Annotated in this window: 52 protein-coding genes, 1 pseudogene and 1 riboswitch (2 of these 54 cut by a window edge); of the genes and pseudogenes, 20 read left to right on the top strand and 33 right to left on the bottom strand. The window is 55.5% G+C overall.

Going from position 1 to position 57,671, the window contains the following annotated elements; all coding sequences use genetic code 11:
- Together pnp and rpsO are read right to left on the bottom strand one after the other, a co-directional pair.
- Window positions 1–220 carry the start of a polyribonucleotide nucleotidyltransferase gene (gene pnp, locus INT32_RS04055; RefSeq protein ID WP_193087439.1) on the bottom strand. The gene continues 1,943 nt to the left of window position 1, outside the view, so only the first 220 of its 2,163 coding nucleotides appear in the window; its start codon is at window positions 218–220; the stop codon falls past the left edge of the window.
- 159 nt (window positions 221–379) lie between these two features.
- Window positions 380–649, bottom strand: a complete 270-nt coding sequence (gene rpsO / locus INT32_RS04050) for a 30S ribosomal protein S15 (RefSeq protein WP_193087438.1) — start codon at window positions 647–649, stop codon at window positions 380–382.
- Between the two features lie 523 nt (window positions 650–1,172).
- Between rpsO and INT32_RS04045 the strand changes: the two genes are divergently transcribed.
- A complete protein-coding gene (locus INT32_RS04045) occupies window positions 1,173–1,784 on the top strand; it encodes a hypothetical protein (protein WP_226816480.1) in 612 nt (203 codons plus the stop codon).
- A 194-nt stretch (window positions 1,785–1,978) separates the two neighbouring features.
- Here the strand turns inward: INT32_RS04045 and pssA are convergent.
- A pseudogene (pssA, locus tag INT32_RS04040) lies at window positions 1,979–2,740 on the bottom strand (CDP-diacylglycerol--serine O-phosphatidyltransferase); the annotation flags it as partial.
- On the bottom strand, window positions 2,737–3,420 hold the full coding sequence (locus tag INT32_RS04035) for a phosphatidylserine decarboxylase (RefSeq protein WP_193087436.1): 684 nt from the start codon (window positions 3,418–3,420) through the stop codon (window positions 2,737–2,739). The gene INT32_RS04035 and the pseudogene pssA, both read right to left, overlap by 4 nt.
- A gap of 762 nt (window positions 3,421–4,182) precedes the next feature.
- Here INT32_RS04035 and INT32_RS04030 point away from each other — a divergent pair.
- From INT32_RS04030 to INT32_RS04015, 4 genes are all read left to right on the top strand, one after another.
- The gene (locus tag INT32_RS04030) at window positions 4,183–5,073 is read left to right on the top strand and encodes an amino acid ABC transporter substrate-binding protein (RefSeq protein ID WP_193087435.1); all 891 of its coding nucleotides are present in this window, start codon (window positions 4,183–4,185) and stop codon (window positions 5,071–5,073) included.
- An 83-nt stretch (window positions 5,074–5,156) separates the two neighbouring features.
- Window positions 5,157–5,921, top strand: coding sequence for an amino acid ABC transporter permease (locus INT32_RS04025; protein WP_193087434.1), 765 nt, complete (start codon window positions 5,157–5,159; stop codon window positions 5,919–5,921).
- A 9-nt stretch (window positions 5,922–5,930) separates the two neighbouring features.
- Window positions 5,931–6,698 carry an amino acid ABC transporter permease gene (locus INT32_RS04020; protein ID WP_226816478.1) on the top strand — a complete coding sequence of 256 codons (768 nt, stop codon included), beginning with the start codon at window positions 5,931–5,933 and terminating at the stop codon, window positions 6,696–6,698.
- Between the two features lie 17 nt (window positions 6,699–6,715).
- A complete protein-coding gene (locus INT32_RS04015; RefSeq protein WP_193087563.1) occupies window positions 6,716–7,450 on the top strand; it encodes an amino acid ABC transporter ATP-binding protein in 735 nt (244 codons plus the stop codon).
- A 168-nt stretch (window positions 7,451–7,618) separates the two neighbouring features.
- Here INT32_RS04015 and pcaF read toward each other — a convergent pair whose 3' ends face one another.
- The 6 genes from pcaF to INT32_RS03985 all read right to left on the bottom strand — a co-directional run bounded on the left by pcaF (window position 7,619) and on the right by INT32_RS03985 (window position 15,423).
- Window positions 7,619–8,821 (bottom strand): 3-oxoadipyl-CoA thiolase, encoded by a 1,203-nt coding sequence (gene pcaF / locus INT32_RS04010; RefSeq protein WP_193087433.1) that lies wholly within the window; start codon window positions 8,819–8,821, stop codon window positions 7,619–7,621.
- A gap of 48 nt (window positions 8,822–8,869) precedes the next feature.
- On the bottom strand, window positions 8,870–9,508 hold the full coding sequence (locus INT32_RS04005) for a 3-oxoacid CoA-transferase subunit B (RefSeq protein WP_193087562.1): 639 nt from the start codon (window positions 9,506–9,508) through the stop codon (window positions 8,870–8,872).
- Window positions 9,509–9,520: 12 nt separating this feature from the next.
- The gene (locus INT32_RS04000; RefSeq protein ID WP_193087432.1) at window positions 9,521–10,201 is read right to left on the bottom strand and encodes a 3-oxoacid CoA-transferase subunit A; all 681 of its coding nucleotides are present in this window, start codon (window positions 10,199–10,201) and stop codon (window positions 9,521–9,523) included.
- 86 nt (window positions 10,202–10,287) lie between these two features.
- A complete protein-coding gene (locus INT32_RS03995; RefSeq protein WP_193087431.1) occupies window positions 10,288–11,937 on the bottom strand; it encodes a long-chain fatty acid--CoA ligase in 1,650 nt (549 codons plus the stop codon).
- Complete coding sequence (locus tag INT32_RS03990) at window positions 11,934–13,112, bottom strand: acetyl-CoA C-acyltransferase (protein ID WP_193087430.1); 1,179 nt, start codon at window positions 13,110–13,112, stop codon at window positions 11,934–11,936. The genes INT32_RS03995 and INT32_RS03990 overlap by 4 nt, the downstream gene beginning before the upstream one ends.
- Window positions 13,113–13,338: 226 nt before the next feature.
- Entirely contained in the window at window positions 13,339–15,423 is a 2,085-nt protein-coding gene (locus INT32_RS03985) for a 3-hydroxyacyl-CoA dehydrogenase NAD-binding domain-containing protein (protein WP_193087429.1), read from the bottom strand.
- A 331-nt stretch (window positions 15,424–15,754) separates the two neighbouring features.
- On the opposite strand from INT32_RS03985, the gene INT32_RS03980 reads away from it, so the two are divergent.
- From INT32_RS03980 to INT32_RS03970, 3 genes are read left to right on the top strand one after another with little or no spacing between them, the layout of a single operon-like run.
- A complete protein-coding gene (locus tag INT32_RS03980) occupies window positions 15,755–16,951 on the top strand; it encodes an acyl-CoA dehydrogenase family protein (RefSeq protein WP_193087428.1) in 1,197 nt (398 codons plus the stop codon).
- Window positions 16,952–17,005: 54 nt separating this feature from the next.
- Complete coding sequence (locus INT32_RS03975; RefSeq protein ID WP_193087427.1) at window positions 17,006–18,169, top strand: acyl-CoA dehydrogenase family protein; 1,164 nt, start codon at window positions 17,006–17,008, stop codon at window positions 18,167–18,169.
- 15 nt (window positions 18,170–18,184) lie between these two features.
- Window positions 18,185–18,604 carry a PaaI family thioesterase gene (locus tag INT32_RS03970; protein ID WP_193087426.1) on the top strand — a complete coding sequence of 140 codons (420 nt, stop codon included), beginning with the start codon at window positions 18,185–18,187 and terminating at the stop codon, window positions 18,602–18,604.
- A 77-nt stretch (window positions 18,605–18,681) separates the two neighbouring features.
- Here INT32_RS03970 and INT32_RS03965 read toward each other — a convergent pair whose 3' ends face one another.
- Window positions 18,682–19,503: an IclR family transcriptional regulator gene (locus tag INT32_RS03965; protein WP_193087425.1), complete on the bottom strand. Its 822-nt coding sequence runs from the start codon at window positions 19,501–19,503 to the stop codon at window positions 18,682–18,684.
- A 369-nt stretch (window positions 19,504–19,872) separates the two neighbouring features.
- Between INT32_RS03965 and INT32_RS03960 the strand changes: the two genes are divergently transcribed.
- The 7 genes from INT32_RS03960 to INT32_RS03930 all read left to right on the top strand — a co-directional run bounded on the left by INT32_RS03960 (window position 19,873) and on the right by INT32_RS03930 (window position 27,859).
- Entirely contained in the window at window positions 19,873–20,841 is a 969-nt protein-coding gene (locus INT32_RS03960; protein WP_193087424.1) for a nitronate monooxygenase family protein, read from the top strand.
- The gene (locus tag INT32_RS03955; protein ID WP_193087423.1) at window positions 20,841–21,593 is read left to right on the top strand and encodes an enoyl-CoA hydratase-related protein; all 753 of its coding nucleotides are present in this window, start codon (window positions 20,841–20,843) and stop codon (window positions 21,591–21,593) included. Before INT32_RS03960 ends, INT32_RS03955 begins: the two co-directional genes overlap by 1 nt.
- Before the next feature lie 33 nt (window positions 21,594–21,626).
- The gene (locus INT32_RS03950; protein ID WP_193087422.1) at window positions 21,627–22,781 is read left to right on the top strand and encodes an acyl-CoA dehydrogenase family protein; all 1,155 of its coding nucleotides are present in this window, start codon (window positions 21,627–21,629) and stop codon (window positions 22,779–22,781) included.
- A gap of 126 nt (window positions 22,782–22,907) precedes the next feature.
- A complete protein-coding gene (locus INT32_RS03945) occupies window positions 22,908–23,849 on the top strand; it encodes a tripartite tricarboxylate transporter substrate binding protein (protein WP_193087561.1) in 942 nt (313 codons plus the stop codon).
- Window positions 23,850–24,360: 511 nt separating this feature from the next.
- The gene (locus tag INT32_RS03940) at window positions 24,361–24,960 is read left to right on the top strand and encodes a nitroreductase family protein (protein ID WP_193087421.1); all 600 of its coding nucleotides are present in this window, start codon (window positions 24,361–24,363) and stop codon (window positions 24,958–24,960) included.
- A 259-nt stretch (window positions 24,961–25,219) separates the two neighbouring features.
- The gene (locus INT32_RS03935; protein ID WP_193087420.1) at window positions 25,220–26,179 is read left to right on the top strand and encodes a tripartite tricarboxylate transporter substrate binding protein; all 960 of its coding nucleotides are present in this window, start codon (window positions 25,220–25,222) and stop codon (window positions 26,177–26,179) included.
- A 210-nt stretch (window positions 26,180–26,389) separates the two neighbouring features.
- Window positions 26,390–26,476: riboswitch (glycine riboswitch) on the top strand.
- Window positions 26,477–26,611: 135 nt separating this feature from the next.
- Window positions 26,612–27,859 (top strand): D-amino acid dehydrogenase, encoded by a 1,248-nt coding sequence (locus INT32_RS03930; RefSeq protein WP_193087419.1) that lies wholly within the window; start codon window positions 26,612–26,614, stop codon window positions 27,857–27,859.
- Between the two features lie 54 nt (window positions 27,860–27,913).
- On the opposite strand, the gene INT32_RS03925 is transcribed toward INT32_RS03930, so the two are convergent.
- From INT32_RS03925 to INT32_RS03895, 7 genes are all read right to left on the bottom strand, one after another.
- Entirely contained in the window at window positions 27,914–28,048 is a 135-nt protein-coding gene (locus INT32_RS03925) for a hypothetical protein (RefSeq protein ID WP_304518985.1), read from the bottom strand.
- A 14-nt stretch (window positions 28,049–28,062) separates the two neighbouring features.
- Window positions 28,063–29,052, bottom strand: a complete 990-nt coding sequence (locus INT32_RS03920; RefSeq protein WP_193087418.1) for a tripartite tricarboxylate transporter substrate binding protein — start codon at window positions 29,050–29,052, stop codon at window positions 28,063–28,065.
- Window positions 29,053–29,084: 32 nt separating this feature from the next.
- Window positions 29,085–30,227: a methionine aminotransferase gene (locus tag INT32_RS03915; RefSeq protein WP_193087417.1), complete on the bottom strand. Its 1,143-nt coding sequence runs from the start codon at window positions 30,225–30,227 to the stop codon at window positions 29,085–29,087.
- A gap of 70 nt (window positions 30,228–30,297) precedes the next feature.
- Window positions 30,298–31,077 (bottom strand): transporter substrate-binding domain-containing protein, encoded by a 780-nt coding sequence (locus INT32_RS03910; RefSeq protein WP_193087416.1) that lies wholly within the window; start codon window positions 31,075–31,077, stop codon window positions 30,298–30,300.
- 183 nt (window positions 31,078–31,260) lie between these two features.
- Window positions 31,261–32,277, bottom strand: a complete 1,017-nt coding sequence (ilvC, locus tag INT32_RS03905) for a ketol-acid reductoisomerase (protein WP_193087415.1) — start codon at window positions 32,275–32,277, stop codon at window positions 31,261–31,263.
- 63 nt (window positions 32,278–32,340) lie between these two features.
- Window positions 32,341–32,835, bottom strand: a complete 495-nt coding sequence (gene ilvN, locus INT32_RS03900; protein ID WP_193087414.1) for an acetolactate synthase small subunit — start codon at window positions 32,833–32,835, stop codon at window positions 32,341–32,343.
- A gap of 9 nt (window positions 32,836–32,844) precedes the next feature.
- Entirely contained in the window at window positions 32,845–34,563 is a 1,719-nt protein-coding gene (locus INT32_RS03895) for an acetolactate synthase 3 catalytic subunit (protein ID WP_193087560.1), read from the bottom strand.
- Between the two features lie 487 nt (window positions 34,564–35,050).
- On the opposite strand from INT32_RS03895, the gene INT32_RS03890 reads away from it, so the two are divergent.
- Entirely contained in the window at window positions 35,051–37,240 is a 2,190-nt protein-coding gene (locus INT32_RS03890; RefSeq protein WP_193087413.1) for an FUSC family protein, read from the top strand.
- A gap of 193 nt (window positions 37,241–37,433) precedes the next feature.
- Here INT32_RS03890 and INT32_RS03885 read toward each other — a convergent pair whose 3' ends face one another.
- From INT32_RS03885 to INT32_RS03855, 7 genes are all read right to left on the bottom strand, one after another.
- Complete coding sequence (locus INT32_RS03885; protein WP_193087412.1) at window positions 37,434–38,666, bottom strand: MFS transporter; 1,233 nt, start codon at window positions 38,664–38,666, stop codon at window positions 37,434–37,436.
- Window positions 38,663–39,433, bottom strand: coding sequence for a peroxide stress protein YaaA (gene yaaA, locus INT32_RS03880; protein ID WP_193087411.1), 771 nt, complete (start codon window positions 39,431–39,433; stop codon window positions 38,663–38,665). The genes INT32_RS03885 and yaaA overlap by 4 nt, the downstream gene beginning before the upstream one ends.
- A gap of 142 nt (window positions 39,434–39,575) precedes the next feature.
- Window positions 39,576–40,934 carry a serine--tRNA ligase gene (gene serS, locus INT32_RS03875; RefSeq protein WP_193087410.1) on the bottom strand — a complete coding sequence of 453 codons (1,359 nt, stop codon included), beginning with the start codon at window positions 40,932–40,934 and terminating at the stop codon, window positions 39,576–39,578.
- A 618-nt stretch (window positions 40,935–41,552) separates the two neighbouring features.
- Window positions 41,553–41,810: a hypothetical protein gene (locus tag INT32_RS03870; protein WP_193087409.1), complete on the bottom strand. Its 258-nt coding sequence runs from the start codon at window positions 41,808–41,810 to the stop codon at window positions 41,553–41,555.
- 289 nt (window positions 41,811–42,099) lie between these two features.
- Window positions 42,100–43,437 carry a replication-associated recombination protein A gene (locus INT32_RS03865; RefSeq protein WP_193087408.1) on the bottom strand — a complete coding sequence of 446 codons (1,338 nt, stop codon included), beginning with the start codon at window positions 43,435–43,437 and terminating at the stop codon, window positions 42,100–42,102.
- A gap of 118 nt (window positions 43,438–43,555) precedes the next feature.
- Entirely contained in the window at window positions 43,556–44,287 is a 732-nt protein-coding gene (lolA, locus tag INT32_RS03860; protein WP_193087407.1) for an outer membrane lipoprotein chaperone LolA, read from the bottom strand.
- Window positions 44,288–44,527: 240 nt separating this feature from the next.
- Complete coding sequence (locus INT32_RS03855) at window positions 44,528–46,915, bottom strand: DNA translocase FtsK (RefSeq protein ID WP_193087406.1); 2,388 nt, start codon at window positions 46,913–46,915, stop codon at window positions 44,528–44,530.
- A gap of 306 nt (window positions 46,916–47,221) precedes the next feature.
- Here INT32_RS03855 and trxB point away from each other — a divergent pair, with 306 nt between their 5' ends.
- Both trxB and INT32_RS03845 read left to right on the top strand, forming a co-directional pair.
- Window positions 47,222–48,181 (top strand): thioredoxin-disulfide reductase, encoded by a 960-nt coding sequence (gene trxB / locus INT32_RS03850; protein ID WP_193087405.1) that lies wholly within the window; start codon window positions 47,222–47,224, stop codon window positions 48,179–48,181.
- 44 nt (window positions 48,182–48,225) lie between these two features.
- On the top strand, window positions 48,226–48,957 hold the full coding sequence (locus INT32_RS03845; protein WP_193087404.1) for a Smr/MutS family protein: 732 nt from the start codon (window positions 48,226–48,228) through the stop codon (window positions 48,955–48,957).
- A 308-nt stretch (window positions 48,958–49,265) separates the two neighbouring features.
- Here the strand turns inward: INT32_RS03845 and INT32_RS03840 are convergent, their stop codons facing one another.
- From INT32_RS03840 to tcuA, 3 genes are all read right to left on the bottom strand, one after another.
- On the bottom strand, window positions 49,266–50,297 hold the full coding sequence (locus tag INT32_RS03840) for a rhodanese-related sulfurtransferase (RefSeq protein ID WP_193087403.1): 1,032 nt from the start codon (window positions 50,295–50,297) through the stop codon (window positions 49,266–49,268).
- 134 nt (window positions 50,298–50,431) lie between these two features.
- Window positions 50,432–51,526: a tricarballylate utilization 4Fe-4S protein TcuB gene (gene tcuB, locus INT32_RS03835; RefSeq protein ID WP_193087402.1), complete on the bottom strand. Its 1,095-nt coding sequence runs from the start codon at window positions 51,524–51,526 to the stop codon at window positions 50,432–50,434.
- Complete coding sequence (gene tcuA, locus INT32_RS03830; RefSeq protein ID WP_193087401.1) at window positions 51,513–52,907, bottom strand: FAD-dependent tricarballylate dehydrogenase TcuA; 1,395 nt, start codon at window positions 52,905–52,907, stop codon at window positions 51,513–51,515. Before tcuA ends, tcuB begins: the two co-directional genes overlap by 14 nt.
- A gap of 131 nt (window positions 52,908–53,038) precedes the next feature.
- On the opposite strand from tcuA, the gene INT32_RS03825 reads away from it, so the two are divergent.
- A complete protein-coding gene (locus INT32_RS03825; protein WP_193087400.1) occupies window positions 53,039–53,743 on the top strand; it encodes a GntR family transcriptional regulator in 705 nt (234 codons plus the stop codon).
- On the opposite strand, the gene INT32_RS03820 is transcribed toward INT32_RS03825, so the two are convergent.
- Genes INT32_RS03820 through INT32_RS03800 form a run of 5 tightly spaced genes read right to left on the bottom strand, consistent with a single transcriptional unit; the run spans window position 53,744 to window position 57,468 of the window.
- Entirely contained in the window at window positions 53,744–54,712 is a 969-nt protein-coding gene (locus INT32_RS03820; RefSeq protein WP_193087399.1) for a tripartite tricarboxylate transporter substrate binding protein, read from the bottom strand.
- Entirely contained in the window at window positions 54,709–55,110 is a 402-nt protein-coding gene (locus INT32_RS22325) for a hypothetical protein (protein WP_193087398.1), read from the bottom strand. The genes INT32_RS03820 and INT32_RS22325 overlap by 4 nt, the downstream gene beginning before the upstream one ends.
- A gap of 25 nt (window positions 55,111–55,135) precedes the next feature.
- Window positions 55,136–55,756 carry an RraA family protein gene (locus tag INT32_RS03810; protein WP_193087397.1) on the bottom strand — a complete coding sequence of 207 codons (621 nt, stop codon included), beginning with the start codon at window positions 55,754–55,756 and terminating at the stop codon, window positions 55,136–55,138.
- A 28-nt stretch (window positions 55,757–55,784) separates the two neighbouring features.
- A complete protein-coding gene (locus tag INT32_RS03805) occupies window positions 55,785–56,789 on the bottom strand; it encodes a tripartite tricarboxylate transporter substrate binding protein (RefSeq protein ID WP_226816476.1) in 1,005 nt (334 codons plus the stop codon).
- A gap of 22 nt (window positions 56,790–56,811) precedes the next feature.
- Complete coding sequence (locus tag INT32_RS03800) at window positions 56,812–57,468, bottom strand: RraA family protein (RefSeq protein WP_193087396.1); 657 nt, start codon at window positions 57,466–57,468, stop codon at window positions 56,812–56,814.
- 160 nt (window positions 57,469–57,628) lie between these two features.
- Here INT32_RS03800 and INT32_RS03795 point away from each other — a divergent pair, with 160 nt between their 5' ends.
- Window positions 57,629–57,671: the 5' portion of a GntR family transcriptional regulator gene (locus tag INT32_RS03795; RefSeq protein WP_193087395.1), read on the top strand. Its footprint extends 608 nt past the window's final position; only the first 43 of its 651 coding nucleotides appear in the window; it begins with the start codon at window positions 57,629–57,631; its stop codon lies beyond the right edge, outside the window.

Raw genomic sequence — 57,671 nt, 5'->3', positions numbered from 1 at the left:
GAATACGGCCGGCAGAGTAGGTTTTCTCTACATAATCAACGGTAAGCGGGAAAAAATCCTGTCCAGGCTTGGCATTTTTTGCTGCAACGACGGTGGCCAGCACAACGGTATCACCCATTGAAACCACAACGGCGCCTGAAGACTGGCGGGCGATTTCGCCGGTTTCCAGCACAACAGTCTGATCGCCATACTGAAACGACTTGGTCACTTTGTTAAACATTTTTCAATCCTTACAATAAAGCCAGAGAGATCTGTCCGTTTTCAGCCGCACACCACGATTCTGTGTACGCGTCCAAACCCCGTTCCGGCACAATAAAAAAACCGTGCCAGGCGCCAGCCTGGCGCTCTGCACGGTTTTGTGTTGGGCGCAAACCCAATATCACTTACGCAGACCGAGTTTTTCGATGAGTGAGCGGTAAGCGTCAGGGTTACGACCTTTCAGGTAGTCGAGCAGTTTACGGCGACGGCTAACCATGCGCAACAAACCACGACGTGAGTGGTGGTCTTTCATGTGTTCTTTGAAATGACCGGTTAATTCGTTGATACGAGCGGTTAGCAATGCAACCTGCACTTCGGGAGAACCTGTATCGCCCTGAGCGCGACCGTATTGAGTAACAATTTCAGATTTTTTGATATCAGCAACTGACATATCGAATAAGCCTCATTAACTGGCGGTAAAACCGAGGCGTTTTACCGTGAAGTATTAAAAATAAAATATCGGATAATTTCCCGACCGAACCACCATAAGCATAAAACAGAAATAGCCTGATGGATATATCTGCCGACACCGGCGTTTGTGATTGCATTGGCCTTCCAAGCAAGCCTGGTCACTACCGTGTCAGGACTTTGCGAGAAGCAAAGCAAACGATCAGCAACAGCCCCAGCGATCCGACAGCTAAAAAACAACTGTCATATTAACCATTGGTTTTGATGCACGATTGATTGCGCCGCGCTGAGCATCTGTTCCCGGAAATACGGCATACACTTTTGCCCGGATAGACGACTGCGTACCCCACCATACTCGCTCTGATCTGTCCTGTTGCGGATTTACACGCTACAATGAACACGTCAGATGCCATGCAGGGCTGCATTTTTGGCTTTCAGTCAAGACCGACAATTATATATGATTCAGCCCGAAAACACACGCAAACCTTAGCCATACAGGTTCAAATATGCCTAATTTCCGTTGTTTTTCCCAATTTCCGGGCTTTTTTTCCAACACTGGCCTGCACCGCCGGCGCAAAAGTCCGTTTTTTTCGCAGGCGGCTGCGCCGCGCAAACTGCTGCGCACCGTGAGTCTGATTGGCCTTTGCGTGACGTTGGGTGCTTGCGCCAGTTACCGGGACGTACCGCCCAATTCGCCAAAATCCGTCGTCCTGGAGACCATGGGGTCGCCCAATTTCACCTGCCCCACCGCCGATGGCGGCACCCGGGCCATCTGGACCCAGCAGCCCAACGGTCAATATGCTTACGGTACGCGTTTCAATAGCGCGGGCATCGCCGATCGGATGGAATCCATCCTGACCGATGAGAATTTTCGCAAGCTGGACAAGGGGGTATGGACACCACAGGACGTCACCTGCGAGTTCGGCCCACCCGCTAAGGTGACCCGCGTGGGGCTGGGCGAGAAAAATGAAGTGGTCTGGGAATATCGTTACAAGCAGGCCAATGCCTGGAACTCACTGATGTATGTCTATCTGGGCCGTGACGGCCAGCAGGTAACACACCACCATCCCGGCCCAGATCCCGCCTATGACCATGAGTTTGAAATCATGGGCTTTTAAGAACGTGCCGGATTCCGGCACGTTCCTGGTCAGTCTTTTTTGAACCAGTCTTTGGGTTTGTCCTGGTCCGGTGACTCCGCAATATGCGGTTCATTGCGCGTCGGCGATTGCGACCGACCAGCTTGATCCGCCTGATCCGCCTGATCCGCCTTATGCACCGTCGCAGCGTCCTCTGGCTTTGCGCCTGCAGCCTCTGCCTCCCTGCTCTCGCGGCGGCTATCGTGTAACTGCTGCGCCCGACGCCAGCGCCAATACCACACGGTCCAACCCGACAACCCATACACAATAAACAACAGGAAAAGCACAATGGGAGGATCGGACGATACAAAAGCAAAAATAAGCACCAGCACCAGCATGATGTTTTGCGGCGACAGCTTTTTCTCCAGCGCCAGAGACTTGCCGCTGAAAAACGGCGCATTTGAAATCATGCAGATACCGGCGTATACCGTCAGCACAAAGGCCAGCCAGGCCAGCGATTCATAGTCTGGGATACGATTATCGACCGACAGCCAGACAAAACCGGCCACCAGCGCCGCCGCGGCGGGACTGGGCAACCCCTGAAAGAACCGGCTATCGACCACACCGATATTGGTATTGAAACGAGCCAGACGCAACGCCGCACCAGCCACGTATATAAAGGCAGCGATCCAGCCCCAGCGTCCCAGTGCCTGCAACTGGTATTCATACATGACCAGCGCCGGTGCAATACCAAAAGACACCATATCGGACATGGAATCATATTGCTCGCCGAAAGCTGACTGGGTATTGGTCAGCCGCGCCACGCGACCGTCCATGGCGTCCAGCACCATCGCGACAAAAATGGCGATGGCTGCCACCTCGAAACGCCCGTTCATGGCTTGCACCACGGCATAAAAGCCGGCGAACAAATTGGCCGTCGTAAATGCATTGGGCAGCAGATAAATAGCGCTGCGCGGACGTGGCAGATTTTCGTTCATAACGTATCGCTTTGATTGACCGATGAAGCCGGTTCGGGCAGGTCAGCCAGTGCAGTAGAAGTGGCCGACACCTTATCGCCAATGGCTACCCGCGGGCGGGAAGCTGGTGGCAGATAGACGTCGACACGTGAACCGAAACGAATGAATCCATAACGCTCTCCGGCCTGCCGGCTATCGCCCGGCTTGACATAGCACAGAATGCGGCGGGCCACCAGACCGGCAACCTGCACAACAGTCACCTGCTCGCCGGAATCGAGCGCGATATGAACCGCGTTTCTTTCGTTCTCGACCGACGCCTTGTCCAGCGCGGCATTAACGAAAGAACCAGGGTAATACTGAACCTGGGTTACCCGCCCGCTAACCGGGAAGCGGTTGGAGTGAACATTGAATACATTCATGAACACGCTGATCTTCAGGGCCTGTTGCTTGGTATATGGGTCGGTGGTTTTGTCTACCGACACAATCCGGCCGTCAGCCGGTGACAGCACCACGCGTTCGCCGTCAGGCGCCTGGCGTTGCGGGTCACGAAAAAACTGAATCACAAAAATGGCCAGCAGCCAGAAGATCAGCCCTGCAGCAATGGACCACCACGACACCAACAGCGCCAGAATGAGGGAGCCGGCGATAAAGGGCCAGCCCTCTCGGGCCAGAACAGGATGCGGGTAGGAGGGTTTATACATGCAATTGGAAACCGGCTGATTAAAACGTCATTTTAGTCGCAAACACCTGCAGCGGAGAATGGGGATACACCAAAAGTGTAATTTTTGTATTGCACCCTGCATTTTCCTGGCGATCGGTGCAATGATGCCCGCTGTGCCAGACCCGCCCGAATCAGCGAAGTACAACACGCTGCTGGCCCACACTTTGCCCTCAAGGCAGCGCAGCATTTGCCAGACGATCGTCGCAGGCACCCTTTGCCTGCATTGTTTCCACATGCCAGCTCCCTGAACCTCAGGGCACCCTCTCCAGCTATTGTTATGCGTTGTCACAGTTGCCGAGTGGCTGTGGCTGTGGCTGTGGCTGTGGCTGCGGCTGCAGGCTACGGCTACGGTTGTGGTTATGGCAGCAACTACCGTTGCGAGCCTCCTGCCAACGCGCTGCCCCCGGGCATATGCGGGGGAAATGCAAATGTGATTATGTCATTCATCGTGGCAGCGACGGTTTCGCATCAGCAATACATTTTTCCCGCGCGCGCCATACTGGCGCCACCAGCAAACCGCACCGGTTTTGCACATCGGCAAAATCGCTTTGGTGCGTAGTAATGCCACCATAATGCAATGTGTATCTATATGTATATTTTGTTTTAAAGTACATTAAAATCCATTAAAAATAGAATTGCAGTTTTAGTCCAAAAGACAGTTTGTCAAAAATTAGGGTAAAACCTGAACCCTAAGCATGAGCATTTCGTTCATACTAGCAACACCGTTATAAAGGAGTTTTCCATGAAGTTATCAAGTCTCGTGCTTGCTGCACTTATTTCTTCAATTGGTTTGTCCGCCCACGCCGAAGGCCGTCTGGACAAAATCAAAAGTACAAAAACAATTTCTCTGGGTCATCGTGACTCCTCTATACCCTTTTCCTATCTGGACGGTGGAAAGCCAATTGGATACTCCAAGGAAATTTGCGACGGCATCGTCAAAGCGCTGGAAAAACAGTTGGGCACAGAACTCACTATCAAACAGGTTCCCGTGACCTCGGCCAGCCGAATTCCCCTGATCATGAATGGTACGATCGACCTGGCTTGCGGCTCGGCAACCAACAATGCTGAACGCCAGAAACAGGTCAGCTTTGCGCCGACCACATTTGTGACCGCTACCCGCTTCGTCTCGGCCAAGGCTGACAATATTAAGGATGTCGCCGGCTTCAAAGGCCAGACGGTGACCTCCACGGCCGGCACCAGCAACATCAAATGGCTCGCCGCTACCAATGCCAAGGAAAACCTGGGCATGAATATTATTCCTTCGAAAGACCATGCGGGCGCCTTCCTGACAGTTCAGGCCGGTCGTGCCAAAGCGTTCTTCATGGATGACGTGTTGCTGGCCAGCCTGGTTGCCAACTCTGAAGATCCTGACAAATGGATCGTCAGCGACACAGCGCTCACCACCGAGCCTTACGCGATGATTCAACCCAAAGACGATCCCGAGTTCAAGAAAGCGGTGGATGACGCAGTGATCGCCATGATCAAGAGCGGCGAACTCGAAAAGCTCTACAAAAAATGGTTTGAAAATCCCATTCCTCCGAAAAACATCAATATGAATCTGCCTATGTCGGAAGCCCTCAAGAAAGCGCTTGCCAATCCTACAGATTCACCAGACCCGGCTACATACCAATAAACCGGCCTCTGTCCGACGGCACAAAACCCGCTTTCGCTGTGTTTTGTGCCGTTTTTTGTTTTCTATAAATTGCGTTTCAAATTATGTCAATCTCCACAATATTTTGTGACCCGGCCAATATCGATAACGCGTCCCTGTTCTGTCAGATATCCCCCAGCGGGAATACCTATATGGAGGCATTCGTCTCCGCTGTCGGTTGGACACTGCAGCTGTCTGCTATCGCGTGGGTGCTCGCATTTGTCATGGGCGTCGCGGTGGGTATCGGGCTGACCAGCCAGAATCGGCTGGTGTCCAGAATCTGCTCTGGCTATGTCGAGCTGTTCAGAAATATCCCCCTGCTGGTGCAACTGTTCCTCTGGTACTACGTGATCCCCCAGGTGCTGCCAGAACAAATAGGCAAGGCAATCATCAGCATGCAGTACCCCTATTCGGTCTTCTGGCCGGCGGTTTTGTGTCTGGGGCTGTTTACCTCATCGCGGATTGCCATCCAGCTGTCCTCGGGCATTCGCTCGCTGCCGCGCGGACAATCCATGGCGGCGACGGCGCTTGGCCTGACACGCTTTCAGATGTACAAGTATGTGCTGTTGCCCATGGCAATGCGCATCATTACCCCGCCACTGACCTCTGAAATGCTCAACCTGCTGAAAAACTCTTCGGTTGCCTACACCATCGGCTTGCTGGAGATTACCGGCGCAGCCGCCTCCATGCAGGAATCCACATTCCAAACTTTCCCTTCATACCTGGCGGCAACCGCCCTGTATGTCATCATCAACTTATTGATTCTGGTAATCATGTCGGCCGTTGAACGTTTCTTCAGTGTTCCTGGCTTTATTTCAGGAAAAGGGTAGGAGCACATGATGAATTTTCAAGATTTACTTCTCTCCGCCTCATCGGTCAGCATTGCCGCCTTTGACTGGGGCGTTATCCAGCAGGCCGCGCCCGCACTGCTAATGCAAGGCCTGGTTTTTACGCTCAAGCTGACGCTTTATTCCACGGTTCTGGCATTGATCTGGGGCACTGTACTGGCAATGATGCGCCTGTCGTCCATCAATATTTTCCGTTGGTTCGCCGGCTCCTACGTCAACATCATGCGTTCGCTGCCGCTGATCCTGATCCTGTTCTGGTTCTTCTTCCTGGTGCCGTATATTCTGGGTTGGGTCGACTTCATGTGGGCCACCTATATAGAAGGCAACGAGTCTGCCAGGATGGTATCGCGGCCACTGAACGGGTTTACCTGCGCATTGATTACCTTCACGCTGTTTGAAGCCGCCTACTTCTGCGAAATTATGCGTGCCGGTATCCAGTCGATCGCCCGCGGGCAGGTGGGCGCAGGCTATGCGCTGGGACTGCGTTACTTTCAGGTAATGCGACTGATCGTGCTGCCACAGGCTTTCCGCAATATGCTGCCTGTGATTTTCACGCAAATGATTGTTCTTTTCCAGGATACGTCTCTGGTGACCGTGTTGTCACTAAATGACCTGCTGGGTATGGCACGCATCAACGCCGACATTACCGGTCGCCCAGTTGAGCTGTACATATTCGCAGCGGCTATCTATTTTGTCATCTCTTTAGTTTGCTCTCGTCTGGTCAAAGTGATCGATCGGCGTTTGACGATTATTCGATAAGGTATTTCTCCATGGCTATGATTGAATTTAAAAACGTTAGTAAATGGTATGGAAAATTCCAGGTTCTGACCGATTGCACAACCGAAATCAGCAAAGGTGAAGTTGTGGTGGTTTGCGGTCCGTCGGGCTCAGGCAAATCCACACTGATCAAAACCGCCAACGGCCTGGAGCCCTTCCAGAAGGGCGAGATTTTCTTCAACGGCGTCTCGGTGGGCGGCCCGAAAACGGACCTGCCTAAACTGCGCTCCAAAATCGGCATGGTGTTTCAGCACTTCGAGCTGTTCCCGCACCTTTCCGTCATGGAAAACCTGGCGTTGGCTCAGATCAAGGTTCTGGATCGCTCCAAGGGCGAGGCCATGGAACGCGGCCGCAAGCTGCTGGACCGCGTGGGACTCATTGAACACAAGGACAAGTTCCCGGGCCAGCTGTCTGGCGGCCAGCAACAGCGTGTGGCCATTGCCCGGGCGCTGGCCATGGATCCCATGGCCATGCTGTTTGATGAACCCACATCGGCGCTTGATCCTGAAATGGTCAACGAGGTGCTCGATGTAATGGTCGATCTGGCCAAGGAAGGCATGACCATGATGGTAGTGACCCACGAAATGGGTTTTGCCCGCAAAGTGGCTGACCGCGTCGTCTTCATGGACGAAGGCCAGATTGTTGAAGATTGTGCCAAGGAAGAATTCTTCGGCAACCAGGAAGCACGCTCCGAGCGGGCCAAGCATTTCCTCTCGAAGATCCTGGGGCATTAAACCGCTGGTTTTTCCCATAAAAACCGCTGGTTTTTCCCATAAAAAAAAGGCTGGGCAACATAGATTGCCCAGCCTTTTTAATTTACCGCTATATACGTTTACCGCTGCATGCGTTCAGCAGTGCCGACGTTCTCGCCCCGCCACGCTAACGCACTGGCCGAACATGCTTTACACGCGTTCGATGATGACAGCAGCACCCTGGCCGACACCAATACACATGGTGCACAAGGCATACTTGCCGCCGGTACGCTGCAATTGATACATGGCGGTCGTTACCAGACGCGCACCGGACGCACCCAGGGGGTGACCCAGGGCAATCGCGCCACCGTTCGGGTTCACATGCGCTGCATCGTCAGGCAGGCCCAAATCACGCGTCACGGCCAGCGCCTGTGCAGCAAAAGCCTCGTTCAGTTCTACCACATCCATTTGTTCGATCGTCAGGCCGGTTTTTTCCAGCACTTTGCGCACGGCCGGGATGGGACCCACGCCCATGATGCGTGGTGCCACACCGGCCACGGCCATCCCTACTACGCGTGCCTTGGGCTTGAGGCCATATTTCTTGACCGCCTCTTCTGAGGCCAGCAGCACCGCGCAGGAACCATCATTCACTCCTGATGCATTGCCCGCCGTCACGCTGCCATCAGGGCGTACAACGCCCTTGAGCCTGGCAAGCGCTTCCGGCGTCGTCGCACGCGGGTGCTCGTCCGTATCAACTACCACGGGATCGCCCTTGCGCTGAGGGACGCTCACGGGAATAATCTCCTCCTTGAATACGCCATCGGCAATGGACTTTGCAGCGCGCTGCTGGCTGCGTAATGCAAATGCATCCTGATCGGCACGAGAGATCTTGAAGTCGTCCGCGACGTTTTCAGCAGTCTCCGGCATGGAATCCACGCCAAACGCCGCTTTCATTTTCGGGTTGATAAAGCGCCAGCCGATCGTGGTATCTTCGATTTTGGCAGCCCGGGAATAGGCGGATTCGGCCTTGCCCATGACAAACGGCGCACGTGACATGCTTTCTACGCCGCCGGCGATCATCAGATCGACTTCGCCCGATTTGATGGCGCGCGCAGCCGTACCCACGGCATCCAGACTGGATGCGCAAAGGCGATTCAATGTCGCGCCCGGAACCTGTACGTCAATTCCCGCCAGCAACAGCGCCATGCGGGCAACGTTACGATTGTCTTCGCCGGCCTGGTTGGCGCAGCCATAGATTACATCGTCCAGTTTGCTCCAGTCTACGTTCGGATTACGTTCCATCAATGCCTTGATCGGCAGTGCAGCCAGGTCATCGGTGCGCACGGTGGACAGACCGCCACCATAGCGACCAATCGGCGTACGGACAGCATCACAAATATAAGCGTTATTCATACATTTCCTCTGTGTTATTTCATTCTGATATTAATAGCTATCGGATACTCAGGCGAAAATCAGTTTCGCGCCAGTGAGCGACTGCAGTTCTTCATCTGTGATATCGACGAGTTTTTCCACCACTGCCATACCCGCCGGCGTGACTTCCAGGACGGCGATATCGGTGTAGACACGACTGACCACGCCCAAACCTGTGACTGGGAGCGTGCACTTTTCCAGAATCTTGGGCGACCCGTCTTTGGCATTGTGTTCCATCAGGATGTACACCTTGCGGGCGCCCACAGCCAGATCCATGGCCCCACCTACTGCCGGTGGTTCGCCGGGGCGGCCCAGCGACCAGTTGGCCAGATCGCCGTCTGCAGATACCTGCATCCCGCCCATGATGCACAAGTCCAGATGTCCGCCGCGCATAATGGCAAACGAGTCCACGTGGTGAAAGAATGCGCCGCCGGTCAGCAATGTGACCGGTTTTTTTCCGGCATTGATCAGCTCACCGTCAATGTCATCGCCTGTCGCGGCAGGGCCCATACCCAAAATGCCATTTTCACTGTGCAGCAGAATTTCGTCTTCTGGCTTGAGGTAGTTGGCGACCAGCTCGGGCATGCCGATACCGATATTGACATAACTGCCGGGGGCGATATCTTTGGCCAGGCGTTCGGCCATTTGGTTTCTGTTCAATTTATTCATCATATGACCTGCTTAACTGGAGATGGCCGGATTGGCTACTTCGACAATCCGATTCACGAAAATGCCGGGGGTGATAATCGTTTCCGGATCAAGCTGGCCCAGTTCGACTTTCTGCTTCACCTGAACGATGGTGGTTTTTGCCGCCATGCACATGACCGGCCCGAAGTTGCGGGCAGCCTTGCGATAGATCAGATTTCCCCAGCGGTCGCCCTTCTCTGCCAGCACCAGTGCAAAATCGCCGTGTATCGGCGTCTCGAACACATAGTCAACACCGTCGATATTGCGCGTTTCCTTGCCCTTGGCCAGGTCGGTGCCATAGCTGGTTCTCGTATAGAATCCGCCGATCCCGGCGCCGGCAGCGTGCAGTCGTTCTGCGATCGTGCCCTGCGGAACACACTCGAGCTCAATTTTTCCGTCTTTGTACATCTCGTTAAAGACGTGCGAATGCGAAGCCTTGGGAAATGAGCAGATCATTTTACGTACGCGACCTGCCTTGATCAGCGCCGCCAGCCCCGTGTCATGATTGCCCGCATTGTTGTTGACGACGGTCAGCTCTTTTGCGCCCTGATCGATCAGGGCATGGATCAGTTCCGTCGGGTGGCCCGCGCCACCAAACCCGCCGATAAGCACAGTGGCGCCATCAAAGACATCGGCAACCGCAACCTGTATATCGTCTATAAATTTGTTGATCATCTGTTATACCTGTATTCTCTTTTGTCTGAATCTATATTTATGCCATTACTGGTGCAAGTCATTATTTCATATTTCGCTTGTGTTATTTACCCGAGCGCGCGCCACAAGACTTTTCCTGAGGACGTTTTAGGCAGCGCGTCGGTGAAGGCGACAATCCGTGGCGCCTTGTACGCGGCCATTTTCTGGCGGCACCAATCCAGGATGTCCTGTTCAGTGACCCTGCCGCGGCTACCGTCGCGCAATACAACCCAAGCCTTGACGGTCTCGCCGCGTTTTTCGTCAGTCACGCCAACAACGCAGGCCTCAAGAATCGCGGGATGCGCATACATCATGGATTCCACTTCGGCTGGCCAGACCTTGAAACCCGAGGCATTGATCATGCGCTTGAGCCGATCCACCATAAAGTAGTATCCGTCCTCATCCATGCGCCCCAGATCTCCGGTGCGCAAAAAACGCTTGTTGTCAATACTGATGAATGCGTCGGCCGATGCCTGTTCATTGTTCCAGTAGCCCTGCATGACCTGAGGCCCATGCACGACGATTTCGCCAACCTCACCCTGCGGCAGCTCCTGCAAGGTGACCGGATCAATAATACGGGAATCCACATCAAAAATCGGAATCCCCAGACATTGCCTTTTGGGATACCGCTCCGGGTTTATGTGCGTTGGCGCCATGACTTCGGACATCCCGTAACCTTCGATGTAGGTCAGGCCAAACTCGCGTTGCAGTTTTTCTGCAACCGCTTCGGGCATGGCCGCCCCACCCCCGCTGATCCGGGCAATACTGGACAGATCATAGGCAGACAGGTCGGGCATGGCCAGCAGATCAACCACCATGGCAGCGATCAGCGCCAGCCGGCCAACGCGATGGCGCTCGATGCATTGGGCCGCCACCACACGATCCCAGCGCGTCATAATAACGATGGTCGCGCCCAGATAAATGGCACTGTTCATGACCCCTTCCATGCCGGTAACATGAAAAAACGGCAACACGCCCAGAAAAACTGCGTCCTGATTCCCTCCGTCATACCATACCGCTGCGGACACCGTGTTATACATGGTGGAGCGGTGGGTATGAACGCAGCCTTTGGGATGGCCGGTGGTGCCTGACGTATACGGCATGACAGCCATATCTGCCGGCACGGCCGATGAGGGCAACGGGCCCCGGCCGCCGGCCAGTGCGTCGCGCCAAAGCACTACGCCATTACCGGCCAGGGCCTGCGCAGGCTCGGCAACAACATCCGGTACGTGTTGATCCGATCCTGCCGGGGGCAGATAATCATGATACGCCGCCACCAGCTTGCTGGCCGGCGCCGCAGCGCCAAGTAAAGCAACCTGCTCATGCAGTTCCTGACCATAGATGATCACAGTGGCGCCGGTATCACGAATGTAATGTTGCAGCTCGTCGGCCCGGTTCATCGGATTGACTGGCACCACCACCGCATCGGCCCGCAAAATCGCATAGTAGGCAAGCACGAATTGCGGACTGTTTTGCATATACAGCAACACCCGGTCACCCTTGCGCACGCCACAATCGTGCTGCAGAAACCCGGCAAGGGCCTGCACCTGCGCCAGCACCTGCCCATAACTGTAGCTGGCGCCGTAATACACCAGACAAGGCTTGTGCGGATAGCGCAGAGCTGATATCTCCAGATTGGCATGCAGCGCCGTTTCCGGTACGCTTAGCGACCGACTGCGCCCACGCGGCCAGACGGCGGAATAATCGGGGCGGTTCATGCCACTTCGAACAGCCCTGCCGCGCCCTGGCCACCACCGATACACATAGTGACCACCACGTATTTAACCCCCCTGCGCTTGCCCTCGATCAAGGCGTGGCCGACCATGCGGGCGCCAGACACGCCATACGGATGGCCGACAGCAATCGCCCCCCCGTTGACATTGAGCCGATCATCGGGAATACCTAGTTTGTCACGGCAATACAGCACCTGGCAGGCGAAGGCTTCATTCAATTCCCACAAACCGATATCATCGACCTTCAAGCTGGCGCGCTCGAGCAAACGTGGCACCGCAAAAACCGGACCAATGCCCATTTCATCGGGCTCACAACCTGCTACGGCAAACCCGCGGAAAATGCCCATTGGGCTCAGACCGCGCTGACGCGCCACTTCGGCATCCATCAGCACGCAGGCCGATGATCCGTCTGAAAACTGGCTGGCATTTCCCGCCGAGATAACGCCTTTGGGGAACACCGGGCGGATTTTGGACACGCCTTCAAGCGTGGTATCGGGACGGATCCCTTCATCTGCAGCAATGGTTACTTCACGGCGGGCAATGCCGCCGGTTGCCTTGTCAAAGACGCTCATGACAGTTGTCATGGGCACAATTTCATCATTGAACAGCCCTTCTGCCTGCGCCCGGGCGGCACGCTGCTGGCTGCGGGCGCCATATTCGTCCTGTGCCTCGCGCGAAATGCCATAGCGCTTGGCCACGGTTTCCGCTGTCTGCAACATACTCCAGTACAGCTCGGGTTTGTGCTGACGCAACCATGGGTCCTGGCGCATGAGGGTGTTAGCCTCATTTTGCACGCAGGAAATACTTTCAACGCCGCCGGCCACCAGCACCGGAACCTGGTCGACAATAATGCGCTGCGCCGCCATGGCAATGGCCTGCAGCCCCGACGAGCAGAAGCGGTTGACGGTTACCCCGCCTGCGCTGACCGGCAGGCCGGCCCGCAAGGCAATGGCCCGTGCGATATTGCCGCCGGTTGTGCCTTCAGGCAAGGCCGAACCGATGATCACATCTTCCACTTCAGTTGGATCAATACCGGCGCGCGCGACTGCGTGCGATACTGAATGCGCACCCAGCGTTGCGCCATAGGTCATATTGAAAGCACCCTTCCAGGACTTTGCCAGTCCGGTACGGGCGGTTGAAACAATTACAGCTTCTCTCATGTCTCTTCTCCAGGTCGGGCGCATGACATTGGGCTGTGCAGCGCCAAGATCAAGGCCAACCAAAGCAAACTTCAATTGTATCGGAACAGAAAATACATAATCCTACTGGCACTGGCAGACACGAAACGTCCAGTTTCCTGGCATAACCCGCTATCGCTTGCCGCCTGCCGCCTGCCCGTAGATGTAATACGGTTGGCAGGCGATACCCTGCCTGCCAATGCACTTTCTACTTCAGCGCTTCACCACTTTGCGCATGCTTTTCCAGCAAGACCGCCGCTTGCCATGCCCCGGGCCGGGCCGAACCAGCGCCAAATTGCCTCAGTGCCCGCACGACATTGAACAGGCCGGCCTGTTGCGCATAGTGCATAGGTCCGCCGCGATGTAACGGGAAGCCATAACCATTCAGGTAAACAATGTCGATATCCGAGGCGCGCAGGGCAATGCCTTCTTCAAGAATCTTCGCCCCTTCATTGGCCAGCGCGTAAACGCAACGCTCCACAATTTCCTGGTCGCTGATTTTGCGCGGCGCAACGCCCTTTTCCTGGCGGAAGGTTTCGATCAGTTTTTCGACCTCTGGGTCAACCTGCGGCTTGCGATCGCCCGCAACATAACGATACCAGCCCGCCCCAGTTTTCTGACCAAAACGTCCGGCCTCGCACAGGCGGTCGGCCACAACCTCTTCATAGGCTTTCGGATCGGCCTCCTTCTTGCGCTTGCGGATCGCCCAGCCAATGTCCAGACCGGCCAGGTCACCCACGCGATACGGGCCCATTGCAAAACCGAATTTTTCCAGCGCGCGGTCGATCTGCGAGGGTGCGGCACCCTGCAGCATCACTTCATCTGCCGCATCGCGGTAGGCATACAGCATGCGGTTGCCGATAAACCCATCGCACACGCCCGAGACCACCGGTTTCTTGCCGATTTTCTTGCCCATGTCAATACATGTAGCCAGCACATCTTTGGCCGTTTTTTCACCGCGCACGATTTCCAGCAGTTTCATAACATTGGCCGGGCTGAAAAAATGCAGCCCGATCACATCTTGCGGGCGTTTGGTAAAAGAAGCGATCTGGTCGACGTCCAGGGTTGAGGTATTGGAGGCCAGAATTGCACCTGGTTTGACGACACGATCAAGTTCACGGAATACGACTTCCTTGACCCCCATATCTTCAAAGACGGCTTCAATAACCAGGTCAACTTCGCTCAATGCGTCATAGGACAGGGTCGTGCTGAGCAGGTTCATGCGTTCTTCAACCTGCTCGGCCGTAATCCGCCCTTTTTTCATGGTGTTTTCATAGTTCTTGCGAATGGTGGCAACCCCACGCTGCAGCGCTTCTTCCTTTTGCTCAAGCAGGATCACCGGGATGCCGGCATTCAGATAATTCATACTGATGCCGCCACCCATGGTGCCAGCGCCAATCACGCCGACCAGGCCAATCGGACGCAATGGGGTATCGGCCGGCACATCGGGAATTTTTGTCGCTGCGCGTTCAGCCGCAAACACATGACGAAGCGCCAGTGATTCGGGCGAGGCCAGCAGTTGGGTAAAGTGCTGGCGTTCAAATGCCAGCCCATCATCAAAGGCCATGTGCGTGCTGGCCGCTACTGCCTCGACGCAGGCAGCGGGCGCAGGAAAGTGCGCAGAGCCTGCCTTGACCGCGTTGCGGGCGTTGAGCAACAAGGCGTCGGCATCGGCATCGCCAACTGCCAGATCGCGAATCCGCTTGAGCGGTGCATCACTGGCCAGGCCTTTGGCAAACTCAATGGCCGCCGCTTGCGGCTCACCGTCAACAACTTTATCAAACAGCGCGGTATCGGCAAGCGCAGCGGCTTTGACGATCTGGCCGGAGACAATCATGTTCAGCGCCTTTTCCAGTCCTACTACCCGTGGCAGCCGTTGGGTGCCGCCCGCTCCAGGCAGAATGCCAAGCTTGACTTCAGGTAAACCGACCCTGGCCGCTGCAGCAGCAACGCGATAGTGCGCGCCAAGCGCAAGCTCCAGCCCGCCGCCAAGACATACGCCATTGATGGCAGCCACTACCGGCTTGGCCGATTGCTCCAATACTTCTATGACCGTGCGCAAGGTGGGCGCCTGCAGCGCCTTGGGCGTACCAAATTCTGTCACATCCGCACCGCCGGAAAAAGCCCGCTCGGACCCGCCCAGCACGATCGCCCGGATTGCTCTATTGCTGTTGGCGCGATCGACGCCCTCTACAATGGCTTTGCGCAACCCATGACCCAGGCCGTTGACCGGCGGGTTATTGAATGTAATGACGGCGATTCCGTCCTTTTCTTCGTAAAAAGCGTGATCCATGGCGATGTCTCCTTGTCTGGCTCGATTAAATACATGGCACGTCGTTACTACGCCATTTGTTTCGCATAGCAGAACTAATGTGCCCCGAGAATTCTTTGATAATACTCCGTGGCAGTATTGGGTGTAAAGCGAATTGTCGGCTGCAAGCATTTCTGCTTTTTCTATCGGCCTGTCTTTTCATTTAACGCATTGCTCGCTATAATCAATTCCATAAATCAATTATATATTCCACTATGCAGAATCATAAAAGAAACCGGGCTACGCAGACACCGAGCTGCGACAATGACGGTTTCGCTTCTGCCGCTCAACAACCTGAAAAGGAATTCCGTCCATGGATATCCGCTACACTCCTGAACAACTGGCCTTTCGCGAATCGGTTCGCGTTTTCCTGAAAGAAGCGGTACCAGCTACGGTCCGCGACAAGACACAACAATGCCTGCCGCTGTCAAAAGCCGAACGCGAGCAATGGCAACGCAACCTGTTTGAACAAGGCTGGGGAGCGCCGTCCTGGGCAGTGGAATTTGGCGGCACCGGCTGGGATGCGGTGCAGCGCCATATCTTCGAAGAAGAATGTGCTGCTTTCGGTGCACCCGAACAATTGCCTTTTGGCCTGAAAATGGTCGCGCCGGTTATTCAAAAGTACGGCAGCAAAGAACAGCAGGAGCGTTTCCTGCCCCGCATTCTGTCCGGCCAGGACTGGTGGTGCCAGGGGTACTCGGAACCCGGGGCCGGCTCGGACCTGGCGTCGCTGAAAACGACGGCCGTGCGCGATGGCGAAGACTATATCGTCAACGGCCAGAAAACATGGACCACGCTGGCCCAGCACGCAGACTGGATTTTTTGCCTGGTGCGCACCAATCCGCAAGTGCGCAAGCAGGAAGGCATTTCATTCCTGCTTATCGATATGAAAACGCCGGGTATTACCGTGCGGCCCATTATCATGCTGGACGATGGCCATGAGGTCAATGAAGTCTGGCTGGAGAATGTTCGCGTTCCCGCCGCCAACCTGATCGGCGAAGAAAACAAAGGCTGGACTTACGCCAAATTCCTGCTTGGCCACGAACGAACCAACATCGCCCGCGTGGGCCGTTCCAAGGCGGCACTGCAGCTGGTCAAGACGGCCGCCGCCCGGCAAACCGGCAATGACGGCCTGCCGCTGTTGCAGGATGCGCGATTTCGCGATCGCCTGGCGCAGGTCGAGCTGGATCTGATGGCACTTGAAATCACCAATTTGAAACTGATTTCTCAGGAAGGCAGCAGCCACGCCCCAGGGCCCGAAGCCTCCATCCTGAAAGTGAAAGGCTCGGAGATTCAGCAGGCGATCACAGCACTGGCCTCGCAGGTCGCCGGCCCGTATGCGGCGGCCCATATCCTGCCGGACGATCAGGTACATGAATTGTCTGCCGCCTTTCCTCAGGCCCAGGAACATATGACGGCGCAATATTTCAATTATCGCAAAACCACCATCTACGGCGGATCCAATGAAGTGCAGAAAAGCATTATCTGCAGGATGATTCTGGGGCTGTAAACGGCCCGCCATCCCTTCCCGATACAGAACATAATACGCTACGGAGTCATCCACATGGACTTTACCTTTACCGAAGAACAACTTGCCCTGCAAGATACGCTTACCCGCTTTGTCGACAAAGACTATGCCTTTGAACAGCGCCGGAAAAATCTTGCCGCCAACCAGCATATGAGCCAGGACACCTGGGCAACCTTTGCAGAACTGGGCATTCTTGCCCTGCCCTTTGCCGAAGAAGACGGCGGCCTGCAAGGCACCCCGTTGGATACCTATCTGGTCATGCGCTCACTGGCCAAAGGACTTATTCTTGAACCTTACATCAGCACCGTGGTACTGTCAGGTACGTTTTTGCAGCAGCACGCCACAGCGCAGCAGCGCAGCGTGCTGATTGCCGCGATCGCAGATGGCTCGGCCCGTTTCGCCTTTGCCCACTACGATGCCCAATCGCGCTATCAGGAATCGCGTATCCATACCCAGGCCGTCAACAAGGCGGGCAACTGGATCCTGAACGGCCACAAGGCCATCGTGGTTGACGCGCCGGTGTGCGACCACTGGCTGATCACAGCCAGGACTGCCGGACAGGAAAATGACAGCAACGGCCTGTCTGTCTTCCTGGTCAAAGCAGACCATCCTGGCATTACGGCCAAGTCATACCGGCTGCATGACGGCCATCTGGCTGCCGATCTGGTGATAGAAAATGCCGAGCTGCCGCCAGAGGCGCTGATTGGCGACGCAGACACGGCCTACCCCGCCATCATGCAGGCGCTGGCTGCCACCAATGCCGCACTGGCGGCCGAGGCGGCCGGCCTGATCCAGGCCCTGAACGACGCGACCCTGGAGTATTTGAAAACCAGAAAGCAGTTTGGCGTGGCCATTGGCACCTTTCAAGCCTTGCAGCACCGCATGGCCGATATGGCCATCGCAGCAGAACAGGCTACTTCCATGGCGCTGCTGGCAGCCATCAGCCAGGCTGGCGATGATCCGCAGGATCGCATCATCAAAGGCGCAGCGGCAAGGGTGCTGCTGGCAAAACTGTCGCGCCATGTCGGCGAAGAGGCCGTGCAACTGCACGGCGGCATGGGCGTCACCGACGAGCTGGTCGTACCTCATTACTTCAAACGGGTCACTGTACTAAATAGTCAGTATGGCGATGCAGACTTTCATTTGCAGCGATATAGTGATAGTTTGCTAACGCCACAGAAAAACCAGGACCCCGCTTGAGGAAACACCCGTATCATGATTGACCAGACTATTCCAGAACACTACCGCCTGCTGAACCGCTTCAGTTCCTTTTCGGATCTGACCGGACCTTTTTATGAAAAAATAGTGGACGACCGCCATGTGGGCATTGGCCTGCGGGTAGAGGCAACGCATCTGAACAAGGTGGGTGTCGCCCACGGCGGTCTTATCATGACCGTTGCTGACAATGCCTTTGGCGATGCCATTCTTAACGCTCATGATGAGCCGGTGGCTTTCGTCACCATGTCGCTGACTTGTGAATTCATGTCGCCTGTGCGCGAAGGCGACTGGCTGGAAGCGACAGTGGATATTCAACGCAAGGGGAAGCGGGTGGTTTTCGCCAACTGCGATATGCGCGTGGGTGACAAAAAAGTGGCCTTTGCCACCGCCCTGTTTTCCATGATCGACAAGAAATAGCCAGCACGAACTGCCGGCCGGCAAGCCTGCCGGCAGTTGCCCGACGGGCTCACCAACACGCCTGGGTATTGTGCGGATCAGGCTGGCTGACCCACCGTCTCCTTGAGTTTGCTGACCACTTCCAGCAATTTGGGTCGCGCCTCTTCAAGCAGATATTGCTCGGATAAATTGAAGGACGGGCCCCCGCAACTGATCGACATAATCGGAAACTGCCGCCCCAGATTCAAGCCGACCGCGATGGCGTTCACATCCTTTTGCCAATCGCCAAATGAGCAGGTGCATCCCAGCCGCTCGTAATCGGCCAGCGACGAAGCGATACCGCTCATTAACGCATCACTAGCCAGCTCATCAAGTTCGCGTACCCGGCCGAATATCTCTTCGCGCTCCTGCAGCGGGATTTCCGCCAGATAAGCCCTGCCCATGGCCGTGGATACGATCGGAATACGGGCGCCCACGTCCATGCTGAGTGTCAGCGCCGACCGGCTGCGGCAGTTTTCCAGATACAACATCGACAATCGATCGCGCGTTCCCAGCGTTACCATGCCCTGAGTCTCGTCAGCCAGCGCCTGCATCAGCGGCCGGGCAACCTGGCGGATATCGAGCTTGGCCAGCAAGCCCACGCCCAGCGAGAGTGTCGCCATACCCAGTTGGTATTTACTGCTTTCCTCGTCATGCGTCAGGTAACCCAGCCTGGTCAGCGTATAGGTAATGCGCGACACCGTTGACTTGGGCAGCTTGCAACGCTGTGCAATTTCCTGATTGCCCAGCACTTTGTTGCCGGAGCGAAAGCAGGCCAGCACATCAAGGCCGCGGGCGATCGCCGTGATGAAATGGCGGTCGTCCTCATACTCTCTGGCCAAAGGGGGTTTGTTAAGGGTTTTCCGAATATCAGATGTCATAAATAAATTCGCAGGAACAATTCCAATGTGCAGAATATAGTACAGAATCGCATTGCGTGGCGCGTCATGCCTTCCGCATTTGCTCAATAGTATAATAATACCCGTTTTATACTATGTTTAAAAAGAAAATTCCATTGCCCGCGCGTCCAGAGTAGTCTATGATAAAGTGCTGACGGCTAGCGCTCAAGAGTAAAGCATGTACCGCATTGCAGAATTTTGTTTCGAATTTATGCAGGCGACCCTGATACCGCGACGTGCTATCCGATGGCTGCGCCGACCTGCCCCGTCGGCATCTTTCGTCTGCGGCATGCATCATGCATCCGTCCGCTGCCAATATTGCATATGATATTTATCTGACTGAGGTTGTTTATGGTTCATCCTGTCGTACAAAAATTGCGCGCTCAAATGTCGCTTCCCGTAATCTGCTCGCCCATGTTTATCGTGTCCAATCCGGATATGGTCATCGAGCAATGCAAAAGCGGACTGATCGGATCGTTCCCGGCCCTCAATGCCCGTCCGGCGTCGCTGCTTGATGACTGGCTGGCCCGGATCACCAGCACACTGGATGATGAACGCAGCCGGCATCCGGCGCAGAAAATAGCCCCCTTCGCCGTCAACCAGATTATCCATACGTCGAACGACAGGCTTGATCACGACATGCAGGCCTGCGAGAAATACAAGGTTCCCGTCATCATCACCAGCCTGCGCGCCCCGTCGGACGTCGCTTCTGCGGTTCATGGCTGGGGCGGCCTGGTCTTTCATGATGTCACAACCATCCGCCATGCCGAGAAGGCACTGGAAGCCGGCGTGGACGGGCTGATTCTTGTTGCCGCCGGCGCAGGCGGTCATGCAGGCACGCTGAGTCCGTTCGCACTGGTGTCGGAAGTACGTAAATTCTATGATGGCCCGATTATTCTTTCCGGCTCGATCACCAACGGCGATGCCATCCTGGCAGCCCAGGCGATGGGAGCCGATTTTGCGTATATCGGCACGCGCTTTATAGCCAGCCAGGAAGCGAACGCCGACCCACGCTACAAACAAATGATCGTCGACGCAGCAGCCAAAGACATTCTGTACACGCCGTTTTTCACGGGTATACCCGGTAATTACCTGGCGCCGAGCATTACGGCATCAGGCCTGGATCCGGACAACCTGCAAGAACAGGAAAAATCATCAACCAACTTTGGTTCAACCCGCGTCAAGGCGTGGAAAGATGTCTGGGGTGCCGGCCAGGGCGTCGGCACTATCGACTCAGTAGAGCCGGTTGCCGCGATCGCCCAGCGCATGCAACAGGAATACCAGACCGCGCGCCAGCGCCTTGCCAGCGAGAACGCCTAATGAACGATACAGCGACCACGCCCACGATCCTGGTCAATGTCAGCGAGCGGGTTCTGACGCTCACCATCAACAGACCGGCACAGAAAAACGCACTGGATAGCGCTACCTATGCTGCGCTCACGGCGGCGCTGGCGCAGGCCACCGCAAGAGAAGACCTGCATGCCATTGTACTGACCGGTGCGGGCGGCTATTTCACAGCGGGCAACGATCTGCGCGACTTTGTTAATGCGCCCGAAGGCGCCAGCCCAGGCCTGACATTTCTCAAAACCATCAGCAAGGTCAACATTCCCATCATCGCCGCCGTCGAAGGCGGCGCCATTGGCATTGGCGTCACGATGTTGCTGCATTGTGATTTTGTTGTTGCCGGCACCGGTACACAGTTCCGCATTCCCTTCGTGCCGCTGGGCCTGTGCCCTGAAGGCGCGTCCAGCCTGCTGCTTGCCCGTTACGTCGGGATTCGAAAGGCCAATGAATGGCTGTACCGTGGCACACCCTTTACGGCTGAAGAAGCCCAACAGGCAGGCCTTATCAATCGCGTGGTCATTGCCGGCCAGGCCGAAAGTACCGCCCAGGAACTGGCCCGCGAAATGGCCAGCCAGTCCCGACTTGCCCTGACCAGCACCAAAGCGCTGATGCAGCGCGCTGCGGCCCAAGACGTGGCCGCAACGCTGGATGCTGAAAGAGAACGTTTTGTGCAATGCCTGGCATCGCCCGAAGCAAAGACGGCATTCAGCCGGTTTCTGGCAAAATAACGCACTCATTTTTTATAAGGATTAATCACAGTCATGATACGTGATCAGGAAACCCAGACCCTTCTTGAAGAAGGCGTTCGCCGCTTCGTTAGCGAAGTCCTCGTTCCCGCCGAAAACGAAGTTGCCGAGACCGACGAAATTCCCCAGCAAATCCGGGACCAGATGAAAGAGCTGGGTCTGTTTGGTCTGGCCTTGCCTGAAGAATATGGCGGCCTGGGCCTGACCATGGAAGAGGAAGCCCGCATTGCGATGGAACTGGGTCGCACCTCCCCGGCGTTTCGTTCCTACATCGGCACCAACAACGGCATCGGTTCGTCGGGCATCGTGATCGACGGCACCACGGAACAGAAAGAAAAATATCTGCCACGCCTGGCCAGCGGCGATCTGATCGGCTCGTTTGCCCTGACCGAACCGGAAGCCGGTTCCGATGCCGGGTCCCTGCGTACAACAGCCGTACGCGATGGCGACCATTACATCATCAATGGCACCAAACGCTTCATTACCAACGCGCCTCATGCCGGCATTTTTACCGTCATGGCGCGCAGCAATCCCGACATCAAAGGTGCTTCGGGTATTTCAGCGTTCATTGTCGAGGCCGGCACCCCAGGACTCACACTGGGCAAACGCGACAAAAAAATGGGCCAGAAAGGCGCACACACGAGCGATGTCATTTTTGATAACTGCCGCATACCGGCAAGCCAGTTGATCGGCGGCAAGGAAGGCGTGGGCTTTAAGACTGCCATGAAAGTACTGGACAAAGGCCGCCTGCATATTTCCGGCGTCGCTATCGGCGCGGCCAAACGCATGCTGGCCGATGCGCTGGCGTTTGCCAAGGACCGCAAGCAATTCGGGCATCCTCTAGTTGATTTTCAATTGATTCAGGGTATGCTTGCAGATAGCAAAACGGATATTTACGCGGCCGAATGCATGTTGCTCGATGCAACACGCCGGCGCGACAGCGGCGAAAGCGTGTCGGCGCTGGCCTCCTGCGTAAAATATTTTGCTACCGAAATGTGCTGCCGTGTTGCCGACAGGGCGGTGCAGATTCATGGCGGATCCGGTTATATTTCCGAATACGCGATCGAACGTTTCTATCGTGATGTACGCCTGTTCCGTCTATACGAAGGCACATCACAAATTCAGCAAATCATTATTGCGAAGGATCTGATTAAAGACGGTAATATCTGACTTGTAAGATCCTGCACTAATCAGATCAGACATCCAGACGCGCCATCTGCAATTATCCGCATTACTAAAAAACAGGAGACAAGTGTGATAAAACCAGGCAAGTCCATTTATACCGCCGCCATTGCTATGCTCATGGCAGGCGGTATGCAGTCAGCCCAGGCAATGTCCGAGGCAGCCAAGAACTTTCCTAACAAGCCAATCACAATCGTGATTGGCTATACGGCCGGCGGCTCAACCGACATTCCATTCCGGGTGCTGGCAGAAAACCTGACGGGTATTCTCAAGCAACCGGTGATCGTCGAAAACAAGCCGGGTGCCGGCGGTGTTCTGCCGGCCATGCAGCTGCACAATAAGAAGCCGGACGGCTACACCCTTGCCCAAACGCCAACACCGGTGTTCCGCCTGCCCTACATCAGCAAGATTGACTGGAACCCGGCCACCGATCTGACCTATGTCATCGGCCTTGCAGGTTATTCTTTCGGACTGGTGGTGCCGGCCGATTCACCGATCAAGTCGATGAAAGAATATATCGAGTACGCCAGAGAAAATCCGGAAAAACTCACCTATGGTTCGCCGGGCATTATGACGACCCTGCATATCACCATGGAGGCCATTGCCCAGGACGCCGACATCAAACTGGTGCATGTCCCCTATAAAGGCAACGCGGAGTCGCTCAAGGCCATTATTGGCGGGTTTGTCATGTCAGTGGCAGATACCCCGGCATGGGCGCCTTATGTAGAGAACGGCAAGCTGCGCCTGTTGTCTACCTGGGGTGAAAAACGCAGCAAAAAATTTCCTGACGCGCCCACCCTCAAGGAATCGGGCATTAACCGTGTTCAGCTTTCTCCTTTCGGACTGGCCGTTCCCAAGGACACCGATCCGGACATCGTGAAAAAGCTTCATGACGCGCTCAAGCTGGCCATGGAAAAACCCAACTTTCGCGAAGCGCTGGAAAAATACGATATGGAACCGCTCTACATGAGCACCCAGCAATACACCGAGTTTGCGAAAAAAACCACAACAGACGAAGGCAAGGTGCTCGAGTCCTTGGGGTTCGAGAAAAAGTAAGCGCGCAAAGACAGAGGCGAGCGTTGTCCGGTACACGCCTGAACCAGTACCGGACAGCGCCTCACCCAATTGTGCGCATTGAGCGCGCTTGTTGATCACAATCAGGGGAAACCGCAACCGCTGCAGACCGCCGCAATGGGTCGGCCAAAAGCGTAGCGCTTTGCCCGCACCGCAATACGATTGACCAATTTACCCTTTATAGCTGATCCCACCCGCACGGGTGACGTCTGGCGCCTCACATTTCGTTGCTGCCCCTTCCGCAGGGCCCTGCCTGCCAGAGCACGCTTTTCACTGTCCCTTCTCAATATCCCCTGTTAACACCCCTTGGCGGTCCAAGCCCTTGTTCTGGTCGCACCCATCGTTCAAATATTTTGAACATACTCTACAAAACAGATGAAACAAACTCACCCTGCATTGCAGCATAATGTTGACTATGCAAGAACCGCAAGCAATTGCGGTATCTGAAAACAAACAACGATCATTGAAACTATTTTTAAAGGGTTTTACCATCATGTCCGCAAATGTTCTGCAGCACCTGAAAAACCGCCGTACCATCTACGCGCTGGATCGCGATGTCAAACTCAGCAATGACGAACTGGTCAGGCTGATTCAAAACACGATCAAGCAGGCGCCCTCTTCCTTCAATTCCCAGTCTTCACGCGCTGTCATCCTGTTGGGTAAACACCAGGACCGTGTCTGGGAAATTGCCAAGGAAACGCTCAAAGCCATCGTACCGGCTGACGCTTACCCGGCCACCGATGCAAAACTCAGCGGCTTTCAGGCTGCCTACGGCACCGTGCTGTTCTACGAAGATCAGGACGTAGTAACCGATCTGCAGGAAAAATTCGCTCCCTACGCCGAGAACTTCCCCATCTGGTCCGAGCACTCAACCGGCATGGCGCAACTGGCAGTCTGGACTGCGCTGGCTGAACACGGCATTGGTGCCTCGCTACAACACTACAATCCGCTGATCGACGATAAAGTCCAGGCAGAATGGGATATTCCAGCCAGCTGGAAGTTGCGTGCCCAGATGCCTTTTGGCAGCATCATCAACCCGGCTGGTGAAAAAGAATACATGGACGACAAGGACCGCTTCCGCGTCTTTGCCTAAACCACGTTTTTCTGTACTGCAGCGCCGTCTGCATCAGGCAGCCATTCCATCAAGCAGAACCCCAAAATTGGGGAGATTGCCCCTTGCATCTGGGTATTGTTCCGCTGTGCAAAAGCCCGTCCAGTCTAGTCCTGCGGGCTTTTGTCATTTTTTGGGAGGCGATCGGATTTCCTTTTTTATTTCATCAGGAGAACGCTTATTCTTGACCAATGTTTGTTATCCTTTATTGGTTATCCAAATCTCATAAGGATTGATTCAAATGAAAATAAAAGGGACATCTGTTCTCGCGTACACCGCTCTTGCTGCCCTGATTCTGCCCATGGCGGCTCAGGCGGCGTGGCCCGACAAACCCATCAAGGTTATCGTTCCCTACACGCCGGGCGGCGCGACTGACACCGTAACCCGCGTTGTCATGCAGAAGCTGTCGGAAAGGCTCAAGCAACCAATCGTGATTGAAAACAAACCCGGCGCAAACAGTACGATCGGAACCAGCCAGGCCGCGCGCTCCAAGCCGGACGGGTATACGTTTGTCACTGTCCTGGCCGCCTATTCCGCCAATCCGCATTTATACAAGCTGAACTATAGCAACGAGGATTTCGTTCCGGTATCGCATATTGCCGACCTACCTCTATTTCTTTTTGTCAGCAAGCAGGTGCCTGCCAAGAACATGAAAGAACTGGTGGAATACGGCAAGAAGAACCATCTGACCTACGCATCCAGCGGCACAGGTTCGAGCGCCCACCTGACCGGCGCCCACTTTGCCGATGAAGCCGGGCTTGAAATGACACACGTTCCCTATAAGGGCAGCGCGCCCATTCTTGCAGATTTGCTCAGTGGCCGGGTTTCCATGGTCTTTGATCCAATCCTGGTGCCTATGAGTTACGTCAAGGAAGACAAGCTCAATGCGCTGGCAATTACGTCGGCCAAACGCTGGGAAGGTGAAGATGACATCCCCACCATGGAAGAAGCCGGCTTCAAGGGCTTTGTGATGAACTCGTGGACTTCGCTCATGGCCCCGAAAGGAACGCCGCAGGAAATCGTGGACCGCGTCTCATCGGAACTTGCCGAAATCGTCAAAGAACCGGATGTGAAGAACAAGTTCAGGACGGCTGGTTTTGTGCCCATCGGCGGCTCTGCGGCTGAACTGAGCGAACTCATTAAACGGGATTCTGCACTGTACGAAAAAATCATCAAGGAAAATAAAATTACAGTGCAATAGAACCGCGATCATACCGCCGTCGCCACAGCAACCCGGTTCACCCCACAGCGGGGTAACCGGTTTTTTGATTTCAAAGGCCGTGGACAAACGGCGGCATGACCCATTGCGTTTGCAGCTGACCGGCGTTTCCAGCATCCTCTTATTTACCAGACTAGGGTAAACCCTAGCTTGTTGTCTTACAGCAGGCGACTATCATATGCGTTGTCGACATACGTGTTTGCAGGAGAGTTCAGCCCTGCTGACGCCGACGGAGCAACCACCCCGGAAACTCTCAGGCAAAAGGACTGCAAATAACGCGACACTCTGGAGAGAGGCGCATGCGCCCACCGAAGGGGAACCGGCTTCATGCAACAAGCCGGTGAAACTCTCAGGTACCGTGACAGATGGGGTATGCAGATCGTGTGATTTGCATCACCGCTATCGGAGACGTTTATGTCACGTGTCGCCATCATCGGCGCCGGCATTACCGGCATCACCACCGCTTATACCCTGGCCAAACTCGGCTATTCGGTCACTGTCCTGGACAAAAACCGGGACGCCGCCATGGAAACGTCGTTTGCCAACGGCGGCCAGCTTTCGGCAAGCAACGCCGAAGTGTGGAACAGCACCGCCACCATCATGAAAGGACTGCGCTGGATCGGCAAACGCAACGCGCCCCTGCTGCTCAATCCGGCCTTCAGTTGGCATAAATACAGCTGGCTCGCCGCATTCGTACGCAATATCCCCAACCACAAGACCAATACTATCGAAACGACCAGACTGGCCATTGAAGCGCGCCGTCATTTGTACGCCATGGCAGAACAGGAGAACATCGATTTTGATCTGGAGCGCCGGGGCATACTGCACTTCTATTATGACAAGGACAGCTTTGACAAGGCCTTAAAAACCAATGCACTACTGCAGGAAGGCGGCCTGGAACGCTATGCGGTCACGCCGGATGAAGCGCGATCCATTGAACCGACACTGACCGGGGACTTCTTCGCGGGCTTGTATACCCCATCGGACGCCACCGGCGACATTCACAAGTTCACCATCGGGCTGGCCGCAGCATGCCGCAAGCTGGGCGTGCGTTTTGTCATGGATACGTCGGTCACTCGCATTACCAGCGATCGGAACCATCATCAAATTTTCCATCAGCGCTACGACGATGTCCAGTCGGCCTATCTTGAAGCTGAGAATATTGTTGTTTGCGCCGGCACCGGCAGCCGGGCCATCGCCCGCATGCTGGGCGACACGATGAATGTCTATCCGGTAAAAGGCTATTCCATCAGCGTCCATCTGGACGACGCGGCCAGCCTGGCCGCAACGCCTCGGGTCAGCCTGCTGGATGAAGACGCCAAAATCGTTACCAGCTTTCTGGGTGATCGCTTTCGGGTGGCGGGTACGGCCGAATTCAATGGCTTTAACAAGGACATCCGCGCAGACCGGGTACAACCCCTTATCGACTGGACCCGCCGCCTGTTTCCCGAGATATCCACCCGACGCGTGGTGCCATGGTGCGGCCTGCGCCCGATGATGCCCGATATGATGCCGCGCGTTTGCCGTGGGCGCAAACCCGGCGTCTTCTATAACACCGGACACGGGCACCTGGGATGGACATTGTCTGCCATCACCGCCCAGATGCTGGGAGAAATGGTCGAAGCATCGGCGCAAAATCCCACATTGCAGCCGGCGTACTGAAACACAATTTGAGCGTGCGATATGCAGATCACCTGAACCTGCACATCGCCGCATTTACACCAGTATTTTTTGCAGAAAATCGCGGGCCCGGTCACTTTGCGGACGAGTAAAGAACGCATCCTTGTCCGATTTCTCGACAATGGAGCCCTCATAGCCGCGCCGGACAGGCGCCCGCCCGATAAGGCACATAACGATGTTGCCGTTTAATTTACCGAGACATTCGAGGTTTTGATAACCTGGGCCCATTTGGCCGTTTCGCTCTGGATGAACTTGGCGAAATCGTCAGGTGAACCGCCGGCAGACTGGCCGCCCGTGCTTTCGAAGGCTTTTTGCACCTCGGGCTTTTTCAGAATATTGTTGAACGCCGTATTCAGTTTACTGATAATCGGTTCGGGGGTGCCTGCAGGCGCAATCACGCCCTGCCAGTTGTATGATTCAAAGCCCTTGAGGCCGGCTTCCTGCATGGTAGGCACATCGGGCAGCAAAGGCAGGCGCTTGGCGCTGGTAACGGCCAGTGGATGCACTTTTTTGGACTGGATGGCCGGCATGGCTGCGTAACCCATTTCAAACATCATATCGATGTGACCCGCCATCAGGTCGCTGCCTGCAGGAGCGCCACCCTTGTATGGAACGTGAGTCAGCTCCACTTGTGCGTCGGAGGCAAAGAGTTCACCCGACAGGTGGTGGGCACCACCGACACCGGACGAACCGAAGGTTAGTTTGCCGGGCTCTTTTTTTGCCAGCGCAATCAGATCGGCAACGGTTTTGACGTTCAGTTTATTGTTGACACTCAGGATCAGCGGGCTTTCTTCGATAAGAATCACCGGCGCCAGGTCTTTGGCCACGTCATATTTCACGTTCTTTGGCATCAGCGTAGGGTTGACCGACAGCGGCGCCAGATTGCCACTGCCGATTGTATAACCGTCGGGTTTGGCGCGAGCGACATAGTCTGTGCCAATCACGCCGCCAGCCCCGGCCTTGTTCTCCACCACAACGTTGGCCTTGAGCTCTTTGCTCAGTTCTTCGGCCAGCAGGCGCATGCGGGTATCGGCAAAGCCGCCTGCTGCGTAGGGAACGATAAACGTAATGGGCTTGGCGGGCCAGTTGTCCTGGGCTGCGGCAGTGGCCGACACGCCCAGCACGCCGCAGGCTGCCAGAACCGTACTGATGGTCAGTTTCTTGAAATTTTTCATAATGTTTCCTTGAACGAGATAACTGATGAATATCATAATTTGCAAAGACGTTTTGCACCCTCTTCCAGAGTGGCGTCATCCTTTGAAAACGACAGGCGGATGACGCCCAGATCGGTTCCATCGGAATAAAACGCCGATACGGGAATGGTTGCCACGCCGAATTCTTCGATCAGCTTGCGTACCAGTTGTACGTCGGACAAATAACTGAAGTGATGGAAGCGAGCAAGCATGAAAAAACTGCCCTTGCTCGGCAGAAGTTCGAATTTCGAATCTTTGAGTGCGTGGGCCAGCAAATCGCGCTTTTCCTGATAGATGGTGGACAGGTTCAGGTAATGATTGGGCGTCTCCATCATGGCCGCCAGCGCATACTGCATGGGCGTATCAGCGCAATACATGAGAAATTGATGAATCTTGCGTATTTCAGCCGTGATTGCCGCGGGTGCGACGCAATAGCCGATACGCCACCCTGTCACATGAAACGTCTTGCCAAAGGAAGTCACAACCACAGCACGCTCGCGCAGCCCGTCGTAACGGGACATGCTGCGGTGAATGTCCTGATCGAAGACCACATGTTCGTAGACTTCATCGGACAGAATGATGATATTGGTGTCTGCCACGATATCCTGCAGCGCGGCGATATCGGCGTCAGACAGCACGGCGCCGCTGGGATTATGGGGTGAATTGATGATAATCATGCGCGTGCGGTCATTGACGGCGTCGCGCACTGCGTCCCAGTCTATACCGTAGCCGGGCGGCAGCAGCTTGATGCCTACCGGCACGGCCCCTTGCAATTTGACGATCGGCGCGTAGCTGTCAAAACACGGCTCGAAATAAATCACCTCATCGCCCGGATGGATCAACGCCGCAATGGCGCAATAAAGCGCTTCACTGGCGCTGCCCATGACCGTGACTTCGTTGAGCTCATCATAACTGTGGCCATACAGCAGCTGGATTTTTTCAGCAATCTTGCTGCGCAATGGCTCAATGCCAATCATGGGAGAATATTGATTGTGCCCTTCGGACATGGCGTCGATCGCATGATCGATCAGTTCGGGCGCACACGGGAAGTTAGGCGCTCCCTGCGCCAGATTGATAGCCTGATGACGCTCGGCAAGATCACCGATGACGCTGAAAACAGTGGTGCCCACGGCGGGTAGCTTCGAACGGATCTGCATGATCGTTACCTGATAAACGGAATGAAAAAAACCGGCCGCCCGGGCCGGTTGCGCTTGCTGCGCTCTCGACCTATTTGGCGACCCAGTCGGCGTTGAAATATTTTTGGGTAAGTTTGCTTATCGTACCATCTTTCTTGAGGGCATCAATCGCGCCATCAAGACGCTTTTTAAGTTCATCGTCGCCCTTGCGTATACCGAAACCGGTACCAACACCCAATACCGAGCTATCGTCAAGCGGTGCGCCCGTGATCTCGTAGTCCTTGCCTGCGGGCTTTTCCAGAAAGGCACTCACCGCGCTTGGCGTTTTCTGCACAGCCGCCTGGATACGATTGCTTTGCAGATCCTGATAAATCTGATCCTGTGAGGCGTATGAGACGATTTTTACACCCTTGGATGCCCAGTGTTTTTTGACGAAGGCTTCCTGCGCCGATCCCTGCAATACCCCTACAACGGTGGATTTCAGACTTTCCGGCGTGGCCTGCAAGCCCGATCCTTTTCTGGCAATCAGCTGGCTTGGAACATCGTAGATGGGCACCGTGAAGTCTATGACCTTCTGGCGCGGCTCGGTAATATTCATCGCCGAGTTGATGTAATGAAATTTACGTGCATTCAGTGCTGGGATCAGCCCGTCAAAGCTGGTCTCGACCCATTCGCACTTGGCCTGCAGCTGGGCACAGACCGCATCATTGAGCTCGACGTCAAAACCAACCAGCTTGCCGTCGGGCGTTTTGCTTTCAAATGGCGGATACAGGGCTTCGACGCCCACTTTGAGCACTTCCTGAGCAAAGGCAGGTGCGCCAAACGCGCTAACGGCCAGTACGCCTGCCGCGATAAGGGTTTTGATATTCATAGCTTGCCGACCTTAAAATAGAGAAAACCCCTGATAAACAGAGGTTTTGAACCAGGATATGACGCACTCCCGTCTATGACGGAACCGGATGCATACCTGTTTTTTGTGCGCCCTGGCGCCCACCATTTGGCAGTCGCCCTGCGCCAGAACTGAAAAACCAGCCTCTGGCGCAAAAGCCTACTCTTAATTTTTGGTTTGATCAACCAGTTTGTTTTTGGCGATCCAAGGCATCATGGCACGCAGTTTTTCGCCAACCACTTCGATGTCTGATTCGGCATTGATGCGACGACGTGACGTCAGTGTTGGTGCACCGGCGGCGTTTTCAATGATAAAGCTTTTCGCGTATTCGCCCGTCTGGATGTCTTTCAGCACCTCGCGCATGACTTGTTTGGTTTGGTCAGTCACAATGCGCGGGCCGGTCACGTACTCACCATACTCGGCATTATTGGAGATGGAGTAGTTCATGTTGGCGATACCACCTTCGTAGATCAGGTCAACAATGAGCTTGAGTTCGTGCAGGCATTCGAAGTAGGCCATTTCAGGCGCATAACCGGCTTCCACCAGGGTCTCGAAACCAGCTTTGATCAGTTCCACGGCGCCACCGCAAAGCACGGCCTGTTCGCCGAACAGATCGGTTTCGGTTTCTTCACGGAAGTTGGTTTCAATGATACCGGCGCGACCACTGCCGATTGCGCTGGCGTAGGATAGCGCTACATCACGCGCAGCACCGGATTTGTCCTGGTGCACGGCGATCAGGGATGGTACGCCGCCGCCCTGTGAATAGGTGCCGCGAACAGTGTGACCGGGCGCTTTGGGCGCAATCATGATGACGTCGATATCGTCACGGGGCACAACCTGACCATAATGAACGTTAAAGCCATGGGCGAAAGCTAATGCAGCGCCGGCCTTGATGTTGCCATGGACGTGTTCTTTGTATACCTGGGCGATGTTTTCATCGGGCAACAGGATCATGACCAGATCGGCCGTCTTAACGGCGTCGGCCACTTCAGCCACTTTCAAACCGGCATTGGCAGCCTTGTTCCATGATGCGCCATTTTTGCGCAGGCCAACGGTGACGTTGATGCCGGACTCATGCAGATTCAGTGCGTGGGCGTGCCCCTGGGAACCATAACCGATAATGGCAACATTTTTCCCTTTGATCAGGGACAGGTCACAATCTTTGTCGTAAAAAACTTTCATTTAAAGCCTCAAGAATTTAGTTAAATTTGTTTTGAATGTCTGCTTACCGCGCTTACCACCAGATTAAATCACCCGCAGGATACGTTCGCCGCGCCCGATACCTGACACGCCTGTACGAACAGTTTCCAGGATCGCACTGCGATCCAGCGCAGACAGAAACGCCTGGATTTTTTCCTGTACACCCGTCAGTTCGATTGTGTAGGACTTATCGGTCACATCCACAATATGCCCCCTGAAGATGTCGGCCAGGCGCTTGATTTCTTCACGCTCCTTGCCCACGGCGCGAACTTTGACCAGCATGAGTTCACGCTCGACGTGAGCCCCTTCAGTCAGATCGACTACTTTAACCACATCGACCAGCCGGTTCAAGTGTTTCGTGATCTGTTCGATGACATCGTCAGAGCCCGCAGTCATGATCGTCAGGCGCGACAACGTCGCGTCTTCGGTCGGCGCAACAGTGAGCGTTTCAATGTTGTAGCCCCTGGCCGAGAACAGGCCCACCACGCGGGACAGCGCACCGGGTTCATTTTCCAGCAGAATGGAGATAATGTGTTTCATGGTTTCCCCTTACAAGTCTTCTGAACCCAGCAACATTTCGGTCAGGCCCTTGCCTGCCTTGACCATTGGCCAGACGTTTTCGGTCCGGTCAGTGATGAAGTCCAGGAAGACCAGACGGTCTTTGTGCTTGCCGAAAGCTTCCTTGATAGCCGGCTCGACATCTGCCGGCTTATCGATCTGCAGGCCAATGTGGCCATAGCTTTCGACCAGTTTGACGAAGTCGGGGATCGAGTCCATGTACGACTCGGAGTAGCGCGACTGATAGTCGATTTCCTGCCATTGCCGCACCATGCCAAGATAACGGTTGTTCAGGCACAGCACTTTAGGCGTGAAATGATACTGCGTGCAGGTAGCCAGTTCCTGGATGTTCATCTGAATCGACGCTTCGCCGGTCACGACGGCAATTTGCGCGTCGGGATGCGCCATCTGCACACCCATGGCGTACGGCAGGCCGACGCCCATGGTGCCCAAACCGCCGGAGTTGATCCAGCGCCGCGGATGGTTGAATCGATAATATTGCGCCGCCCACATCTGGTGCTGGCCCACGTCCGAGGTGACGAAGGCGTTGCCTTCGGTGACCTTGCACAGCGTTTCGATGACAAACTGCGGTTTGATCAGTTCACTGCCATGATCGTATTTCAGGCAATCGCGGCCACGCCAGTCGTTGATCTGCTTCCACCAGGCCTGCAATGAGCGGCTGCTTTTTTGTTCGGCCAGCGCGTCTGCAACCAGCGGGTTCATTTCCTGCAGCACTTCCCTGACATTGCCCACAATGGGGATATCAACCTTGACCCGCTTGGAAATGGACGATGGATCGATATCGATATGAACGATCTTGCGCTGGGCTTGTGCAAAGTGCTTGGTATTGCCGATCACGCGGTCGTCAAAGCGCGCGCCGACAGCGATCAGCACATCGCAGTTCTGCATGGACATATTGGCTTCATACGTGCCATGCATGCCCGGCATGCCCAGATACTGATCGGAATCCGGGTTCTGCGCGCCCAGCGCCATCAGAGTGGTAGTTACCGGTGCACCGCTGAGCCGCACCAATTCGCGTAGCTCATCGGAAGCGTCGGACAGGATGACCCCGCCGCCCGCGTAAATCATGGGACGCTCGGCGCCCGCCAGTAACTGGGCGGCCTTTTTGATCTGCCCCAGGTGGCCCTTGACCACCGGTGCGTAGGAGCGCATCTTGACTTCAGACTTGGGCGGCGCGTATTTGCACATGGTCATGGAGATATCCTTGGGGATATCGACCAGAACCGGGCCGGGGCGGCCAGTGCGGGCAATGAAAAATGCCTTGCGCATCGTATCGGCCAGATCTCTTACGTCGCGAACCAGGAAATTGTGTTTGACGCAGGGCCGGGTAATACCGACCGTATCGCATTCCTGGAAGGCGTCTTCGCCAATGGCCTTGGTGGGCACCTGTCCGCTGATGATGACCAGCGGTATGGAATCCATGTAGGCAGTGGCAATGCCGGTGACCGCATTGGTCAGGCCCGGGCCGCTGGTGACCAGACACACCCCTACTTTATTAGAAGAGCGCGAATAGGCATCGGCAGCGTGCACGGCAGCCTGCTCGTGTCGCACCAGAATATGCTTGAAATCTTTCTGCTTGTAGATTGCGTCGTAAATGTAGAGCACCGCGCCGCCAGGATAACCGAAAACGTGCTCGACGCCCTCTTCGGCCAGGCAGCGCACGACGATATCGGCGCCATTGAGTTCCATGTTATTTCCTTTCATAACCAGCATTCCCGCGTTGATTGGTCCTGTGACCTAGGCTTTGGCGGGATCCGTCAACATCTGCAGCGCTTTGTTCCTCACGGAGGAACGCCACCTGCAGACATTGATGTACCAGCCTGGCCATCAATCTGGGTCTGCGCGCACACTGGGTGCGGGAGAGTTCGAAATGGAGACGTTTATTCACACTTTTGGCACGAATAACCGCTATTGTTCATTCATTTAGGCGCACTGCAATTGAAGCGGATAGCTAAAACAGGGTGTCCGTAAATACCAGCGACGGATTGTGCGCAGGTATAGTCCTCAAATGTACCGCATTGCAACACCAAACGCAATCGGGAATATTCATTATGCACAAATTTATCGCCGCCCGGCGGTACAATAGGGCTCTTTGCTGTGTCGCCTCTTTGGGCACCGCCTGTCGCCTGCCAGCGATCGGCACTCGGGAGCCTGCGTCTTTTCACTGGTTTGGTGTATGGATATTCGCGCGGAAAATTTCGTCAAATTCTTCTACAGTTCCAATTTTTTTCATGGAACGCGCCAAGCCACGGGGGTGCTGCTGCCGGTACTGGTAATGGCAGGTTTTTTCAACCAGCCCACGATAGGCGTGGCGCTGGCCATCGGGGCCCTGTGTCCGGCCATTATCGATCAGGTAGGCGGCACCAAGCGCTCGCGGCTGAATGAAATGCTGGGCGGTATCGTATTGGGACAGATCTCGGGATTAATCACCGGGCTGGCAAGCCCCTATCCCGCCCTGCTCTGGCTGGTGGTGTCGGCCCAGGTATTCTTCTATTCCATGCTGTCGGTCTATGGCCGGCGCGGGGGGCTGATCGGATTCGGGTGCCTGCTGCAGATGATGCTATCCATGCACACCCCCATGTCGGTCGGCGAGGCGCTCACCCATACCAGCTACACGGCCATGGGCGGTGTTTTCTACATACTGTACAGCACGTCCATCAGTCACCTGTTCAAGCTGCGCGAAGAAAGGCAGACCCTGTCTGCCGCCCTGTATGCCACCGCCGCTTACGTAAGCACGCGCGCCGATTTTTACGACACTCATAAAAACCTGGATGACAGCTACCGGCGGCTGATCCCGCAAATGATCGCAATGACAGAGCAGCACCAGAGCGCACGCGATGTCGTGCTGCGCAATCTGCCCCGCGACAACGACGCCAGCGACCAGCAGCGTATTTTGCTGTGGAATGTCTTTATCGACATGATTGCCCTGCTCGATACTATGGTGGCGTCGCAGACCGACTATGCCACCTTGCGTGCGCGCTTTCAAGACCACGACATCCTGCTGTTCATGCGCGACACCCTGTTCAAGATCAGTCGCACCCTGAATCGGACCGCCTATAGCCTGGCGCGAAACAAGCCGGTGGATTATCGCAACAGCGTCCGGGCGGAGTTGCGCGCCATGGAGTACGAACTGCTGCAACTAAAACAGGATGGCATCCAGCGTACTGAACCGGAGACCTATCTGCTGCTGGTGCAGATTGTGCGCCGCCTGCGTAATGCCAGCCGGTTTGTGGACCGCATTGCCGATAATCTGCGCGGCATGCGACTTGAACCCGTCGATAGCCTGAAGCGCGATAGCTCGCTGCGCCGTTTTATTACGCCGCAAGCCATTACGCTGACCCCCTTGAAGCGCAATCTGAATCTGAGCTCGTCCATTTTCCGCTACGCATTGCGCACCACATTCGTGGTCACCCTGGTGTTGCTCATTTCTACTGTCGTCAGCCTGGTCTATGGACACTCGGAGATTGTGCGCACATTTACCTCGCACAGTTACTGGATCATCCTGACAGTGCTCATTATCATGCGGCCCGGGTTCGCGCTGACCCGCCAGCGCACGATCGGCCGCCTGGCCGGCACGCTGGCCGGTTGCCTGATCACCATTGCGCTATTTAACCTGACCAGCAATCCGTTTATTCTTATTGCCATCATGATTCCGGCGATGGTGCTGGGCAATGCGTTCGTATTGACCAACTATCCGCTTAGCTCGCTATTGATGACGATCTATATTCTGATCGCCTTTCACTTCCTGAGCCCGGGCAACCTGTTGATTATCGGCGAACGCGCGCTGGACACCCTGGCCGGTTGCGCGCTGGCATTTGTCTGCGGGTCGATTCTTCCCTGGTGGGAGAAGCAGCGCATCATGCCGCTGGCGCAGGAGGCCATTGCGGCGGCGCATGACTACATTCTGGCCGTGCAGGCGTACATCAATTCGGTCCACGCCGATCCGGAGCAGAAAGTGTCATCGGCAGACAACGAACGCTACGTGCAGGCGCAGCTGTCTCGCAAGAATATGCACACGACCTTTGGCGCGTTCGCAGACAGTTTCTACCGGATGATGAACGAACCCAAATCCAAGCAGATCCATATTAAGGAATTGAATACGATTCTGGTGCAGACCGACGCCGTGGCCAGTCAGATCGCCGCCATTGCGCCGGTCCTGGCCGGCCTGGACAAAATACCGCCCAATATGCAGCAGACCCTCTCCAACGTGTCTGACTTGCTGGACAAGGAGGCACAAGCCATTACCGAGGCGCCTTCGCAAATTGAAACCGAGGGTCAGTACGGCAGCCTGGTCTTTCCGCTCAAACAGATGCAGCAGGCCGCGCTGCGCATCCGCCAGCAAGCGACCAATATTGGCTTGATGTAATCGCGACATACCCTGTCGACAGGATCGGGAAGCCAATCAGCAGGCCGGCACGAGCGCATTCATACATGGCACATCGTTAATCGTTAATCACTTATCGTTTATCGTTATTGACTGCGCAGCTTGGCGTTACACTGCTGGCCCTGCTCCATGGCGGCCCGCTGCCACGCTCCATGCGTGTGACACCTATGGCCATCTATTCGAACAGCTGCTCATCCACGTTAAGGGCGCCGGGCCAGAAATAGAGGATCGCCGACAGCAGCTGGATTGCAATCATGATGCCCCAGCCGGTCAGGTGCGCCACGGCAGGATAATGACCGTTATTTGCGGGCCAGAAATCCAGCACGAATCCTACGCCAACCTGCATGGAAAAAATGCTGATGAAAAAAATCATGTTGAAGGCGGTCGTCACGCGGCCTACAACCTTGCGTGGAAATACCTCGGCCAGCAAGGCATAGGCAAGAATACAACTGGCGGCAAGAAACCCGTAAGCGCCCCAGATCAGCGCCGGCGAAACGGGCACCCGGAACAGAATCAGCAACTGCACCAGCACGAACAGCGTCATTCCCAGCCCGCAAAAGGCACGCAGGCCCAGGCCGTAGCGCTCGATGCGGCGCGCCACCAGGCCGGTGATGACCGTGCCGGCCACCATGGTCAGCCCCAGCATGGACACCAGGCTGTCAGCTTGACGCGCCGTCAATCCGGAGACATCGGTCAGATACGGTTTGACCCACAGCGACTGGGCCGCATAGAAAGCGCCGCCCACGGCGCACGGAAAAGGCACCACGCGCCAGAACACTGCGTTCTTCAAGATAATACGAACGCCATGGATCTGCTTGGATACCGGCTCATGCGGCGCCATCCGCTGCTTCGATTCGGGCACCAGCAGCCAGATGACAATAGCCACGGCAATGGTGAACACGGCCATGCCCACGCTGATTTCACGCCAGGTGTATTGCGTTAGCAATACCGCCAGCGGCGTGCCGACCACTACCCCGCCCATGCCACCCAGCGCCACCATCAGGCCATTGAGCAGCGGCCAGCGCGAGGACGGAAAATTCTGGGCAATCGCCAGGAAGCCGGCGCCTAGACAGACCGAGACGCCCACGCCGATCATGATGCGGCCGATAATCAGCCCCTGCATGGTGTGCGTCATACCGTAAAGCACCGTCCCGGCCGCGGCCACCAGTAGCAGGATGGCATCGGTGCGGCGTGCGCCATAGCGGTCCAGCGCCAGCCCGGCCGGAAGCTGGGCCAGGGCAAAGCCGATAAAGTAAAAACTGGTCAGCAGCCCCAGGTCGCTGGCAGTCAGATTCATTTCGCGCGACAGGAACGGCGCAAAGCCGATATTCAGGCCGCGATACACATAGGACAGGAAGTAGCCCAGTGCAAAAAGTACAAAAATCCTTATTGCAGCCTGGCGGCTCATTGTTTTCTCCGGAAGACCAGCTTGTCTTCCGTGGACTCCTCGGCGGCAAAGGCATAGCCTTGACCATTGAATTTTTTCAGGGCCGCCGGCGTTTTCGCTTTGGTCTCAATGGCAAACCGCGCCATGAGCCCGCGCGCGCGCTTGGCGTTGAAACTGATAATTTTATAAACACCGTTCTTATAGTCCTGGAAGACACACTGGACAACGCGCGCATCCAGCGCTTTTTGGTCGACCGCTTTGAAATATTCTTCAGAGGCCAGGTTGATCACGATGCGCGAAGTCTGCTCGGCCAGACGCTCATTCAGGTATTGAGCGATTTCAGAACCCCAAAACTCATACAGATTCTTGCCACGACTGGTCTGCAGGCGAGTGCCCATTTCCAGCCGATAGGGTTGCATCAGGTCAAGCGGACGTAGCACGCCATACAGGCCGCTCAGAATGGCCACGTGTTCCTGGGCCCATGTCAACTGTGATTCGCTCAGCGTCGCCGCAGCCAGGCCTTCATACACGTCGCCATTGAAGGCCAGCACGGCCTGGCGGGCGTTTTCCTGATCAAATCTGGGTTTCCACTCCGAGTACCGTTGTACGTTCAGTTCGGACAACGCCGGGCTCAGCTTCATAAGTCCGGCAATATCGTCGACGCCCTTGGTTCTGAGCACTTTGATCAGTTCTGCGGACCGTTTGATAAAAAGTGGCTGGGTATGGGTGTTGGTAGAAACAGGAGAGTCGTAATCGAGTTTTTTGGCAGGGGAAAGCAGGAAAAGCATGACGGACAACCTTGAATGGAATGTTTGATGAATCAGGAAAGAACGCCGCTTCCGTCAGGGGGCCGGAACGTCGTCAATACATCATGGCAAATCGGGCCCGCCCGCCGGGCACAGCGGCCCGGCGGGGCTTGACCAACATAACTTAAGCAGCAGGGGTCAGACGCGCCAGACCACCCATGTAGGGGCGCAATGCCGCCGGAATTTCGATGCTGCCGTCGGCCTGCTGATAGTTTTCAATAAGCGCGACCAGCGTGCGTCCCACTGCCAGGCCGGAACCGTTGAGCGTATGCAGATATTCTGTTTTGCCCTGTTCGTTACGAAAACGCGCCTGCAGGCGTCGGGCCTGGAATGCCTCACAATTGGAGACCGAGGAAATCTCGCGCCAGGTGTTCTGCGCCGGAATCCAGACTTCCAGGTCGTAAGTCTTGGCGGCGCCAAAACCCATGTCGCCGGTACACAACTGCATGACGCGGTAAGGTAGTTGCAGCAACTGCAGCACTTTTTCAGCATGACCCACCATTTGCTCCAGCGCATCATAGGAGGTGTCTGGATGGACTATCTGCACCATTTCCACTTTGTCGAACTGATGCTGACGGATCATCCCCCGGGTATCACGGCCGCCGCTGCCTGCTTCAGAGCGAAAACACGGTGTATGCGCCGTCAGACGCAAAGGCAGGCTGGCGCCCGGCACAATTTCGTTCTTGACGGTGGCGGTCAGCGTAATTTCCGATGTTGAGATCAAATAAAGATCTTCCTTCTCGATCGGCTTGCCCTGCTGATCGGTCTGTGGTTCGTCTTCGCCACCCTTGGTCACCCAGAACATATCATCCTTGAACTTGGGCAACTGGCCGGTGCCCAGCAGGGTTGAACTGTTGACAATATACGGTGTGTAGCATTCGGTATAGCCATGCTCGTTCGTGTGCAAATCCAGCATGAACTGGGCCAGCGCACGATGCAGACGCGCCATGCCGCCGCGCATGAAAGAAAAGCGCGCGCCTGTGAGCTTGACTGCAGTATCAAATTCCAGGCCAAGACGTTCGCCCACCGTAACATGATCCTGGGCCTCGAAACCTTTGGTTGGCGGTTCGCTGTGATCGGTCACGTAGCCCGCCTGGGTGCCCAGCCAGCGCCGGACCTCAACGTTGTCGTCACTGTCCTTGCCCTGGGGCACAGAGCTGTGCGGCAGGTTGGGAATCGTCATGAGCCAGCCGTCCAGTTCGCTGCGAATACCAGCCAGCTCTTCTTCCAGCGCCTTGAGTTTGCCGGGCAATGCCTGTGATTCGGCCATGACTGCGCTGGCGTCTTCTTTCCGCGACTTGAGCTGGCCGATTTGCTTGGCCAGCGCATTGCGCTGCGCCTGCAGGGTCTCGGTCTGGATTTGCACCTCTTTGCGGCGGGCTTCGAGCTGATTGAAACGAGCCTGATCAAAATCGACGTTGCGGCGCTTGAGCGCGGCGATGACAAGGGGAAGCTCTTTTCGCAGTAAAACAGGATCTAACATGATATTTTTCTGGTTTCGTGTGGGAGAAGTATAGGGTAATCATTATATACAGCTATACGCGCCCGGTGGGGCCGCAGACCGAACAACGCGTACCCGCAACCAGTTTTCCCGGAGAAAAATCAAGTAAGCGGTACAAAGACAACAGGGTGCCAGCCCCCCGGCCCGGACACCGCGCGCCGCTTGCTGCAAGCGCATGGCTGTTGGTTTGCATGAGCAGGTTGCCGTGCTTGGCGCTGCGGCACCGGCCAGCAAGCTGGTGGCGACGCATCACGATTAGTGCCCCCGGCTGGATGGATCAGAACGTCCCGGCGTTATCGCCGAGCCTGCGCGGGCCCTCGCCGGTAATGGTGTAATGTTTTTCGCCCCCGCGAACCCTGCAGCACGGGTATCACAATACTCTGCCCTGTCGGTTTGGCCGTGCCTGATTTCACGTGCGCATCTTATCCTGCTTATCTGGCATGCCAGATTTATAGCTGTCAGATCGGACGTGTTTACACGGCACTTTGTCCGGCAAGCCTGATAGATGCGAGTCTGATCCGGCCCCGGATATCCTTTTGCCGGTCTTTGCCAGCGTGCGCAGCGATTGCCCTACTCTGGCCAGGACACGTGGCATTAAGATTAAGGGGCCGCCCTGGTTTTCGATTTCATGTCGTTGTGATGGCGCTGATCCGCGGCTGGCGCCGCCGGTTTCCAGTTTTTATTTTTACTGAGTTTTTCCCACCCCGAGGTGGGCGCAGGGCCGGCGCCGGCTTGCTGCGCCGGCTTTTGAGACACTTTGCCTTCGGCATCCATCGTCATGTCTGCTGCCATCGCCGAATGCATACCCAGCGCCAATGCGACTGCACTGGCCAGTGTCGCTATATCGGTATTTTTCATGCTCTCGCTCCTGTTATTGATAACGTAAGCTACCGCACCTCGCGTCCGGCGCCAATGGCAAATGGATACGCGGCAGCCGGGGCCTGACCGATAGCTGCTGCCGGCAATATTTAACTTACTCCCTGGACAGCGCAAAGGGTTACTTTATTACAGTCCCTTGCCAGATATATTACATCCTCTTGCCAGATATTTATGCAACGGCATTTCAGCTGACATATAAAAGAGACGAAGGCAGGTACCCGTGCGAGGCACTGGCGGGCAGTGAGCTTGGCACTTTTGAGCTATTTATTTAGCGCTTTTTATTTTGCCGCGCCTCACGGTCAAGCGAGCGCAGGTAATTGAGCTTGTCCGTGATTTTCGTTTCCAGTCCCTGTTGCACCGGACGATACCAGCCCGGTTCGCGCATGCCGTCGGGTAGATAAGTCTCGCCGGCGGCATAGGCATCGGGCTCGTCATGCGCATAGCGATACTCATGCCCGTAGCCCAGTTCCTTCATCAGCTTGGTGGGCGCATTGCGCAGATGTACCGGCACTTCCCGCGATTTATCCTGCTTCACGAAAGCGCGTGCCTGATTGTAGGCGTTGTAGCCCGCGTTGCTCTTGGCTGCAACGGACAGATAGATGACCGCCTGCGCCAGCGCAAGCTCACCTTCCGGAGACCCCAGGCGCTCATAGGTAGCGGCCGCTTCGTTGGCCATTTGCATGGCGCGCGGATCGGCCAGGCCGATATCTTCCCAGGCCATACGTACAATGCGGCGCGACAGATACTTGGGATCGGCGCCGCCATCGAGCATGCGGGTGAACCAATACAACGCTGCATCGGGATGAGAGCCTCTTACCGACTTGTGCAGCGCGGAGATCTGGTCATAGAAGCTATCGCCGCCCTTGTCAAAACGACGCAGATTCAGCGTGAGCGCGTTTTGCATGAACTCGGGGGTGATCTGCGTTACCTGTGCCGCAGTGGCAGCCGTGCTGGTCTGCTCCAGCAAATTCAGAAACCGCCTGGCATCGCCATCGGCATAGCCGGTCAGCACCGCAACGGCCTGTTCGTCAAAGTCCAGATCAATCGCGCCACTTTCTTTGGCGCGCACCAGCAACAGGCCCAGTTCCTCGTCCGACAGCGAGGTGAGCACATAGACTTGAGCGCGCGACAACAGCGCCGAATTGACTTCAAACGACGGGTTTTCAGTGGTGGCGCCAATGAAGGTGAAGAGCCCGCTTTCCACATAGGGCAGGAATGCATCCTGCTGCGCCTTGTTAAAGCGATGCACCTCGTCCACAAAAAGAATGGTTTTGCGTCCCTGCGCCTGAGCTACCTGTGCTTTGACGACGGCATCGCGAATGTCCTTGACGCCGCCGAGCACCGCAGAGATGGCAATAAAATGCGCATCAAAACCGTCAGCCATCAGGCGCGCCAGCGTGGTTTTGCCTACGCCCGGCGGCCCCCAGAAAATCATGGAGTGCGGACGACGCGCCTCGAACGCTACACGCAACGGCTTGTCAGGCCCCAGCAAATGCGACTGCCCGATGACCTCATCTATATTGCGCGGACGCAGTCTTTCGGCCAGCGGGGCATTCGCGCCCGCGCCGGCGCCATTGAACAGATCGCTATCGGAAAAATCACTCATAAATATATTGGGTTTCCAGAACCACTGCGCACGTCGGTAAACCGCAGCATTGTGCAAAAGGGCCGTCGCAACGGCCCCTTGAACTGGACTGCGGTAAGGGCACAGGCCCTTTGACAGCCTACATTTTAACGGTATCTACGCCAGGGGGGGCCTTGAACTGGTAGGCACTGGCTGGAATTTTCGCGTTGCTTTTGAAATTGCGCAATTTGATCGACGTGGTCTGTCCGAAAGAATCCAGAATGATCAGCTCGGCCGGCAGGTTATTGGCAAAGCCGATGTCCACATGTGTCAACCCGGCGTCAGACACGTTGGGGGTTGCGCGCATCCACACCATGCCCTGGTTATCAGGCAGCGCAGACAGTTTGAAAGAATCGTCCAGCGTACCGGAACCGAACAGAATGGCCGCGGGCGAGGCACCGACCGCTTTGCTCACCGGGCGTTCCGTGACCTGGCGCAGATCGGGATCATATTGATAGACGGTTTTGCCGTCGGAAATCACACTCTGCGCATAGGGCTTGACCACGCTCCAGTTGAATTTTCCCGGACGTTCAAAAGAGAAGGTGCCGGTCTGGGCCGCCCTGCTCTTGCCCTTGCCGCCGGAAGTTTTCTGGGCGAACTCGCCGCTGGCCGATTTGACCTGCGCCACAAAATCCTTCAATTGTTGCCGGGCGTCCGTCTGCTGCGTGTTCTGGACCTCGGGAATCTTCTCGAATGTCACGCCCTCAAGCGTCGTTGACAGGCCGGCATCCGGATTCATCATATCAGGGTTCACCTTGATGTCCTGCGCCAGTGTCGAGACAGGGACCGTCGCAACCATCGCCAGGCAGACTGCAAGTAACGTTTTTTTCATGAATGAACTCCTGTTGTTGTTCCTTCCGGCAGCCGGGCAATGCCCTGTGAATACCGCCGGAAACATGACCTGTTGTACCATTAACAGGGCAAGAAAGGATGTAACGAAATCGTAAATACAATTGCACTACTGTAATTTCACGGTGGCTGCAAATACTTACGGCATCCTTTAGGGATGCCGTGAGCAGGAACTTGCGGTTACTGCGTATTACAGGCTGGTCTTATGCCTTGCACGCCAACTTTAAGCGTCCGGTTCTTCCTGTCCGGCGGGCACCAGAATTTCCCGGTTGCCATTGGACTGCATGGTAGACACAATGCCGGACTGCTCCATCTGCTCCAGCAGCCGTGCAGCGCGGTTATAGCCGATGCGAAGATGCCGTTGAACCGACGAGATTGACGCGCGGCGGTTTTTCAACACCACGGCTACGGCCTGGTCATACAGGGGATCCGACTCATTATCGGTAAAGCCGGTCACACTGCCTACGCCATCACCGGTTTCGCCGCCAACGCCACCTTCTAGCAGGCCATCAATATAATCGGGCTCGCCCTGCTCTTTGAGATAATCTACCACGCGATGCACTTCGTCATCGTCTACGAACGCACCGTGCACCCGGTTGGGCAAGCCGGTGCCGGGCGGCTGATACAGCATATCGCCCTGGCCCAGCAACGCCTCGGCGCCCATCTGATCAAGAATGGTGCGCGAGTCAATTTTGGAGGACACCTGAAACGCGATACGCGTGGGAATATTGGCCTTGATCAGACCGGTAATCACATCCACGCTGGGGCGCTGTGTCGCCAGAATCAGGTGGATACCGGCAGCCCGCGCCTTTTGTGCCAGACGGGCGATAAGCTCTTCAATTTTCTTGCCCACCACCATCATCAGGTCGGCCAGCTCGTCGATCACCACCACGATCATGGGTAGTGTTTTCAACGGCTCGGGCTCTTCCGGCGTCAGTGAGAACGGATTGGGAATGGAGTCGCCTTTTTTGGCGGCCTCGCGGATTTTGCTGTTGAAGCCGCTGATATTGCGCACGCCCATTTTACTCATGAGCTTGTAGCGTTTTTCCATCTCTCCCACACACCAGTTCAGCGCATTGGCGGCCTGGCGCATGTCGGTTACCACAGGCGCCAGCAGATGCGGGATGCCCTCATAAATGCTCATTTCCAGCATTTTCGGATCAATGAGAATAAGACGGACCTGGGAAGCGTCGGCCTTATATAGCAGGGAAATAATCATGGCGTTGATACCGACCGACTTGCCCGATCCGGTCGTACCGGCAACCAGCAAGTGAGGCATTTTGGCCAGATCGGCAACCACCGGATTGCCAGCAATGTCCTTGCCCAGCGCCATCGTCAGTGACGAGGCGTTGTCATGATAGGTCTTGGAGCCAATGATTTCCGATAGCCGAACCATCTGTCGCCGCGGGTTGGGCAATTCCAGGCCCATCAGGTTTTTTCCGACAATGGTTTCAACCACGCGAATGCTGACCAGACTGAGCGCGCGCGCCAGATCCTTGGACAGGTTGACGATCTGGCTGCCCTTGACGCCGGTGGCCGGTTCTATTTCATAACGGGTAATAACCGGTCCGGCCTGCGCGGCAACCACGGTAACCTGCACGCCAAAGTCGCGCAGTTTTTTCTCGATCAGGCGCGACGTATATTCGATGGTCTCAGGCGAAACCGATTCGATATTTTCGCCAGGAGGATCAAGCAGTTCCAGTGCCGGCAGCTCTCCGCTGGCATTCTTGGGCGGCTCAAACAGCGTGCGCTGTTTTTCCTTGACAACGCGCTCGGAGGTGGGAAACACCGTAATCTGCGGCTCAATGCGCACCGAAGTCTCGTGCACCAACTGTCCTTTTTGCACCACCACCTGCTCTTCTCGCGCCACTTGAGCAATTTCGCCCACCTTGCGGTCCTGGCGGGCGGTCTTCAGATTGATCAGCGCATTGAGCATGCGCTGTATACCCGAGCCGATTTTTTCAGCCAGCGACAACCAGGAAAAATCCAGAAACAGGCCCAAGCCCAGCACGACCATGAAAAACAGGATAAGCACCGCGCCCGGCACACCGACCGCCGTTGCAAACAGGCTGCCAATATACTGGCCCAGCACGCCGCCGGCACCGCCCGGCAATTGCGAACCGATGTGCGCCAGCTGGCTGGCCTCAAAGCCCATGGAGCCAACAAAAAGCAAGGCGAAACCAACGCCCTGCTCCCAGTGCACGCGCGGTAGCGCCGCATCGGAATTGGCCACAATGCGACTCATGAGCAATTTGTAACCTACCCACATGCGCTTGAGGCACAAGGCCACAAACCACCAGGCCGACAAACCGAAAAGATACAGCAGGATATCGGACACATACGCACCCACCGCACCCAGCCGGTTATGAACCAGGGTGGATGACGAGGTGCTGACCCAACCGGGGTCATTCGGATGCCAGGTAAACAACATCACCGACAGGGCAGCGGCCAACGCAGCATACAGAACCCATTTGGCTTCCGTAAACATGGCGGCCAGCCGACTGGGTTCGGCATTCTGTGCGTTGCGCGCATTTCTGGCGGACGATCGTGACCCGGTATTGCGCGTATTGCGGGCGGAACGAGTGGGAGCGGTATTTGAAGTGCGTGCCATAACTATAAATTCGGTCAATAAAGCATTATAGCTTATTGATATTAAATGTTATTTATATTCTAGCCGTCGAATACTCATTGATTGTGAATTCTTTGTAAGCTGTTGTTTTAACAGGCCTCGTCCCCATTTAATGAATGTCAATGATGCAACATCACGTCGGACAGCATCCGTATTTCCCGGTGATGAGGTCGCCATCCGGCGACATTTTTTGGGGTCCGCTGCAAAACCGTGGCAGTTTCGGGGTTTTGAACGGCGCCGCGCAGCGATCTATTATAATTGCCCATTGGATTTTTAGGATAAGACACAATGGCTGACAAAACCAAACATGCAAAAGTGCTGATTCTGGGCGCCGGGCCGGCTGGCTATACCGCCGCGGTTTACGCAGCCCGCGCCAACCTGAACCCGGTGCTGGTTACCGGTATGGAACAAGGCGGGCAGCTCATGACCACGACCGACGTGGACAACTGGCCTGCCGACGCCCAAGGCGTGCAGGGCCCCGACCTGATGCAGCGCTTTCTGGAACACGCAACGCGCTTTAACACCGACATCGTTCAGGAACACATTAAAGAAGCCGACCTGTCGGTGCGTCCGTTCCGGCTGGTCTCAGAGTCCGGCACCACATTTACCTGCGACGCCCTGATCATTGCGACTGGCTCGTCAGCCAAATATCTGGGCCTGCCGTCCGAAACTGCGTTCATGGGCAAAGGGGTATCCGCCTGCGCCACCTGCGATGGTTTTTTCTATCGAAACCAGGATGTTGCTGTAATTGGCGGTGGCAATACTGCTGTCGAAGAAGCCTTGTATCTATCCAACATCTGCCGCCACGTGACGCTGGTGCACCGTCGCGACACATTCCGTGCCGAGCCCATCCTGGTTGACAAGCTGATGGACAAGGTCAATGGCGGAACCATGTCGCTGAAACTGTTCAATACGCTGGACGAAGTACTGGGCGACCAGAGCGGCGTGACCGGCGCAAGGCTGCGTCATGTGGACGGACGCCTGGAAGACCTCGCTGTGACCGGCGTGTTCATTGCCATCGGCCACCACCCCAACACCACCCTGTTCGAGGGCCAGCTGGAGTTGGAAAATGGCTATATTGTGACCAAAAGCGGCCACAGCGGCCTGGCCACAATGACTTCGGTCCCCGGCGTGTTCGCCGCGGGTGATGTGCAGGATCATGTTTACCGTCAGGCCATTACCAGCGCCGGCACCGGTTGCATGGCGGCACTGGATGTACAGCGCTGGCTCGAAAGCCAGCCTGAATAAAACAGGACAGGCCCGCCCAGCCAGTGGCGCGGGCCGCAATTGCTATGATTACCCCCATCAAAGGCAAACTCGAAGACCTGCGTCAGTTGCAAAAATCCAAGGTGCGCGAAGAAACGCGTCGCGCCAAGGCACAGCAGGCCGCGCCCAGACATAATAAGACAACAGCAGATCCCGCTGCGTCTGCCGTTTTTACGCCGGAAGATATTGCACTGTTTCGTCAAACGGTCAGATCCGTTACGCCGCTACCTGAAGCCAACCGCTATGCGCGCCAGGCACTGGATTACGGCAATAACGAGTATTTTCGTGCCAAACGGGCTCAAGCCGAGGGTGCCCCGTCGATTGATCGGCATAAGCCAGCCACCCCTGTTCGCGCACGCGAGCAAAAACGCACATCACTGGCCGATAAAGGCCGGCGTCGCCCGGATCTGCCCGAAGGCGCCTATGTGCAGCGGGCCGATAGCGTTGACTTGATCAAGAAACTGTTGTCAGGACAATGGCCGGTTGCAGCTACACTGGATTTGCATGGCGCCAATTCAGACCAGGCAGCGGAGCGCTTTGATCGCTTCATTCATTCCTGTCTGGCGCATCGGGTCCGCTGTATCTGTATTGTGCACGGCAAAGGCTATGGCTCTGCCCAAGGCACCGCTGTCCTGAAAGAGCAGGTGCTGGCCTGGCTGAAAAATATGGATGCCGTACTGGCATTTTCGCCGGCGCCCGAGAATATGGGCGGAGCCGGCGCCCAGATTGTTTTGCTAAAAACGCCTGCAAGCGATTGATGCAACAGGCTGGCCAACAAGTCGGACGACAGGCCGGCGATGCAGAGCGCTACTCAAGAATTCAAAGCGCAGCCTGACAATGTAAAGCACAGCCAACAAAAAGAAAGGCGGAATCAATTTATATTGATTTTCCGCCTTTCGTTTATTTTTATTATGGATACAGCTATCGTGCACGCACTTAACCGAATATTCCAATTAAGTGGTAAAGCCTGCTCATGCAGAGCGTTTGTCTCCTCACCTGCATGAAACAAATTATGCACGTGATTCGTATATATGACACTTAGGGAATGCACTAGTTTTTAGCATATTCAACTCGTTTTTGCACCTTTTTGCACCTGTTTTTGCATGGCACGCTGGCGGGCCTGCTCTTTACGGGCCGCTTTCAGGGCACGTCGCCGGCGAATCTGCTCCTGCATATCTGCACCAATATGTTCCTCCTGGCGCGCTGCGGCCAGATCGACTTGGCGCTGCCGTTCACGGAAGCGTTCGCGTTGTTCTTCGGTTTTATCGTCCCAGCAATGCGGGCAGCTTTCACCACGGATGTACTTGGGTGAAGCGCGCTCTTGCTCACTCAGGGGATGACGGCAGGCGCGACACTGAATGTACGGACCCGGCTTGAGCCCATGGCCGACAGAGACGCGTTCGTCAAAGACAAAACACTCGCCTTCCCACAGGCTTTTTTCGGGAGGAACGGTTTCAAGGTACTTCAGAATCCCGCCCTGCAGATGGTAAACCTCGTCAAACCCCAAGGATTTCATATAGGCCGTGGATTTTTCGCAGCGAATCCCGCCAGTGCAGAACATGGCCACCTTGCGTGCTTTGGTTTTGTCCAGCAGCCCGCCTTCGGTAGCCTGGCTTTGCACCCAGTTGGGAAATTCGCGAAACGTCACGGTATTGGGGTTGACCGCCCCCTTGAACGTGCCAATATCAACTTCGTAATCGTTGCGCGTGTCCACCAGTACCACCTCGGGATCGGATATGAGATCGTTCCAGTTTTCCGGCGGGACATAGGTACCGGCGTTGGTGGTGTTGACATTGGGCTGCCCCATGGTCACGATTTCCTTTTTCAACCGCACACGCATCCGGTGAAATGGATCGCGCTCATCGGACCAGGACTCCTTGTGCTCCAGGTCCGCCAGGCGCGGATCGTTGCGAAGGTAGGCCAGAACCGCATCGATTCCTTCCTTGGGACCGGCAATCGTACCGTTGATTCCCTCCCGGGCAAGCAGCAGCGTTCCCTTGACGTGATTGCGCTCGCAAAACGCCTGCAACGGCTCTTTGAGCGATTCGAAATCGGGGAGATCGACAAACTTGTATAGGGCGGCAACGGTATGAGACATAGAACTGAATTTGGGGGTTTGAACGGCAAGTCTTTCATTTTAGCTGTCCTGCCGGTGGCAGAACAGCCTTCTGTTTGATTATTCTCAACTTGCCTGAAAATTAACCAGTTATTGTAAATCAAACCCCGGGAACTTCAGTGAGAAGCCGGCTGTTCCTTTGCATATTTAATGAGCGCGCCGGTGCGGTACAAGCCATGGACAAACTTGCCAAACGGCATGGTAATGAACAGCGACAGGATAACGGCCAGATGAATGACCAGCAACGGCGCCAGCGCGGCGGTTTCCCGAAAGGCCATCAAGGCCAGGCCGGTAACCGCGGCCAGAAACAGCTGGGCAATAAAGGCATAGTCCATTCCCATTTGCCTGATATTGCGAATATCGGGATCGGCTTTTTGCTTGAGCCAGAACTGCCCTGCCGTACCCATGGCCAGCGAAATCCCGCCGATGGTACCGGTCAGCTTGGGAAGGCTAAAGAATGCATAGGGCGCCTGCCAGCCAAACACATAATGGAAAATGGTCCCTGACACCGTGGCGGCAAAACACAACATGAATCCATAAAAGGTAAGGTGATGAAAGCGGCGACGCCAGGGCGAAATATTATCGTCCGGGTAAGTGCAGCCGGTCTTCACATTGCCATGCAGATACTTCAGGCTCAGCGCGTCCGACAGACCCTGGCGGACATGCGCCCAGGTCAGCAGCAACGAGGGTTTTTCGCCCACATCCTTCAGGAAATTGCGAAACCCCATGCCCATTGCAATCACGACCCACAATGCCGCCAGCCCGAAAACGGTGGCCAGCACACCATGTGGAAAAATGGCATAGAACTGCCCATTCAGATCATTCATTGGCGGCCCGCCGATAAGCGCTGCTAAACCCAGCAGCACGACAAGCGCAAGCAAAAATCCCAGGCTGGCCAGCAGGCCGCTTTTGTCAAAACCGCGGGCAATGGCGCCGGGCCATGCATACGTCTGATAGGTTGTCTGGCGTACCGCAGCCAGTTGCACTGGCAGATTGACATTGAATTCATGCGGTGGCGCGTACTGGCAGGCGTAATAGCATTCGCTGCAGTTGTGACACAGATTGGCCAGATAATGCAAATCGCCGCGGGTAAAATCCAGACGTTGCTCAAGTGCTGGAAAGACCGCACAGAAGCCCTCGCAATAACGACAGGAGTTACAGATCCCCACCGCGTTGCGGGCGTCCTCGATAAGATGTTCAAGCTGCTGCATGTTTTGCTGCCTCCGTGCCTGCAATACGACCAAATACGGTTCCGATGGCCATCCCGAAACCAGCCACGTAACCCTTGCTCAGAATATTTCCCGCCATGATTTCACCGGCGGCGAAAACGTTGTCCGCCAGCGTTTCATCGTCCATGATGACCTGCGCCTTTTTCGTTACCTTCACCCCCATATAGGTAAAGGTGATCCCGGTGGCCAGCGGGTACGCATAAAACGGCCCCGTATCGATTTTTTGCGCCCAGTTGGTTTTATCCGGTTGCAGACCATGCGTACGGCAACCGTCCAGCACACTATGATCGAATTGACCAGGTTCAACGCCAGCATTAAAGGCGGCCACCGTGTCCACGGCCGTTTTCACCGGCAGCCCCAGGCTTTGCGCGAGCGCTTCAATGGAATCGGCACAAATGGATTTGAATACGGACGGCATGAACCGACCAATGGCCTTCGAATCAATAATGCAATAGGCAATCTGGTCGGGTTGCTGGGCGACCAGACGCCCCCAGATGGCGTAGCGTTTGGGCCAGAAGTCTTCGCCTTCGTCATAAAAGCGCCGCCCTTCCTTGTTAAGCACGATACCCAGCGAGACGCAGTCTACACGGGTGACAATGCCCCCGTCATACTTGGGCGCCCTTGCATCAATGGCCACGGCATGACCCTGGGTCGGGTCGCCGATAATACAGGCCTTGTTGCGCATGAGCTCGCGCAGCATGACGCCCTGATTGAATCGGGTGCCGCGGATCAGGAAATTGCGTGCCGCCGGCCCCCAGGCCTCTTCCAGCCATTCAAGATTTGACTCAAAACCGCCTGATGCAATCACCACGGATTTACCCGCAATGGTCAGTGTCTGACCGTTTGTGAGCAGCTCTACACTGACACATTTACCGTCTGAAAAATTCAGTTTTTTGGCTTCCGTGTCGTACAGAATCTGCACGCCGGCCTTTTCGGCCGCCTTGTAATAGGCGTTGACCAGCGCCTTGCCGCCGCCCAGGAAAAACGCATTGGTGCGCCCCAGGTGCAGCGTGCCGCCCAGCGATGGCTGAAATCGCACACCCTTGGCCTTCATCCACGGCGCACAGTCCTCAGTTTCACGAATAACGTAGCGCGCCATTTCTTCATTGGTTTGTCCTCCCGTTACCCGATACACATCCTGAAAATACTCATCTTCCTGATACTTGTCTGTCAGCACATCGGTGGGCGCGTTGTGCATACAGCGAAAATTGCGAGTATGACTGCTATTGCCCCCTCGCCAGGCGCGCGGCGCACTTTCGACCAGAATTACCGATGCGTTCTGTTCAGCGGCTGACAGCGCAGCGCACAGTGCCGCATTGCCGCCCCCGATAACAAGAACATCACACGCCAACGTGTCATTCATGCTATATATCCTTACTTAATATACTGTTGTATTCTATTGTACACAAATATTTATGGCTGTGCCTGAAAAGACAAAACAGCCGCAAAGCTTCCCAATTGCGTTATGCTGTGCCAAAAGAAAGGAATCGCATCATGGCAAAATCCAAACCCTCTCCAGCCCCTAACCGCTCCGACGCCGAATCGGAACAAGCCAGTGATCGTGGTGTCACATTGAGCGACCAGGCGTACAACTATATTGTCCAGTCCCTGGAAAACGGCTCCCTGCCGCCGGGCACCCGTTTGCGCGAGACAGAGCTGGCCGCCGATATCGGCTTGAGCCGCACCCCCATCCGGGAAGCGCTGAACCGGCTGATGTCCGAAGGACTGGTCACCAACGATCCGAAGCGGGGCCTGATTATTACCGAGCTGGACCAGAACATGGTTGGCGAGCTTTACGAAATGCGCCGAGTCCTGGAAAGCACGGCCGCCGCGCTGGCAGCGCGCCATGCCACGGATGTTGAAATCGCGGTCTTGAGGCAGATCATAGATCGGGATGAGACACTGGACGATCCTGCCGCTCTGTCATATAACAACCGGTTATTTCATCAGACGCTGTACCAGTGCGCGCATAACCGCTATCTGCTCAAAACATTGCAGGTGCTGCAAAACGCTATGCTGTTGCTGGGCAAAAGCACCCTGGCCGAAAGCGGGCGTCCATCGACCGCACGCGAGGAACATGCGCAGATTATCAACGCCCTTGAGCAACGCGACCCGGACAAGGCGCAGGAAGTGTCAAGCCGGCACATTAGTGAAGCCTATAAGGTCCGGCTCAGCCGCTTCCTGCTTGATCGCAAGTGATCAATCAACGCGCGCGCCCGATGATTTGACCGCGTTGCCCCAGTTGCCGATCTGCGCCTGAATAAATGAGCCGAATTCGCCTGGCGTCATCTTGGCCGCCTTTGCCCCTTCGTTGCCCAGCTTGCTTTTGACGTCTTCGTTGTTGAGCGCCTTGCTGGCAGACTGATACAGCACATCAATCACCTGCTGCGGCGTATTTGCGGGCGCCACCAGGCCATGCCAGGACACCGCTTCAAATCCTGGCACGCCGGCCTCGGCAACGGTGGGCAGTTCGGCCAGCGCATCGGAACGCTCGGCCGACGACACCGCCAGCCCCTTGATGGATCCGGCCTTGATATGACTGATCGCGCCGGGAATGGTGGTAAACATGAAATCAATCTGTCCGCCGATCAGCGCACTGATCGCGGGCGCCCCACCCTTGAACGGCACATGCACCAGATCCAGATGCTCAGCGTCTTTAAGCATGACACCGGCCAAATGGCCCGGTGTTCCGCTGCCGGCCGATCCCATATTGGTCTTTCCGGGATTGGCCTTCATATAGTCAATAAGATCTTTAAGCCCGTTCATCTGCTTGTGCGCATTGCCCACCACCAGCACATTGGGCACGGTCGCAAACAGCGTGACCGGCGCAAAATCCTTGACCGCATCGTAGTTCAGTTTCCTGTATAGCGTGGGGTTGATCCCATGCGTACTAGCTGTCGCGAGCAGCAGCGTATAACCGTCAGGCTTGGCGCTCGCCACCGACTGAGCAGCAATCGCACCGTTACCACCGCCTTTGTTTTCTACAACGATGGACTGTCCCAGGTCTTTTGACATGGAAGCGGCCATTGTTCTAGCCAGAATATCCGAAGAGCCTCCGGCAGGATGCGGCACAATAAGACGGATGGGCTGCTCGGGATAAGCTGCAAGCACAGCAAGCGGGCTAGCGGCCAGAAGGATCGCAAGCATACAGGGTTTGAATAAGGTCATTGGTAGTCTCCAGCGATTGAATTCGAATATAAATATACTACTGGATACATAAGAATACAATAATAGATGATCCCAAAAATGAAAAACCCTGATACCCCCAAGAAGTGAGCGTCTGGCCGCACGCGTGGTGGCGAAAATTGACCATCAACCTGCCAGCGCACATTCTTCTGTCGGCCCTTCACTCTGGGCTGGCTGGTCAAAATGCGCGACCAGAAAATCGATGAATGCCCGGGTGCGCACGGGCAGATTGCGCTGGCTGGGATAGTAAACGTATGAATCTGCAGCCGGCAATGTAAAGACAGGAACACGATGTCCTCAAGTAATTGAAAAACGCCGGGCCTGATATCAATCAGGCCCGGCTCAACCACCTCACGTCCCTGCGCAATCATCGTAGCCACGGATTTTCATCAGTGGATCTGCCTGCTACACAAGCTGCGCAGCCAGTGCCTCCTCAATCCACGCATCGTCGTATTCACCCCTGGATATTCCGTCAAGCACCTGGGCTTCGGCCTGCATTTTGCGACGGCTGGCGGCGGCAACCGCCTGAGCCTGATCACGTGCAATAAAGACCACCCCATCGCCATCACCCACGACGATATCTCCTGGTTGCACAACACAACCCTCAATTGCAACTGCAATATCGGTTTCACCTGGCCCATTCTTTAACGGCCCCTGATGCGTCACACCTTTCGAATAGCAAGGAAAGTCATGCGTGACAAAGGCGTCTGCATCGCGAATTGCGCCATACACCACAAAACCAGCAAGGCCACGCATCTGCGCCACGCTCATCATGATTTCCCCAAGCAATGCGCGCTCGGTATGCCCTTCGCCATCGATAACCAGCACCTGCCCAGGCTGGGCCTTGCGCAACGCATCATGAATATGAAGATTGTCGCCGGATCGCACTTTTACCGTGTAAGCCACGCCCAGCAACGGCGCACGCTTGTGTCGAGGGACCAGTGTGCGTGTTCCTGCAATGCGACGCATTGAATCACTGATAATTGATGTGGGAACTCCCTCAAACAACGGTGCCAGCGCATCCATATTTTTTCTCCTAAAATTGAATATTGATTCAGTCTACTTTTGCACCGGATTCTTTCACAACGCCTGTCCATACCGGCGCTTCCTTAGCGATGAAATCGGCAAACGCTCCGGCAGAATTGGCAACATCGGAAGAACCCATTTGTTCGAGCGCTTTGGTCATCTGAGGCGTCTTCAATGCAACATTGACTGCCTTATTGAGCCGCTCCACAATGGCAGAAGGCGTGCCGGCCGGCGCAAAGACGCCGTACCAGTTTTCAATGACAAAATCCTTGAAACCCGACTCAACCATGGTCGGCACATCCGGCAGCACTTTAGTGCGCCCGGCGCTGGTGGTTGCCAATGCCTTGACGGACCCGGCTTTCACATGCGGCAACAATACCGTGGTGGTTTCAAAGGCGACGGGAACATGCCCGGCAATCACATCATTGAGCGCGGGCCCCTGTCCACGGTACGGCACGTGCAGCATATTGACCGACTTCATTTGCTTGAGCATCTCGCCTGCCAGATGCTGCGGACTGCCGCTGCCACCTGAAGCAAAACTATACTGGTCCGGATTTTTCTGCAACGCCTGGATCAATTCCTGCGCGGTGTTGACCTGCACTTTCTTTGGATTGACATAGAGTACTAATGGAACGGCAGCCACCTCACCCACGGGCGCCAAACTCTTGAGCGGATCCAGATTCAGTTTATACAAATTACGATTGATCGCCACGCCCGTGTTATTGCCCAGCAGCAGCGTGCATCCGTCGGGTTTGGCGCGACCGACAAACTCCGTGCCGATATTACTGCTGGCGCCGGGCTTGTTGTCAACGATGACTGTCTTGCCCAATTCCTTTTGCATACCCGGCGCCAGAAGGCGCGCCAGAATGTCGGTCGTCCCCCCTGGCGGATACGGTGAAATAATAACGATATTGCTGCACTCCAAGTCGTCGGCAGCCAGGGCCGAGCCCGATGCGGCCAATCCGATGCCCGCCATGAATGCGGCACGAAGCCCTACTCTGACTCGGTGCAGAGTCTTGTCTGTGTAATGCATGTCTATCCTCCGGTTATTCAATTTATTGACTGCGCTGCAGCTGGTGATAGCCCAGCTTTTCGCGTGCCTGTTTCAGTGTCAGGCCGGACTTGACGCTGTCCAAGATGGATTGTTCTGTATCGTGAATCGCCAATGCTTTATCCAGTACTTCCTGAATTCGACCGGCCGGCACCACGACAATACCGTCACGATCGCCACACACCAGATCGCCCTTGTTAACCCGGACATCTCCCAGCGAGACGCTCTGGTTGACTGCTTCCACCTGCACCCGGTCCTTGCCTGTGCGCATGAATGTACCGCGGCTGAAGATTGGATAGCCACATTGCACGGCTTCTTCTACGTCCCGGCAGACTCCGTGAATCACGGTACCAGCGATGCCGCGAGACCGGGCGATCTGACTGAGGATGCCGCCCCACACTGTGCAATCGGTGCGCCCGCCGTTGTCCAGCACAATGACCTGTCCTGGTAGTACATCATCGATAAAATCGCCTACGGTGCCAGGATCCTGCTTGTCTACTGGCGCGAAACGCAAGGTATAGGCGGGACCAAAAAAACGAAATGTCCCTGTTACACCACTGAGGCCATGGGCACTGCCGGGCAGCCCGAAAAAGTCTAGCGCATCCGAAATTTCCGCATTGGCCAGCACTCGATATTTAGCGTCCTGCCAGATTTCCTGCATAGCATTCCCTTTATTGTTCAGCCTAAGTTGTCGGAAAATATAACATATATTGTCTGTTATTTATATAAAAATTGTCAGACAATTTAATAAAATTGATTGATCCGGCGATGAGTTATACTTTCGCGTTGACGCATAAGCCCAAACACACCACGACCTAGTTATGACATCGAAACGTTCTGCAATCGCCAAAGCAATCAAACAGG

Origin of the sequence: Advenella sp. FME57, from assembly GCF_014897675.1 — a bacterium.
Classification (GTDB): domain Bacteria; phylum Pseudomonadota; class Gammaproteobacteria; order Burkholderiales; family Burkholderiaceae_B; genus Advenella.
The sequence above is the reverse complement of the archived record's forward strand: the minus strand, read 5'-3'. Positions and strand labels throughout refer to the sequence as shown.

Excerpts from the sequence above, each read along its gene's own strand:
- rpsO (WP_193087438.1), bottom strand. The coding sequence starts at position 649 with ATGTCAGTTGCTGATATCAAAAAATCTGAAATTGTTACTCAATACGGT.
- INT32_RS04045 (WP_226816480.1), top strand. The coding sequence starts at position 1,173 with ATGCCTAATTTCCGTTGTTTTTCCCAATTTCCGGGCTTTTTTTCCAAC.
- INT32_RS04035 (WP_193087436.1), bottom strand. The coding sequence starts at position 3,420 with ATGTATAAACCCTCCTACCCGCATCCTGTTCTGGCCCGAGAGGGCTGG.
- INT32_RS04030 (WP_193087435.1), top strand. The coding sequence starts at position 4,183 with ATGAAGTTATCAAGTCTCGTGCTTGCTGCACTTATTTCTTCAATTGGT.
- INT32_RS04025 (WP_193087434.1), top strand. The coding sequence starts at position 5,157 with ATGTCAATCTCCACAATATTTTGTGACCCGGCCAATATCGATAACGCG.
- INT32_RS04020 (WP_226816478.1), top strand. The coding sequence starts at position 5,931 with ATGAATTTTCAAGATTTACTTCTCTCCGCCTCATCGGTCAGCATTGCC.
- INT32_RS04015 (WP_193087563.1), top strand. The coding sequence starts at position 6,716 with ATGATTGAATTTAAAAACGTTAGTAAATGGTATGGAAAATTCCAGGTT.
- pcaF (WP_193087433.1), bottom strand. The coding sequence starts at position 8,821 with ATGAATAACGCTTATATTTGTGATGCTGTCCGTACGCCGATTGGTCGC.
- INT32_RS04005 (WP_193087562.1), bottom strand. The coding sequence starts at position 9,508 with ATGAATAAATTGAACAGAAACCAAATGGCCGAACGCCTGGCCAAAGAT.
- INT32_RS04000 (WP_193087432.1), bottom strand. The coding sequence starts at position 10,201 with ATGATCAACAAATTTATAGACGATATACAGGTTGCGGTTGCCGATGTC.
- INT32_RS03995 (WP_193087431.1), bottom strand. The coding sequence starts at position 11,937 with ATGAACCGCCCCGATTATTCCGCCGTCTGGCCGCGTGGGCGCAGTCGG.
- INT32_RS03990 (WP_193087430.1), bottom strand. The coding sequence starts at position 13,112 with ATGAGAGAAGCTGTAATTGTTTCAACCGCCCGTACCGGACTGGCAAAG.
- INT32_RS03985 (WP_193087429.1), bottom strand. The coding sequence starts at position 15,423 with ATGGATCACGCTTTTTACGAAGAAAAGGACGGAATCGCCGTCATTACA.
- INT32_RS03980 (WP_193087428.1), top strand. The coding sequence starts at position 15,755 with ATGGATATCCGCTACACTCCTGAACAACTGGCCTTTCGCGAATCGGTT.
- INT32_RS03975 (WP_193087427.1), top strand. The coding sequence starts at position 17,006 with ATGGACTTTACCTTTACCGAAGAACAACTTGCCCTGCAAGATACGCTT.
- INT32_RS03970 (WP_193087426.1), top strand. The coding sequence starts at position 18,185 with ATGATTGACCAGACTATTCCAGAACACTACCGCCTGCTGAACCGCTTC.
- INT32_RS03965 (WP_193087425.1), bottom strand. The coding sequence starts at position 19,503 with ATGACATCTGATATTCGGAAAACCCTTAACAAACCCCCTTTGGCCAGA.
- INT32_RS03960 (WP_193087424.1), top strand. The coding sequence starts at position 19,873 with ATGGTTCATCCTGTCGTACAAAAATTGCGCGCTCAAATGTCGCTTCCC.
- INT32_RS03955 (WP_193087423.1), top strand. The coding sequence starts at position 20,841 with ATGAACGATACAGCGACCACGCCCACGATCCTGGTCAATGTCAGCGAG.
- INT32_RS03950 (WP_193087422.1), top strand. The coding sequence starts at position 21,627 with ATGATACGTGATCAGGAAACCCAGACCCTTCTTGAAGAAGGCGTTCGC.
- INT32_RS03945 (WP_193087561.1), top strand. The coding sequence starts at position 22,908 with ATGCTCATGGCAGGCGGTATGCAGTCAGCCCAGGCAATGTCCGAGGCA.
- INT32_RS03940 (WP_193087421.1), top strand. The coding sequence starts at position 24,361 with ATGTCCGCAAATGTTCTGCAGCACCTGAAAAACCGCCGTACCATCTAC.
- INT32_RS03935 (WP_193087420.1), top strand. The coding sequence starts at position 25,220 with ATGAAAATAAAAGGGACATCTGTTCTCGCGTACACCGCTCTTGCTGCC.
- INT32_RS03930 (WP_193087419.1), top strand. The coding sequence starts at position 26,612 with ATGTCACGTGTCGCCATCATCGGCGCCGGCATTACCGGCATCACCACC.
- INT32_RS03925 (WP_304518985.1), bottom strand. The coding sequence starts at position 28,048 with ATGTGCCTTATCGGGCGGGCGCCTGTCCGGCGCGGCTATGAGGGCTCC.
- INT32_RS03920 (WP_193087418.1), bottom strand. The coding sequence starts at position 29,052 with ATGAAAAATTTCAAGAAACTGACCATCAGTACGGTTCTGGCAGCCTGC.
- INT32_RS03915 (WP_193087417.1), bottom strand. The coding sequence starts at position 30,227 with ATGCAGATCCGTTCGAAGCTACCCGCCGTGGGCACCACTGTTTTCAGC.
- INT32_RS03910 (WP_193087416.1), bottom strand. The coding sequence starts at position 31,077 with ATGAATATCAAAACCCTTATCGCGGCAGGCGTACTGGCCGTTAGCGCG.
- ilvC (WP_193087415.1), bottom strand. The coding sequence starts at position 32,277 with ATGAAAGTTTTTTACGACAAAGATTGTGACCTGTCCCTGATCAAAGGG.
- ilvN (WP_193087414.1), bottom strand. The coding sequence starts at position 32,835 with ATGAAACACATTATCTCCATTCTGCTGGAAAATGAACCCGGTGCGCTG.
- INT32_RS03895 (WP_193087560.1), bottom strand. The coding sequence starts at position 34,563 with ATGGAACTCAATGGCGCCGATATCGTCGTGCGCTGCCTGGCCGAAGAG.
- INT32_RS03890 (WP_193087413.1), top strand. The coding sequence starts at position 35,051 with ATGGATATTCGCGCGGAAAATTTCGTCAAATTCTTCTACAGTTCCAAT.
- INT32_RS03885 (WP_193087412.1), bottom strand. The coding sequence starts at position 38,666 with ATGAGCCGCCAGGCTGCAATAAGGATTTTTGTACTTTTTGCACTGGGC.
- yaaA (WP_193087411.1), bottom strand. The coding sequence starts at position 39,433 with ATGCTTTTCCTGCTTTCCCCTGCCAAAAAACTCGATTACGACTCTCCT.
- serS (WP_193087410.1), bottom strand. The coding sequence starts at position 40,934 with ATGTTAGATCCTGTTTTACTGCGAAAAGAGCTTCCCCTTGTCATCGCC.
- INT32_RS03870 (WP_193087409.1), bottom strand. The coding sequence starts at position 41,810 with ATGAAAAATACCGATATAGCGACACTGGCCAGTGCAGTCGCATTGGCG.
- INT32_RS03865 (WP_193087408.1), bottom strand. The coding sequence starts at position 43,437 with ATGAGTGATTTTTCCGATAGCGATCTGTTCAATGGCGCCGGCGCGGGC.
- lolA (WP_193087407.1), bottom strand. The coding sequence starts at position 44,287 with ATGAAAAAAACGTTACTTGCAGTCTGCCTGGCGATGGTTGCGACGGTC.
- INT32_RS03855 (WP_193087406.1), bottom strand. The coding sequence starts at position 46,915 with ATGGCACGCACTTCAAATACCGCTCCCACTCGTTCCGCCCGCAATACG.
- trxB (WP_193087405.1), top strand. The coding sequence starts at position 47,222 with ATGGCTGACAAAACCAAACATGCAAAAGTGCTGATTCTGGGCGCCGGG.
- INT32_RS03845 (WP_193087404.1), top strand. The coding sequence starts at position 48,226 with ATGATTACCCCCATCAAAGGCAAACTCGAAGACCTGCGTCAGTTGCAA.
- INT32_RS03840 (WP_193087403.1), bottom strand. The coding sequence starts at position 50,297 with ATGTCTCATACCGTTGCCGCCCTATACAAGTTTGTCGATCTCCCCGAT.
- tcuB (WP_193087402.1), bottom strand. The coding sequence starts at position 51,526 with ATGCAGCAGCTTGAACATCTTATCGAGGACGCCCGCAACGCGGTGGGG.
- tcuA (WP_193087401.1), bottom strand. The coding sequence starts at position 52,907 with ATGAATGACACGTTGGCGTGTGATGTTCTTGTTATCGGGGGCGGCAAT.
- INT32_RS03825 (WP_193087400.1), top strand. The coding sequence starts at position 53,039 with ATGGCAAAATCCAAACCCTCTCCAGCCCCTAACCGCTCCGACGCCGAA.
- INT32_RS03820 (WP_193087399.1), bottom strand. The coding sequence starts at position 54,712 with ATGACCTTATTCAAACCCTGTATGCTTGCGATCCTTCTGGCCGCTAGC.
- INT32_RS03810 (WP_193087397.1), bottom strand. The coding sequence starts at position 55,756 with ATGGATGCGCTGGCACCGTTGTTTGAGGGAGTTCCCACATCAATTATC.
- INT32_RS03805 (WP_226816476.1), bottom strand. The coding sequence starts at position 56,789 with ATGCATTACACAGACAAGACTCTGCACCGAGTCAGAGTAGGGCTTCGT.
- INT32_RS03800 (WP_193087396.1), bottom strand. The coding sequence starts at position 57,468 with ATGCAGGAAATCTGGCAGGACGCTAAATATCGAGTGCTGGCCAATGCG.